The sequence below is a fragment of the Bradyrhizobium sp. genome (genome assembly GCF_022844465.1).
In the GTDB taxonomy this organism is placed as follows: Bacteria; Pseudomonadota; Alphaproteobacteria; order Rhizobiales; family Xanthobacteraceae; genus Bradyrhizobium.
Genome location: NZ_JALHLP010000022.1, coordinates 1 through 54,899, shown reverse-complemented (window position 1 = coordinate 54,899; position 54,899 = coordinate 1). Strand labels below are relative to the sequence as shown.

54 protein-coding genes and 1 tRNA gene are annotated in these 54,899 nt (G+C 64.9%); 23 read left to right on the top strand and 32 right to left on the bottom strand.

The window, feature by feature from the left end:
• Window positions 1-6: 6 nt before the first annotated feature.
• Both Q0D31_RS22095 and Q0D31_RS22090 read right to left on the bottom strand, forming a co-directional pair.
• Complete coding sequence (locus Q0D31_RS22095; protein WP_291856053.1) at window positions 7-1,155, bottom strand: acyl-CoA dehydrogenase; 1,149 nt, start codon at window positions 1,153-1,155, stop codon at window positions 7-9.
• Between the two features lie 14 nt (window positions 1,156-1,169).
• Entirely contained in the window at window positions 1,170-2,030 is an 861-nt protein-coding gene (locus Q0D31_RS22090) for an enoyl-CoA hydratase (RefSeq protein ID WP_291856051.1), read from the bottom strand.
• A gap of 157 nt (window positions 2,031-2,187) precedes the next feature.
• Here Q0D31_RS22090 and Q0D31_RS22085 point away from each other — a divergent pair, with 157 nt between their 5' ends.
• The 3 genes from Q0D31_RS22085 to Q0D31_RS22075 are packed head-to-tail and all read left to right on the top strand — an operon-like array spanning window position 2,188 to window position 4,179.
• On the top strand, window positions 2,188-2,796 hold the full coding sequence (locus tag Q0D31_RS22085; RefSeq protein WP_291856049.1) for a LemA family protein: 609 nt from the start codon (window positions 2,188-2,190) through the stop codon (window positions 2,794-2,796).
• A 22-nt stretch (window positions 2,797-2,818) separates the two neighbouring features.
• Window positions 2,819-3,679, top strand: a complete 861-nt coding sequence (locus Q0D31_RS22080; protein ID WP_291856047.1) for a YgcG family protein — start codon at window positions 2,819-2,821, stop codon at window positions 3,677-3,679.
• 2 nt (window positions 3,680-3,681) lie between these two features.
• Window positions 3,682-4,179 (top strand): TPM domain-containing protein, encoded by a 498-nt coding sequence (locus tag Q0D31_RS22075; protein WP_291856046.1) that lies wholly within the window; start codon window positions 3,682-3,684, stop codon window positions 4,177-4,179.
• A gap of 100 nt (window positions 4,180-4,279) precedes the next feature.
• Here the strand turns inward: Q0D31_RS22075 and Q0D31_RS22070 are convergent, their stop codons facing one another.
• The 3 genes from Q0D31_RS22070 to Q0D31_RS22060 all read right to left on the bottom strand — a co-directional run bounded on the left by Q0D31_RS22070 (window position 4,280) and on the right by Q0D31_RS22060 (window position 6,191).
• Complete coding sequence (locus Q0D31_RS22070) at window positions 4,280-4,894, bottom strand: glutathione S-transferase family protein (protein WP_291856044.1); 615 nt, start codon at window positions 4,892-4,894, stop codon at window positions 4,280-4,282.
• Between the two features lie 116 nt (window positions 4,895-5,010).
• The gene (locus tag Q0D31_RS22065) at window positions 5,011-5,820 is read right to left on the bottom strand and encodes an MBL fold metallo-hydrolase (RefSeq protein WP_291856042.1); all 810 of its coding nucleotides are present in this window, start codon (window positions 5,818-5,820) and stop codon (window positions 5,011-5,013) included.
• Entirely contained in the window at window positions 5,817-6,191 is a 375-nt protein-coding gene (locus Q0D31_RS22060; RefSeq protein WP_291856040.1) for a cyclic nucleotide-binding domain-containing protein, read from the bottom strand. Before Q0D31_RS22060 ends, Q0D31_RS22065 begins: the two co-directional genes overlap by 4 nt.
• A gap of 233 nt (window positions 6,192-6,424) precedes the next feature.
• On the opposite strand from Q0D31_RS22060, the gene Q0D31_RS22055 reads away from it, so the two are divergent.
• From Q0D31_RS22055 to Q0D31_RS22045, 3 genes are all read left to right on the top strand, one after another.
• Complete coding sequence (locus Q0D31_RS22055; RefSeq protein ID WP_291856038.1) at window positions 6,425-7,408, top strand: hypothetical protein; 984 nt, start codon at window positions 6,425-6,427, stop codon at window positions 7,406-7,408.
• Window positions 7,409-7,570: 162 nt separating this feature from the next.
• On the top strand, window positions 7,571-9,034 hold the full coding sequence (locus tag Q0D31_RS22050; protein WP_291856093.1) for a hypothetical protein: 1,464 nt from the start codon (window positions 7,571-7,573) through the stop codon (window positions 9,032-9,034).
• 70 nt (window positions 9,035-9,104) lie between these two features.
• Window positions 9,105-9,269 (top strand): hypothetical protein, encoded by a 165-nt coding sequence (locus tag Q0D31_RS22045; RefSeq protein ID WP_291856036.1) that lies wholly within the window; start codon window positions 9,105-9,107, stop codon window positions 9,267-9,269.
• Between the two features lie 4 nt (window positions 9,270-9,273).
• On the opposite strand, the gene Q0D31_RS22040 is transcribed toward Q0D31_RS22045, so the two are convergent.
• The 3 genes from Q0D31_RS22040 to putA form a co-directional block, all read right to left on the bottom strand.
• Window positions 9,274-9,927, bottom strand: a complete 654-nt coding sequence (locus tag Q0D31_RS22040) for a glutathione S-transferase family protein (protein ID WP_291856033.1) — start codon at window positions 9,925-9,927, stop codon at window positions 9,274-9,276.
• A 12-nt stretch (window positions 9,928-9,939) separates the two neighbouring features.
• Complete coding sequence (locus Q0D31_RS22035) at window positions 9,940-11,145, bottom strand: CoA transferase (protein WP_291856031.1); 1,206 nt, start codon at window positions 11,143-11,145, stop codon at window positions 9,940-9,942.
• A 98-nt stretch (window positions 11,146-11,243) separates the two neighbouring features.
• Window positions 11,244-14,258 carry a bifunctional proline dehydrogenase/L-glutamate gamma-semialdehyde dehydrogenase PutA gene (gene putA, locus Q0D31_RS22030; protein ID WP_291856029.1) on the bottom strand — a complete coding sequence of 1,005 codons (3,015 nt, stop codon included), beginning with the start codon at window positions 14,256-14,258 and terminating at the stop codon, window positions 11,244-11,246.
• A gap of 382 nt (window positions 14,259-14,640) precedes the next feature.
• Between putA and Q0D31_RS22025 the strand changes: the two genes are divergently transcribed.
• Window positions 14,641-15,186, top strand: a complete 546-nt coding sequence (locus tag Q0D31_RS22025; protein WP_291856027.1) for a hypothetical protein — start codon at window positions 14,641-14,643, stop codon at window positions 15,184-15,186.
• Window positions 15,187-15,322: 136 nt separating this feature from the next.
• Here Q0D31_RS22025 and Q0D31_RS22020 read toward each other — a convergent pair whose 3' ends face one another.
• From Q0D31_RS22020 to Q0D31_RS22010, 3 genes are all read right to left on the bottom strand, one after another.
• Window positions 15,323-15,523 carry a cold-shock protein gene (locus Q0D31_RS22020; protein ID WP_027539571.1) on the bottom strand — a complete coding sequence of 67 codons (201 nt, stop codon included), beginning with the start codon at window positions 15,521-15,523 and terminating at the stop codon, window positions 15,323-15,325.
• Between the two features lie 286 nt (window positions 15,524-15,809).
• Window positions 15,810-16,061 carry a hypothetical protein gene (locus Q0D31_RS22015; RefSeq protein ID WP_291856020.1) on the bottom strand — a complete coding sequence of 84 codons (252 nt, stop codon included), beginning with the start codon at window positions 16,059-16,061 and terminating at the stop codon, window positions 15,810-15,812.
• Window positions 16,062-16,238: 177 nt separating this feature from the next.
• Entirely contained in the window at window positions 16,239-17,996 is a 1,758-nt protein-coding gene (locus tag Q0D31_RS22010) for an adenylate/guanylate cyclase domain-containing protein (protein WP_291856018.1), read from the bottom strand.
• Window positions 17,997-18,272: 276 nt separating this feature from the next.
• Here Q0D31_RS22010 and Q0D31_RS22005 point away from each other — a divergent pair, with 276 nt between their 5' ends.
• Window positions 18,273-19,772 carry a glycosyltransferase family 39 protein gene (locus Q0D31_RS22005; RefSeq protein ID WP_291856091.1) on the top strand — a complete coding sequence of 500 codons (1,500 nt, stop codon included), beginning with the start codon at window positions 18,273-18,275 and terminating at the stop codon, window positions 19,770-19,772.
• A 63-nt stretch (window positions 19,773-19,835) separates the two neighbouring features.
• Here the strand turns inward: Q0D31_RS22005 and Q0D31_RS22000 are convergent, their stop codons facing one another.
• A complete protein-coding gene (locus Q0D31_RS22000; RefSeq protein WP_291856089.1) occupies window positions 19,836-20,102 on the bottom strand; it encodes a heme-binding protein in 267 nt (88 codons plus the stop codon).
• A gap of 208 nt (window positions 20,103-20,310) precedes the next feature.
• Here Q0D31_RS22000 and Q0D31_RS21995 point away from each other — a divergent pair, with 208 nt between their 5' ends.
• Complete coding sequence (locus tag Q0D31_RS21995) at window positions 20,311-20,838, top strand: hypothetical protein (protein ID WP_291856016.1); 528 nt, start codon at window positions 20,311-20,313, stop codon at window positions 20,836-20,838.
• Window positions 20,839-20,880: 42 nt separating this feature from the next.
• Here Q0D31_RS21995 and cysK read toward each other — a convergent pair whose 3' ends face one another.
• Window positions 20,881-21,996 carry a cysteine synthase A gene (gene cysK, locus Q0D31_RS21990; RefSeq protein ID WP_366518544.1) on the bottom strand — a complete coding sequence of 372 codons (1,116 nt, stop codon included), beginning with the start codon at window positions 21,994-21,996 and terminating at the stop codon, window positions 20,881-20,883.
• A gap of 232 nt (window positions 21,997-22,228) precedes the next feature.
• Here cysK and Q0D31_RS21985 point away from each other — a divergent pair, with 232 nt between their 5' ends.
• Complete coding sequence (locus tag Q0D31_RS21985) at window positions 22,229-24,016, top strand: adenylate/guanylate cyclase domain-containing protein (RefSeq protein WP_291856014.1); 1,788 nt, start codon at window positions 22,229-22,231, stop codon at window positions 24,014-24,016.
• Between the two features lie 76 nt (window positions 24,017-24,092).
• Here the strand turns inward: Q0D31_RS21985 and Q0D31_RS21980 are convergent, their stop codons facing one another.
• From Q0D31_RS21980 to Q0D31_RS21965, 4 genes are all read right to left on the bottom strand, one after another.
• On the bottom strand, window positions 24,093-24,464 hold the full coding sequence (locus Q0D31_RS21980) for a hypothetical protein (protein ID WP_291856012.1): 372 nt from the start codon (window positions 24,462-24,464) through the stop codon (window positions 24,093-24,095).
• A 17-nt stretch (window positions 24,465-24,481) separates the two neighbouring features.
• Window positions 24,482-24,670 (bottom strand): hypothetical protein, encoded by a 189-nt coding sequence (locus Q0D31_RS21975; RefSeq protein WP_291856009.1) that lies wholly within the window; start codon window positions 24,668-24,670, stop codon window positions 24,482-24,484.
• 332 nt (window positions 24,671-25,002) lie between these two features.
• A complete protein-coding gene (locus Q0D31_RS21970) occupies window positions 25,003-26,034 on the bottom strand; it encodes a TIGR01620 family protein (RefSeq protein ID WP_291856007.1) in 1,032 nt (343 codons plus the stop codon).
• Entirely contained in the window at window positions 26,031-27,494 is a 1,464-nt protein-coding gene (locus tag Q0D31_RS21965; RefSeq protein WP_291856006.1) for a YcjX family protein, read from the bottom strand. Before Q0D31_RS21965 ends, Q0D31_RS21970 begins: the two co-directional genes overlap by 4 nt.
• Before the next feature lie 189 nt (window positions 27,495-27,683).
• Between Q0D31_RS21965 and Q0D31_RS21960 the strand changes: the two genes are divergently transcribed.
• A complete protein-coding gene (locus Q0D31_RS21960; RefSeq protein ID WP_291856004.1) occupies window positions 27,684-28,379 on the top strand; it encodes a hemolysin III family protein in 696 nt (231 codons plus the stop codon).
• A 22-nt stretch (window positions 28,380-28,401) separates the two neighbouring features.
• Window positions 28,402-29,196, top strand: coding sequence for an SDR family oxidoreductase (locus Q0D31_RS21955; RefSeq protein ID WP_291856002.1), 795 nt, complete (start codon window positions 28,402-28,404; stop codon window positions 29,194-29,196).
• A gap of 97 nt (window positions 29,197-29,293) precedes the next feature.
• Here Q0D31_RS21955 and mdlC read toward each other — a convergent pair whose 3' ends face one another.
• From mdlC to Q0D31_RS21935, 4 genes are all read right to left on the bottom strand, one after another.
• Window positions 29,294-30,907: a benzoylformate decarboxylase gene (gene mdlC / locus Q0D31_RS21950; protein ID WP_291855999.1), complete on the bottom strand. Its 1,614-nt coding sequence runs from the start codon at window positions 30,905-30,907 to the stop codon at window positions 29,294-29,296.
• A gap of 130 nt (window positions 30,908-31,037) precedes the next feature.
• Window positions 31,038-31,904 (bottom strand): MaoC family dehydratase N-terminal domain-containing protein, encoded by an 867-nt coding sequence (locus tag Q0D31_RS21945; protein WP_291855997.1) that lies wholly within the window; start codon window positions 31,902-31,904, stop codon window positions 31,038-31,040.
• Window positions 31,901-33,031 carry a CaiB/BaiF CoA-transferase family protein gene (locus tag Q0D31_RS21940; protein ID WP_291855996.1) on the bottom strand — a complete coding sequence of 377 codons (1,131 nt, stop codon included), beginning with the start codon at window positions 33,029-33,031 and terminating at the stop codon, window positions 31,901-31,903. Before Q0D31_RS21940 ends, Q0D31_RS21945 begins: the two co-directional genes overlap by 4 nt.
• An 11-nt stretch (window positions 33,032-33,042) precedes the next feature.
• Complete coding sequence (locus Q0D31_RS21935) at window positions 33,043-34,209, bottom strand: acyl-CoA dehydrogenase family protein (RefSeq protein WP_291855994.1); 1,167 nt, start codon at window positions 34,207-34,209, stop codon at window positions 33,043-33,045.
• Between the two features lie 421 nt (window positions 34,210-34,630).
• On the opposite strand from Q0D31_RS21935, the gene Q0D31_RS21930 reads away from it, so the two are divergent.
• Complete coding sequence (locus tag Q0D31_RS21930) at window positions 34,631-35,032, top strand: RidA family protein (RefSeq protein WP_291856084.1); 402 nt, start codon at window positions 34,631-34,633, stop codon at window positions 35,030-35,032.
• A 169-nt stretch (window positions 35,033-35,201) separates the two neighbouring features.
• Here Q0D31_RS21930 and Q0D31_RS21925 read toward each other — a convergent pair whose 3' ends face one another.
• From Q0D31_RS21925 to Q0D31_RS21915, 3 genes are read right to left on the bottom strand one after another with little or no spacing between them, the layout of a single operon-like run.
• Window positions 35,202-35,648: a PaaI family thioesterase gene (locus Q0D31_RS21925; protein WP_291855991.1), complete on the bottom strand. Its 447-nt coding sequence runs from the start codon at window positions 35,646-35,648 to the stop codon at window positions 35,202-35,204.
• The gene (locus tag Q0D31_RS21920; protein ID WP_291855989.1) at window positions 35,645-36,919 is read right to left on the bottom strand and encodes a cytochrome P450; all 1,275 of its coding nucleotides are present in this window, start codon (window positions 36,917-36,919) and stop codon (window positions 35,645-35,647) included. The genes Q0D31_RS21925 and Q0D31_RS21920 overlap by 4 nt, the downstream gene beginning before the upstream one ends.
• 57 nt (window positions 36,920-36,976) lie before the next feature.
• Window positions 36,977-38,248: a cytochrome P450 gene (locus Q0D31_RS21915; RefSeq protein ID WP_291855987.1), complete on the bottom strand. Its 1,272-nt coding sequence runs from the start codon at window positions 38,246-38,248 to the stop codon at window positions 36,977-36,979.
• A 232-nt stretch (window positions 38,249-38,480) separates the two neighbouring features.
• Between Q0D31_RS21915 and Q0D31_RS21910 the strand changes: the two genes are divergently transcribed.
• From Q0D31_RS21910 to Q0D31_RS21900, 3 genes are all read left to right on the top strand, one after another.
• Window positions 38,481-39,653, top strand: coding sequence for an isovaleryl-CoA dehydrogenase (locus Q0D31_RS21910; protein WP_291855985.1), 1,173 nt, complete (start codon window positions 38,481-38,483; stop codon window positions 39,651-39,653).
• An 83-nt stretch (window positions 39,654-39,736) separates the two neighbouring features.
• On the top strand, window positions 39,737-40,885 hold the full coding sequence (locus Q0D31_RS21905; RefSeq protein ID WP_291856082.1) for a DUF898 family protein: 1,149 nt from the start codon (window positions 39,737-39,739) through the stop codon (window positions 40,883-40,885).
• A gap of 11 nt (window positions 40,886-40,896) precedes the next feature.
• Window positions 40,897-42,054: a M48 family metallopeptidase gene (locus Q0D31_RS21900; RefSeq protein ID WP_291855983.1), complete on the top strand. Its 1,158-nt coding sequence runs from the start codon at window positions 40,897-40,899 to the stop codon at window positions 42,052-42,054.
• 24 nt (window positions 42,055-42,078) lie between these two features.
• Here the strand turns inward: Q0D31_RS21900 and Q0D31_RS21895 are convergent, their stop codons facing one another.
• Together Q0D31_RS21895 and Q0D31_RS21890 are read right to left on the bottom strand one after the other, a co-directional pair.
• On the bottom strand, window positions 42,079-42,891 hold the full coding sequence (locus Q0D31_RS21895; RefSeq protein ID WP_291855981.1) for a DUF2927 domain-containing protein: 813 nt from the start codon (window positions 42,889-42,891) through the stop codon (window positions 42,079-42,081).
• A gap of 14 nt (window positions 42,892-42,905) precedes the next feature.
• The gene (locus tag Q0D31_RS21890; protein ID WP_291855978.1) at window positions 42,906-43,487 is read right to left on the bottom strand and encodes a L,D-transpeptidase; all 582 of its coding nucleotides are present in this window, start codon (window positions 43,485-43,487) and stop codon (window positions 42,906-42,908) included.
• Window positions 43,488-43,712: 225 nt separating this feature from the next.
• Here Q0D31_RS21890 and Q0D31_RS21885 point away from each other — a divergent pair, with 225 nt between their 5' ends.
• Window positions 43,713-45,260 (top strand): acetolactate synthase large subunit, encoded by a 1,548-nt coding sequence (locus tag Q0D31_RS21885; RefSeq protein WP_291855976.1) that lies wholly within the window; start codon window positions 43,713-43,715, stop codon window positions 45,258-45,260.
• Window positions 45,261-45,405: 145 nt separating this feature from the next.
• Window positions 45,406-45,591 (top strand): hypothetical protein, encoded by a 186-nt coding sequence (locus tag Q0D31_RS21880; RefSeq protein WP_291855974.1) that lies wholly within the window; start codon window positions 45,406-45,408, stop codon window positions 45,589-45,591.
• 37 nt (window positions 45,592-45,628) lie between these two features.
• Here Q0D31_RS21880 and Q0D31_RS21875 read toward each other — a convergent pair whose 3' ends face one another.
• Window positions 45,629-46,606, bottom strand: coding sequence for a tripartite tricarboxylate transporter substrate binding protein (locus tag Q0D31_RS21875; protein WP_291855972.1), 978 nt, complete (start codon window positions 46,604-46,606; stop codon window positions 45,629-45,631).
• 75 nt (window positions 46,607-46,681) lie between these two features.
• Here Q0D31_RS21875 and Q0D31_RS21870 point away from each other — a divergent pair, with 75 nt between their 5' ends.
• Both Q0D31_RS21870 and Q0D31_RS21865 read left to right on the top strand, forming a co-directional pair.
• Window positions 46,682-46,840: a hypothetical protein gene (locus Q0D31_RS21870; RefSeq protein ID WP_291855970.1), complete on the top strand. Its 159-nt coding sequence runs from the start codon at window positions 46,682-46,684 to the stop codon at window positions 46,838-46,840.
• 261 nt (window positions 46,841-47,101) lie between these two features.
• Entirely contained in the window at window positions 47,102-48,259 is a 1,158-nt protein-coding gene (locus Q0D31_RS21865; RefSeq protein WP_291855968.1) for a helix-turn-helix transcriptional regulator, read from the top strand.
• Window positions 48,260-48,502: 243 nt separating this feature from the next.
• Here the strand turns inward: Q0D31_RS21865 and Q0D31_RS21860 are convergent, their stop codons facing one another.
• From Q0D31_RS21860 to Q0D31_RS21845, 4 genes are all read right to left on the bottom strand, one after another.
• Complete coding sequence (locus Q0D31_RS21860) at window positions 48,503-49,681, bottom strand: beta-propeller fold lactonase family protein (RefSeq protein WP_291855966.1); 1,179 nt, start codon at window positions 49,679-49,681, stop codon at window positions 48,503-48,505.
• Window positions 49,682-49,887: 206 nt separating this feature from the next.
• Window positions 49,888-49,962, bottom strand: a tRNA-Val gene (locus Q0D31_RS21855).
• A 106-nt stretch (window positions 49,963-50,068) separates the two neighbouring features.
• Complete coding sequence (locus tag Q0D31_RS21850; protein WP_291855963.1) at window positions 50,069-51,352, bottom strand: hypothetical protein; 1,284 nt, start codon at window positions 51,350-51,352, stop codon at window positions 50,069-50,071.
• 118 nt (window positions 51,353-51,470) lie between these two features.
• Window positions 51,471-52,067 carry a DUF1134 domain-containing protein gene (locus tag Q0D31_RS21845; protein WP_291855961.1) on the bottom strand — a complete coding sequence of 199 codons (597 nt, stop codon included), beginning with the start codon at window positions 52,065-52,067 and terminating at the stop codon, window positions 51,471-51,473.
• 150 nt (window positions 52,068-52,217) lie between these two features.
• Between Q0D31_RS21845 and Q0D31_RS21840 the strand changes: the two genes are divergently transcribed.
• Window positions 52,218-52,682, top strand: a complete 465-nt coding sequence (locus Q0D31_RS21840) for a YHS domain-containing (seleno)protein (protein WP_291855959.1) — start codon at window positions 52,218-52,220, stop codon at window positions 52,680-52,682.
• Here the strand turns inward: Q0D31_RS21840 and cysQ are convergent, their stop codons facing one another.
• Window positions 52,683-53,507 (bottom strand): 3'(2'),5'-bisphosphate nucleotidase CysQ, encoded by an 825-nt coding sequence (gene cysQ / locus Q0D31_RS21835; RefSeq protein WP_291855957.1) that lies wholly within the window; start codon window positions 53,505-53,507, stop codon window positions 52,683-52,685.
• Window positions 53,508-53,655: 148 nt separating this feature from the next.
• Between cysQ and chpT the strand changes: the two genes are divergently transcribed.
• Both chpT and Q0D31_RS21825 read left to right on the top strand, forming a co-directional pair.
• The gene (chpT, locus tag Q0D31_RS21830; RefSeq protein WP_291855956.1) at window positions 53,656-54,303 is read left to right on the top strand and encodes a histidine phosphotransferase ChpT; all 648 of its coding nucleotides are present in this window, start codon (window positions 53,656-53,658) and stop codon (window positions 54,301-54,303) included.
• A gap of 192 nt (window positions 54,304-54,495) precedes the next feature.
• Window positions 54,496-54,899: Hpt domain-containing protein (locus tag Q0D31_RS21825; protein WP_291855954.1), on the top strand; the 404-nt coding region annotated here is incomplete at its 3' end.

Below are 54,899 nucleotides of genomic sequence, written 5' to 3'. Positions count from 1 at the left end.
TCCTGTTCAGGCCTGAGCGGCGCGGCCGCCAAGCGCGGCGTGACGGCGATAATGGTGGGCGCTGCCGCCGAACAGCGTGTCGAAGGCGAGCAGGCGCTTGAAATAGGCGCCGATGTCGAGCTCCTCGGTGACCCCCATCGCGCCGTGAAGCTGGACGGATTGCTCGGCAACGTAGCGCGCGCATTTGCCGATCTTGGCTTTCGCGCCCGAGGCCGCGCGGCTGCGTTCAACCGGTTCGGCATTGATCATCAGCGCGGCGCGCAACGCCATCGAGCGCGCCTCGTCGCACTGCATCGCCATGTCGGCCAGCCGGTGACGGATCACCTGGTTGGCGGACAGCGGCCGTCCGAATTGCTTTCGCATTTTGGTGTATTCGAGCGTCTGGTCCAGCAGCGTCTGCATGATGCCGACGGCCTCGGCGCCGAGCGCGGCCATCGCCCGATCGACCGCCGCTTCGATCGCGGGCAATACGTCGCTGATATCGCCGAGCAGGGCGTCGGCGGAAAGCCTGACGTCGCCGAGGTCGAGGTTGCAGGCCCTGCCACCGCCAAGGCGGGCGAAGTCGCGCGCGGCGAGGCCAGGCGCGCTTCGTGGCGCCAGGAACAGGCCGAGCCTGCCGGCTTTCCCGCGTCCGTCGTCAATGCGGGCCGAGACGATGATCTGGCCGGCGGCGCTGCCGTCGAGCACCGCGATCTTGTGCCCGTCGAGGCGCCAGCCGTCAGGCGTCTTCTTCGCGGTGGTCCGAACGTCCGCCAGATCGAACCGCGCCTGGCGTTCCGAATGCGCAAACGCCAGCACCAGCGAACCCTCGGCGATTTTCGGGAGCAGCGCCTGCTTCTGCGCTTTGGTGCCGCATGCTGATATCAGCGATGCGCCGATCACGACGGTGGAGAGATAGGGTTCGCAAGCAAGTCCCCGCCCGAACGCTTCCATCAGGATGCCGATTTCGACGGCGCCGCCGCCAAGCCCGCCATCGGTCTCGGCAATCGGCAGCGCCAGCCAGCCGAGGTCCGCGAACCGTTTCCAGATCTCGGGGCTGAAGCCTGCGGTATCGTTGGCGAGCCTGCGGCGACGGTCGGCGGTGTAGGTCTCCTTGACGAAGCGGTCGACGCTTTCGCGCAGCAGCCGCTGCTCGTCGCTCAAGGTGAGGTCCATCTGATCTGCTTTTCCTACTTGTCCTGGGTGGCTGGCGTCGGCTTGCGGACCGACGGATGAAGCCCTGCGGGATCCACCACCATGCCGAATTCCTGCAGATTATGCGCGTGGCAGAGTTGATGCAGCGCGAACGCGTGCTCGATCGCGGCCGGTTGCCCCATCACATCGACCGAACGATTGACGGCCTCCTTTGTCAGCTTCAGTGCGAAAGAGGGTTTTGCCGCGATCCTTTCGGCAAGCCTCAAGACGAAGGAAGACAGATCGCCACGCGGCACCACGTGGTTCACCATGCCAAGCCGATGCGCTTCCTCCGCGTTCCAGACGTCGGCGGTGAACAGCAGTTCCTTGGCCTTGCGCGGGCCGAGTTCCCAGGGATGCACGAACCATTCGACGCCGCAGACGCCCATGGTGACGACGGGATCGCAGAACTCCGCGTCCTGGCTCGCGACGATGAGATCGCAGGCCCAGGCCAGCATCAGGCCGCCGGCGATGCACTTGCCATGCACTTCCGCGATCGTCGGCTTGGCCAGGTTGCGCCAGCGCCGGGTGATCTGCAGATAGATTTCCTGCTCGCGCGCAAAGCGACCATGGGCGTTCGGTTCCGCGAACCCGCCCCAATTTCCGACCGGCGGAAAATCCACGCCGGCGACATTCTTTCCGCCCGGGCGCAGATCATGCCCGGCGGAAAAATGCGGACCGTTGCCGGCGAGAATGATGACCTTGACGGCGTCGTCCTGCACCGCGTGGTCGAAGGCCGCGTTGAGGTCGTAGGTCATCTGCAGGTTCTGGGCGTTGCGCGCCTCGGGCCGGTTCATCACGATCCGCGCGATGCGCGGCTCCGGCCGCTCCACGACGATGGTTTCGAAAGCGGTCAATCGGCCCTCCCTCTGTTCTTATCCGGTCATGTTGTTGTTTCACCGGACGATAGGCAAGGGCCAACCACGGCAAATCGGACCGCAGGCGGGCTCACGGCTGCATACCTGCAGCAGCCAATCTGCTATCGTGGCGACGAAACAAGCGGGAGATTCATCGATGCGCAGATTTTGGACCGTGCTGGCGGCGCTGGCGACCCTCAGCCTGACCAATTGCGGCTACAACGCGATCCAGACCAATGACGAGCAGGTCAAGTCGGGCTGGTCGGAGGTGGTCAACCAGTACCAGCGCCGTGCCGATCTGGTGCCGAACCTCGTCAACTCGGTGAAGGGTTTTGCGCAGCAGGAAAAGGACGTGCTGCTCGGGGTCACCAATGCGCGCGCCAAGGTCGGCAGCATCCAGGCGACCCCCGATGTGCTGAACGATCCCGCCGCGTTCCAGAAGTTCCAGGCCGCCCAGGGCGAATTGTCGGGCGCGCTGTCGCGGCTGTTGGTGGTGACCGAAAATTATCCGCAGCTGAAGTCGGACGCGCTGTTTCGCGATTTGATGGCGCAGCTCGAAGGCACCGAGAACCGCATCACCGTGGCGCGCAACCGCTACATCAAGGCGGTGCAGGATTACAACGTGGGCATCCGGACATTCCCGAACAACCTGACGGCGATGATGTTCGGCTACAAGGAAAAGCCGAACTTCTCGGTCGAGAACGAGAAGGCGATCTCGACGGCGCCGAAGGTGGACTTCAATCCGACCCCGGCGCCGGCCAAATAGCGGCCGACAGAAGACAATCGCGATGAACGCTGCAAGAGCCTCCCTTCTTGCGCTGCTGCTGTGCTGGGCCGGTTCGGCGCTGGCGCTCGTCGCGGTGCCGGCGCTGAGCGGACGCGTCGTCGATCAGACCGGAACGCTCGGTGCCAGCGACGTCGCCGCGCTGACGCAGGCGCTGCAGGACCTGGAGACGCGCAAGGGCAGCCAGATCGCGGTATTGATCGTGCCGACCACCGATGGCGAGGCCATCGAACCGTTCGCGCTTCGCGTTGCCGAGGCCTGGAAGATCGGCCGCAAGAAGATCGACGACGGCGCGCTGCTGGTGATCGCCAAGAACGATCGCCGCTTGCGCATCGAGGTCGGCTATGGTCTCGAAGGCGCGCTCACCGACGCCACCACCAAGCGCATTATCGACGAGGACATCACGCCCAAATTCAAGGCGGGCGATTTCGCCGGCGGCGTTTCCGCCGGCATCGGGCGGATGATCCGGATCATCGACGGCGAGAAACTGCCGGCGCCGGAACCGCCGCATTGGCAGGCGCCTGGCTTCCTGAGCGACATCGACCCCTTCAATCCGTTCGTCCTCGCCTTCGTGTTCATTGTCGGTACCGTGCTGCGGGCGGCGCTTGGCCGGCTGGCCGGTTCGGCGGCAACCGGCGGCGTGGTCGGATTCGGAGCCGGGTTGCTGGCCGGCGACATCGGAGCGGGGGTGGTCGTCGGCGTGATCGCATTCATTTTTACAGCCCTGTTTGATCTGCTACCGTTCGGCGGCGGCCGCGGTACGAGTGGCGGCTGGTCGAGCGGCGGCGGCAGCGGGGGGTCGAGCGGCGGCTTCAGCGGTGGCGGCGGCAGCTTTGGCGGCGGCGGCGCGTCGGGGAACTGGTAGCCATGAACATCAGACGCATCGCCAGGCACCTGCTCCAGGACAATTGGCGACGCCGTCGCCGATTTCCGCCGGACGTGCTGGCGAAGATCGAGCGGGCAATCAAGGCGGGGGAGGCTACGCATTCGGGACAGCTGCGCTTCGTCGTCGAAGGCGCGCTCGATGGCGCTCCCCTGTTTCGCGATCAACCGGCGCGGGAACGGGCGCTGGATGTTTTTTCGCAACTGCGTATCTGGGACACCGCCGAAAACAACGGCGTACTGATCTATCTCCTGCTCGCCGATCGCGACGTCGAGATCGTCGCCGACCGCGGCATCGACGCCAGGGTCGGGGCAGCCGGCTGGGAGAACATCTGCAGGTCGATGGAGGCGGAGTTCCGGGCAGGCGATTTCGAGCGCGGCGTCATCAACGGCGTCGAGGCCGTATCGCGCGAACTGGCCGCGCATTTTCCGCGGCGCGGCGGCGGGCCGAATGAATTGCCGGACGCGCCGGTGGTGATGTAGGCGCGAAATCTTTCGCATCGTTGCGCAGCGCGGAGCGAAGCCCCCGGGGCGTTTCCAGGCCGCTTCGCTCGCGCTTGAAGGTTTGCATCACGACAAGGCGCTACGCCTTGGCCGAAGGCCGTGCGGCGACGCGGGCCATCCATGCGGCGACATTGGCATTGGCGGGATCGAGCGGCTGACCGACCTGGCCGCCGAAATCGAGGATGCAATAGAGCAGAATGTCCGCCAGCGTGAAGCGCTTGCCGCAGAGGTACTGGCGGCCGTCCGCCATCTGGCCGTTGAGCCATTGCAGGCGGTTGGCGGCAATCATCTTCAAACCCGGAGACGCCTCGGGCGCGCAGGGAATCCGCTTCTCGAAGAACTTGAGGCCTTCGCCGAAGCGAAAGCCGTTCGCCAGAGGCTCGCAGATGTTGAGGTCGACCCGGCGCGTCCACATCCGGCATTCGGCGCGTTCTTCAGGCGTCGCCCCGATCAGCGCGGGCTTCGGATGTTTCTCCTCAAGGTATTCGCAGATCGCGGTGATCTCGGACAGGTAGCTGCCGTCGTCGAGCTCGAGCGTCGGCATCTGGCCATGCGGGTTGCGCTTGAGATGCTCGGCTTCGCGATTTTCGCCCTTGCGCAGATCGACGGCCTGCTTCGGCACGTCGATACCCTTTTCCGCCATGAACATGCGGACAACGCGCGGGTTCGGTCCGATCGAATCGTAGAATTTCATGGCGCTTTCTCTCTCTGCTCTTGTACGGCCGTTATTGTTGCAAGGCTGTTGAACATCCCGCGGCCGGATTTGTCAAACAGGCAAGGGCGGCGTGTCGCCCGTCCGGAACGACGGGATCAGTCGTCAAGCTTGTTGAGGTCGCGCACCGACTGCATGATCGGGTCGAAGTTCGACCGCGCATCGAGCGCGTCGAACAGCTGCGCGGTGTCGGACAACAGCCCGTGCGAGCGCTGGAGCGCGATGCGCACGTCATCCTGCGGCGTGTCGGAGAGCCGCCCGTGACCCGACAGCAGGATCTTCGAGTTCAGCCCCTTCAGCCGCTCCAGCGACTGGATGTAGTCGGCGATGCTGCCCGACCCGAACACCCCGCCCATCACGCCGCCGGGCATCAGCGTGTCGGCGGCGAACAACAGCCCCTTGTCCTGCTCGAACAGCGTGATGCAGGCCGAGGTGTGGCCGGGCGTGTACATGACGTTGAGACGGAGATTGCCGAGGTCGATGAGGTTGCCTTCCTCGAGCCAGAGATCGACATTGATCGGCACGTTCGGCTCGTTGAACATCTTGCGCAGCATCGAGAAGTCGTCGCGCAGCATGATCTTGTTGGCGGCCAGTCGGTGTGCGGCGATGAAGGCGCGGCCATGGAAATGATAGGCCGCGCCGATGTGATCGAGATGCTCGTGGCTCAACACCACCATGTCGATCTTCTCGGGCGCGCAGTCGAGGTGCTCGAGGCATTTAACGAGGTGCGGATAGTTCGACGACAGTCCGACATCGACCAGGATGGTGCGCGAACTGCCGCGTACCAGGTAGGCGTTGGCCGCACGGTTCTTGAAGCGGATCTGATAGACGTCTTCAGCGGCCTGGATCAGCGTGCAGACCTCGGTCTCGAGCAGGGTCCTGAATGGGCTTGGCTTGCGCTCGCTCATGAATTGGCCGGGGCTCTGAAGGCGACGGCGTTCGAGGCGCGCAACCGTTTGCTGAGCGCATCCATGATCATCAGCGCAAAGGCCGGCTGCTGGCTGACCAGATAGACGAAGCGGGCGTGATTGATCCGCATTACGCGGGTTTTCGGCGCGGCGGCAATGGCGGTGGCTGACCGCGAGGAGCCGTCGATCACGGCCATCTCGCCGAAGAACTCGCCCTTGCCGAGTGTGACGATGACGGTCTTGCTGGCGCCGTTGATCTTGGCGATCTCGACCTGGCCATCGAGGACCACGAACAACTCGCGGCCGGTCGAGCCTTCCTCGAAAATGACGTCATCCACATCAAATTCGTTGATGCATTTTTCGATTGTCATGGCTGAACCCGCCTTCTGGCCGGATGGGCAGGCATGTTAGTCGGTAAACAGGCCGGCGCAAACGGAACAGGCGGGAAATGCCGCACGGCAGCATCGGGAAATCGCCGCCGGGGTGCGGAACAACGTGCCTGGCCAGCCTGGATGATTTCCTTAAATTTCGGTAAGGCCGCGGCCGGTAACGAATTTACAAGCTATAAAAGTTACCAAATGGTCAACCAATTGGAGAATCCGACGTGAGCGATCAGCAGCCGAAATTCGACAGCCTTGAGTCCGCAACCAGTGCGGAGCCGGCCACCCCCGATGTGGCCGAGACGGGCGAGCCGGTGGCCGAGACGACCGGAACGGCTGGGGCGGCGGCGATACTCTCGCCCGAGCAAGAGGAGACTTCGCCCAAGCCGGACGCGCCCCGGATGGAGGCCGCCACCCTTGAAACTCCCAAGCTTGAGGAGCCCAAGATTGAAACTCCCAGGCTTGAAACTCCCCGGATCGATGCCGTGAAGCTGGAATCACCGCCTCTCGCCGAACCTGGGATGATCGTTTCGCCGGGCGATCGCGCCGGCGCGGATGCGATGCCCGGGGCGGCGGTGCTCGGCAAGCGTCGGATTCCGGCGATGGCCGCGGTGGTGGCGCTGGCGATGGTGGCAGGCGCGCTTGGTGGCGCGCTGGCGACGGCGAGCCTTGGAAAAAGCACCGCGGCGGGCGGAACGGCTTTGGCGAGGAACGGCGCGCTCGATGCCTCGGTGGCGCGGATCGATGCCGACATAGCCGCCCTGAGGGCGAGCCTTGAAGATATTGCCAAGGCAGGCGTGGCCAACTTCAGCAAGACCACCGAACGCCTCGATACGGTCGAGAAGGCGCAGGCCGATCCCGCGGCGAAACTCGCCAGACTCAGCGAAGCGGTTGAAAAACTCCGCGCCGCGCAGGCGTCCGCAACGGCGGCTACGACCCGGGACGTTACGGGCTCGGTGCCGCAACCAGCGCCAGCCGCGGCCGCCCCCGCGGCGCCACCGAAACCCGATTTCGCGCGGTTGCCGACGGTTGAAGGCTGGGTCTTGCGCGATGTCTCCAATGGCAGTGCGCTGATCGAGGGTCGCCGGGGCATGTATGAGGTCTATGCCGGCGATCCGGTGCCGGGCCTCGGCCGGGTCGACGCCATCCGCCGCCAGGACGGCCGCTGGGTGGTCGTGACCACCAAGGGCCTGATCGTCGCGCGTTGAAGTTTCTCTCACCCCGACGTGAAAGGCCGTCTCGCGAGACAGCCGGGCGGCCTTTCGGCTAGTTTCCTGAACGCAATCTGCCGTCGGCGACGCTCCAAACGACGTCGCGGGCCGGCACTGGTCAGGACACGGTTTCGCGTGCGGTTCTATCTGTTCGCCTTCATGCTGGTCGTCTATGCAGCGCGCGCGGCGTACGCGGCCGAGACGCCTGCGCTGGAACGCGGGACCGCCATCACCGATCCGGCGGCGTTGCGCGAACACGAAGGCGGACGGCTTCGCCTCGACCGCATGCTGCTGCCGGCGCGATCGGCGGATACCCCGCTTTCCAACGGCGAACTGTTCGCCTTGCCGTCGATGCTGCCGGTCCGTCAGGCGATCGACGGCGAATTTGACCGCTACACGGCCCGTCACCGGGCGAACCTGCCCGCGGTTACAGTCGGCGTCGGCAATGGTTTTGATTTCCAGTTGTTCGACCGCGAGCTGCTTTACTCTACGCAGACACGTTTCGTGCTGGCCGGCATCGTCAACCGCATGGACCGCGGCTATGTTTCCGAAGCAGGCTGTGGCGAGATACGGCTGATCTACCGCTTGGTGCGGATGGAGACGCCGGCGACCGGCAACGGCGCTTCGTTGCCGCGGCTGCCGATGACGCTGAACCTCGTGCTCAGGGCAAAGGCCGATCGCTCGCCCGACCGCGACGGCCCCGCGATCACATGCCGGGAGATCGCCCAACGTTGGCTCGCCGGCGAAAACGGCGATTCCCTCGACCTGCTTGGCCATGAGAATATCGATCGGATCGAAACCAATCTCCAGATCGCGCATGCGCCGAAAACGGCGGCGCGCGAGTTTCGCACGGATTATCTGTTGAAGGTGTTTCGCTACGATCGGCACGCGCGTGTGTTCGCGGAGTCGCCGATGGAGAACCAGATCGACCGCGCGCGTCTGCTGGCGGACGAAGGTCTCAAACGCGAGTTCAGGGCGTGGCTGCTCGATCCCGTCAATCTCGCGGCGTTCGACCGCGGCACCGCGCTGATCCCCGAGCAGTTTCTCGCCCGTGGCGCGGTCGCATCAACGCCGGCCGGCTTTGATCCGTCGGATCTGCAACCGGAATTCAGCCTTGTGAACGGGGAGGGCGCCGCCTTCAGCGAGGCTGAAATCATCGCCGCGCTGAACATGGCGGCGGCGGCCGGCGTCAAGCTGCAGAACATCCGCTCGCCCGGCGGTTTCGCGCGACGGCTCAACGACGTCACCTGTTCCGGCTGTCACCAGACCCGTGGCATCGGCGGCTTTCACTTCCCCGGCGTGGACTGGACTGCTGCGAAGTCGACGGCGGTGCCGGCGTCGCCGCATTTCTTTGGCGATCAGGTCCGCCGCCGCGATATACTGGAGGCGTTGCGAGACGGCAGGTCGCCGGACTACTCGCGCGGATTTGCCAGCCGTCCGCAACTGCGCGGCAGCACCGAACTCTCCGGCACCGGATACCATGATGGCTGGGGCGCGCATTGCTATGTGCAGGGCGCCAGCACTGATGAGAGTTTTCGCGACTGGAACTGCGCCGAGGGTTTGACCTGCCAGGCCGCCGGCAGGATTTCGCGCATCGGCATGTGCTTCGTCAAGAGCCGCTAAAGCGGCTGCGGATTGTGCTAGGTGTTTTCAAGCGAGGTGATGGCGGCGGCAAGCTGAGCGGAGACCTGCAATGAACTCTTCCGACCAGGACAAGCAGCGCAACCGCAAGATCGCGGCCAACGAGGCCGATCGGCAGGCGGTCGGCGATATCCGCGTCAGCATGTGGGCGATCGCGATCGCGGTCTTCGCGGGCGTGACCGTGTTCGGCTTCGTCTTGGCGTGGTTCAACCGCTGAACGGTTACGCCTGTCTGGCGTAGTGCGTCAGACGCTTGCCGGGCAGCAGATCATAGGCCGACTTCCAACCCGGCAATTGCGCCATGCGCTTGAGCCAAGCCTCGATCGCGGGGTGGCTCGCTGCCCAATCATATCCGGTTTCGGCGGCGGGGTAATGCAGATAGGCCATCATGGAAATGTCGGCCACCGTCGGTCGCTCGCCGACCGCAAATGAACTCTTCTGCATGTGCTGATCGAGAATCGACAGGAAGTCGTCGAGCCGCTTGCGCAAAAACTGCAGGACGCGCCCGTCCGGCGACGGCGTAAAAGTCCGATGATAGCGATAGGTCGCCATGTAACCGGTGAGCTTGTGGTTGTCCCAGAACAGCCAGCGCAGCACCTCGAACTGTTCGTGTTCGGTTTCGCCGTCAAACCGGCCGAACTGGCGAGCGAGTTTGAGCAGGATCGGCGCCGTCTGGGTCAGGCGCTCGCCGTCCGTTTCAAGTACGGGGATTTCACCCATCTCGTTGACATTTCGCCGCCATTCCGGTGTCCGGGTAACGCCGCCGCCGAAATCGGTCCAGACCGGCTCGAAACTCTGGCCGCACAAAGTGAGCATCAGCGCGAGCTTGTAGCTGTTTCCCGACTCCGGAAAATAATGCAGGCGATAGGTTGGCATGGCGGCTCGACCCTACGCTACCGCGCCGGCGGCGCGCAGCTTGCCGATCGTAGCTTCGTCATAGCCGGCGTTGCGCAGGATTTCATCGCTGTGCTCGCCGAGCCCGGGCGGCTTGCGCGGCTGCACCTTGGGGCTGCCGTCCACCCAGATCGGGCTCGAGATCGTCATCGTGGTGTCGTTCTCGAACGGCACCAGCACCTCGTTCTCGATCATCTGCTTGTCGTTCGGAATGTCGTCGAGGATGCCGACAACGCCGAACACCAGTCCGTTGCCGTCGAGAATTTTGCGCCATTCGGCCAAATCCCGGGTCGCAAAGGTCTGGTCGAAAATCCTGATCAGTTCCAGCGAACGCGCATGGCGCTCCTTCTTGGTTTCGAACCGCGGGTCGGTGACGAGGTCCTCGCGACCGAGGCAGCGCGCCAGCGTCGGCCACTGCCGGTCCTCGTTGAGCAGCGACAGGATCAGCCAGCGGCCGTCCTTGCACTGATAATGGTTGGTGACTGCGTTCAAGGCATGCTCGCGTGGCCGTCGTTCACCGAACTTGGCGCCGACCAGCTTGGCCTGCGCCAGCACCGAGGCGGCCCAGACGCCGTTGGCCATCAGGTTGGAGCTGACATGGGAGCCCTTGCCGGTGCGCTCGCGCTTGTAGAGCGCGGTGACGATCGCGCCGTAGAACGCCATCGCGCAGGGATGATCGCCCATGCCGGCGATCGACCGCGCCGGCGTGGTGTGCTCGTCGGCGCGCACCAAATCCATCAGGCCCGAGCGCGCCCAATAGGCGTTGGAGTCGAAGCCCGGCTTGTTGGCTTCCTCGCCCTTCTCGCCGTAGCCGGTGAAGGAGGCGTAGATCAGGCGTTCATTGCCTGGCGCCAGATGCGCGTGGGTGATGCCGAGCCGTTCGCGCACCTGCGGCGGGTAGTTGGTGATGAAGACGTCGGCTTGGGCCGCCAGCCGGTGCAGCACCGCCTGGCCTTCCGCCTTCGACAGGTCGAGCGCGAGGCTCCTCTTGTTGCGGGACTCCAGCATCCACGCGAAATTATGTTCGCTCTGGGGATAGCCCGGCAAATTCGGCAGGTTGCGATAGGGATCGCCGGTTCCGGGCGGTTCGATCTTGATCACGTCGGCGCCGAAATCCGAAAGCACGGTGGCGGCCGCGGGCGCGGCGATGAAGCTCGCGCAATCCAGAACCTTCAGGCCCTCAAAAATACCCTTCTCCATCGTGGCGCCGCTCCCTGAGGTTTGTTGATTTTCTTGAATGATCGCGACCCGCGATCCCGTTCAAACGCCATTTGACCCATGTAGGGCGGCAGATGCAACTACTCCTCACCCGACAGCAGCGCTGCATTTCCGCCTGCCGCCGCGGTGTTGACCGTCACGGTCTGTTCGGTCGCAAACCTCGCGAGATAATGCGGTCCGCCGGCCTTGGGCCCGGTTCCGGAAAGGCCATGGCCGCCGAATGGCTGTACGCCCACGACGGCGCCGATCATGTTGCGGTTGACGTAGATGTTGCCGACCTGGAGCCGGCCGATCGCGTCCTCGACCATGTCGTCGATCCGGGAGTGGATGCCAAGCGTCAGCCCGTAGCCGGAGCGTTCGATCGATCGCAGCACGTCGTCGAGCCGATCGGCGCGATAGCGCACCAGATGCAGCACCGGGCCGAACACTTCCTCCCCAAGCTGCTCGGGGTCGGTCAGTTCGAAAATATGCGGCGCCACATAGTTGCCTTCAGGCGCGGTGCCTGCAAAGTGCAGTCGCGCCTGCTGCTTCGTGCGCTGGATATGTCCATCCAGCCGTTCCTTGGCCTCGGCATCGATCACCGGGCCGACATGCGTGGCGGGATCGCCGGGGTCGCCGACGACGAGTTCGCGCGCAGCACCTGCGACCATCTCGATCATGCGGTCGGCGACGTCGTCCTGGACGAACAGCAGCCGCAGCGCCGAGCAGCGCTGGCCGGCGGAGCGGAACGCCGAGGTCACCACATCGTCCGCGACCTGTTCCGGCAAGGCGGTGGCATCGACGATCATCGCATTGATGCCGCCGGTTTCCGCAATCAACGGCACGATCGCGCCGTCCCTGGCGGCTAGCGTGCGGTTGATGTTCCGCGCGACGTCAGTCGAGCCGGTGAAGACGACGCCGGCGATGCCGGGATGCGCCACCAGCGCGGCGCCGATGCGGCCATCGCCGGCCACCATCTGCAGCGCCGACGCCGGCACGCCGGCTTCGTGCAGCAGCCGTACGGCTTCAGCCGCCACCAGCGGGGTCTGCTCGGCCGGCTTTGCAACGACCGTATTGCCCGCCACCAGCGCCGCCGTCACCTGCCCCAGGAAGATGGCCAGCGGAAAATTCCAGGGCGAGATCGCGACGAACACGCCGCGGCCGCGCAGGCGAAGGATGTTGCTCTCACCGGTAGGCCCCGGCAGGGCCGTGCCTTCGCCGAACAGCTCACGCCCCTGCGCCGCGTAGTAGCGGCAGAAATCCACCGTCTCGCGGACTTCCGATACCGCATCATCCAGCGTCTTGCCGCCCTCGCGCTGCAGCAGCGCGATGAAATACGCCATGCGTCCTTCCAGCAGGTCGGCGGCCTTTTCCAACGCGGTCGCGCGCGTCCCGGCCGGCGTTCTGCTCCAGTCCCTGAATCCGGCCAGTGCGGCCGATACAGCGGCAGTCGCCGCCGCGTTCGTCGCATCGCTGACGCTTCCGGCCGCGGGCAATCGTTGCGCAGCGATGGCAGCGATCAGGCGCTGCAGCGCCGCCCGCTCGCCGAATTCGATGCCGCGGGAATTCGTCCGCTGCGGCCGGTAGAGGTCGGCCGGCAGGGGAATGTTCGGGTGGTTGGCGCTGTCGGGGCCGGCGATGATGTCGGCGGGACGCCGCAGCAGTTGCGCAACCGGCACCGTCTCGTCCGCGGCAAGCGCGACAAAGGACGAGTTGGCGCCGTTTTCGAGCAACCGCCGCACCAGGTAGGCCAGCAGATCGCGGTGACTGCCGACCGGCGCATAGGTGCGGTGGGCGATGTCGGGGCGATCTTCGCCAAGCTTCGCATACAGCGCCTCGCCCATGCCGTGCAGGCGCTGGAACTCGACTCCCTCTGTTTCGCCGCCCGCCAGTTCGAGGATGGTCGCGACCGTCAGCGCATTGTGGGTGGCGAACTGCGGAAAGAGTCGCGGCCGCAACGCCAATAGTTGCTGCGCGCAGGCGACGTAGTTGAGGTCCGTCATCGCCTTGCGGGTAAACACCGGGTAGCCGTCGAGCCCACGTTCCTGCGCGCGCTTGATCTCGGTGTCCCAATAGGCGCCCTTGACCAGCCGAACCATCATGCGCCGATCGAGGCTTCGGGCGAGGCCATCGACATAGTCGATCACCTCGGCGGCGCGTTTTTGATAGGCCTGAATCGCCAGACCAAAACCGTCCCAGCCGGCCAGCGACGGGTCGCTGAAGGCTTCAGCTATGGCATCCAGCGACAGTTCCAGCCGGTCGGCTTCTTCTGCATCGACGGTGAAATTCAGATCGTGCGATTTGGCCTGGCGGGCGAGTTCGATCAGGCGGGGCACCAGTTCCCGCAACACCCGCTCGCGGCTCACCGCCTCGAAGCGGGGATGCAGCGCCGAGAGCTTGACCGAGATGCCGGGCCGGTCGGGCAGGCGATCACGGCCAGCCGCGCGGCCGATCGCCTCGATCGCGCTTGCATAGGAATTTAAGTAGCGCGCGGCGTCGTCTGCGGTGCGGGCGCCTTCGCCGAGCATGTCGAAGGAGTAGCGCTGATGCCGCGAAGATTGCGGCTGTGCGCGCGAAAGCGCGGCCTCGATGGTTTCGCCCAGCACGAAATGGCTGCCCATCAGCCGCATCGCCTGCCGGGTCGCTGCCCGCACCGCCGGCGCACCCAGCCGCTTGGTCAGCCGGCCGATGGTTCCCTGCGGGGTCTCGCCGGGCTGGATCACGCGGGCCGACATGCCGAGCGCCCATGCCGAGGCGTTCACCAGGAAGGCGCTCGACCTCGTCTCGTGATTGACGAAATCGCCTTCACCAAGCTTGTCCTCGATGAACTGGTCCGCGGTGCGGGCATCCGGTACCCGCAACAGCGCTTCGGCCAGCACCATCAATGCCAGCCCTTCCTTGGTCGTCAGCGCGAATTCGCGCAGCATGTCCTCGACCCCGCCGAGCGGATCGTCATTGGCCCGGATGGCTTCGATCAGTCGCGTCGCGGTGCGATCGACGCGCGCTTCCTGCGCGGAATTCGTTTGCGCCGCCTGGAGCAGGCGGGCCGCCATCGCCCGATCGTCGGGCGCGTAGGGCGCGCTGAAGGGTGGCGGAGGCAAGGGCTGGCTCGGCATCGGATTCTCTTGGCTGAAGCGATCTGGTCGCGGTCGAACCGTAGTCCGGTAGATTACCTGATGCAGGTCCGGGGGTCACCGACATGTCGACGGGCTGCCGGTTCGCCAGCCGGCCTTCAAGCCCTCGCAGAACGGCCCATGGTGACGCACGCAGAACACATCCGGTAGAATTTTCGCGGAGTGATCCACAGATCGCAGGGTTGCCGGTTGGCGGAACGAAACGACCGCGCTAATCCTAAATCACGCTTTGGCTTGGGGAATGGCAGGGACCATGAAAGCCGCCGGTCAGCGCCTAGCAGGACGCCGCCTACGCGTGGGACAGGTGGCGTTGCTTGGCGCTGTCTTCGCGCTTTCAGGCGGTTGGACGGCGAAGGCCGTTGAGATGAGTACGGAGATCGCCAATCTCTACAGTTCGGTGTCGATCTATCCGCCCTCGGCCAAATCGATGACCGTCTGCTACGGTTTTGTCTGCCGCCGACGCGAGATCCTCGAATTCACGGCGGGCGACCGCCATGCGTTGACGCAGCTCATGGCTGCGGGGCAGGCGTCGGCCGCGGCCGAGCGCGCCGCGGTGCGCAAGGCGGTGGTGTGGTTTGACCGTCGCATGGGGCCGATCATCGGCACCAACAAGCGGGTGGCGAAGGCGGATTTTCGCCATCTTGACGACAGGCACAATTACGATTGCTGGGACACCACGCGCAACACCACCAGCCTGTTGCTGGTGCTGCAGGAGTGGCGCCTGCTGAAGCATCACGCCATCGGGAATCCGCGTTATCGCGGAAATGCGCTGTTGCTGCAGACCCCGCACAACACCGCGATCCTGATCGATCGCCGCACCAGGGTGGAATGGGTCGTCGATCCCTGGACCCGAGGTTACTCGCAGCCGCCCGACGTGATGACCGCGCAGCAATGGGTCAAGGAAGATTGAGCGGCCGGTTGTCGCGCACGAGCTGTTCGTCGCGCGCGCAGAGGTCCCGCCGAACGCTCATAGTTGTTGAGAGATTTTTCGGCCCGACTCCCGGAGTTGTGTCCGAGAGCGCGCCGTTGCCGATCGCGCGTTCGCGCTAGACCTTGAGGTTCTCGGCCGAGGTCTTGCCGCGGTTGGCGATCTCTTCGTACTCGACGGTCTGCCCTTCATTCAGCGTCGAAAGACCAGCTTTCTCAACTGCCGAAATATGAACGAAAACGTCCTTGCCGCCATTCGAGGGCTGGATGAACCCGTAACCCTTGGTCGGGTTGAACCACTTTACCGTACCTTTAGCCATTCACGTCGTCTCCGCGGAATCAAGAAAAGAAAACGAGCCGCTGGCCCCCGCACACACCGGCTGCCCGAAATCTCAGAATACGCGGGTTGAGGCAGGCTGGGTAGCGCAAACGGAACGGCCAGATCGGCAAAAAGCGAGAATTCTCACCCGATTTTCCTCGTTTTGCCGGTTTCGCCGTCATTTAAAGCGACGAAGGGCCGGGATTCTTTGCTCACCACCGCTGGAACAGGAAACCCCGGCCGCATGAGCCGCCGGGGTTTCCGAACTGAATGAACGGCACTCTGCATCAGTAGCAGATGTTCACGGTGCGCCAGCGGAAGCCGTACGGCGTCATCACGCGGCGGGTCACATAGCATCCGTCATAGGGATAGCCGCCAGCGATGAATCCGAGGCCAAAGCCATGGCCATGGCCGTGGCCCCAATGATGATGCGGGTGCTTCGGCCAGAAGCCGCCGCCCGCCGAGGCGGAGGTGGGCGCCAGCGCCACGGCGCTGAGCGAGGCGGCGGCAACAAGCGCGAGCGTCAATTTGCGAAACATGGTCGTTCTCCTTTAGCTGTGCGCCGCGATCGTTTCGTCCCGGCGCGGGTTGGATTTTCAGTCTCACCCCTTGTCGATCAGTCGCCCGCGCCGACGCGCGGGTTCGAGCTCCCGACGCCGCGAAGGACCACAAATTTCGTGAACAACTATTCAGGCGTGACGAACGTCACACTCGCTTCAAGCCATTGCCGCCGGGCCGGTTTCAGCGCCGGCACCTTGCTGGTCGTTAACCAGGATCGACAGCACCCGCGCATCCGTCACGGTGCGCACCATCATCGGCTCGTTGCGACCGCGGATCACGACTTCCTGGCTTGGCAGGGCGTCGGCGGCCAGCCCTGCGGTGGCGCGAACCTCGTCTGAGATGACGACCTCGCAGGCAAGGTTTTTGGTCATGTCCTGCAGCCGGGCCGCGACATTGACGGGGTCGCCGAGCGCTGTGAACACCATGTGGTCGCGGTAGCCGATGTCGCCGACGATGACTTCGCCGCCGTTGACGCCGATTCCGAATCGGAGCGGCTCGTGCAGATCGTGTTCGAGAAACTTGTTCAATTCGTCGATATTGGCGGCGATCATCGAAGCGGCCTTGAGGGCTTGCCGGCAGGCGTCCCGCCGGCTGCAAGCGAGCCCGAACAGCGCCAGCATGCCGTCGCCGATGAACTGGTTCGGCCTACCGCCGCTTTCGATCACCGCCTGCGACACTGCGCCGAGGAATCGATTGACGATGAACACAGTGTCGAACGGCAGGCGCTTTTCCGCGAGCCTGGTCGAGCCGCGCATGTCGACAAACAGGCTGACGAGATAGCGCTCCTGACCGATCCGCGTCGGGTTGGAGTCGTGACCGTCGGCGGACATCGTGTGCGGCAGGAACAGCTGGAAGAACGACAGGTCGGTCGCCGGCCGCAACTGGCAGGCGAGGCGGATGGATGGATCCGGCGTCCCAGCCCGGCCGAGCACGAAAGCCTCGCGCTGCGAGGGTTCGGGCAATTCGCCGCTGTCTCCGATGACGCGGATGCGACAGGTGGAGCAGCGGGCGCGGCCGCCGCAGACACTGGCGTGCGGCACGCCGTTGCGCAGGCTGGCCTCGAGCACGGTGAGACCTCTGGGAACGCGCACGGTGCGGCCGTTGCCATAGGAGAGGCGGATCATGCCGCGGCGGCGCTCGTTGACGGCGCGGACGCCCCTGGCCAGGAGCGCAAGGCCGATCAGGCCGAAATAGCCGAACAGGAAATAATCCGTGACGCGGTCGAGCACCTGCTGTTCGGGCCGCGTGCCGATCTGTCGCGGCGAGATGTTCTCGGCGCGCCATTCGGCGCTGTCGGCCTCGATGACCATGCGCCCGCCTTGATAGAAACCGAGCATGGCGAGCGTCGGAACCAGCACGGCGGCCGCGAGCAGAAACGGCGCTGCGCGTTTGTAGAACGCCCGCATCCGAAGCCAGAAGTAGAGCCCGATGCAGCCATGGACCCAGGCGATCGTCATCACCGCGAGCATCAACCAGACCCGGTAGGGCACCCATACCCAGTACAGGAACAGCACCTGCGGATAGAGTTTTTCATGTCCGTATAGCGTCTGCCCAAGCCGGACGCCGATGATATGCGCGATGATGAGCCCGGGCACGCTGAGGCCGAGCAGAAGCTGGAGCGGCTCGATCGCCTTCCAGCGGAATTGCCGCCGCTCATACAGCGCCCAGACGCCAAGCAAGGTATGCACGAGGCAGGCGGCATAAAACACCATCGCGACAGGCAGGAATTGCCAGAACAGGAGATGGAGATACACGCCGTCCGCCAGCGCCGCCATCGAGATGTTGCCGAGCGCGTGATTGAGAAAATGGCTGATCAGATAGGCGAACAGCACCATGCCGCTGGCAAGGCGGACCTGCCGCAGGCCGATGCCGCGAACGAATGCCGTCAACTGGACTCGGGAGAAAGCCGCCATGCGATCCATAGGGTCAATACGGCAATGGTAGCGGCTAATTGCGGCCGTGAATACCGTCTCCCGTTATCGTGGCAGAGGGCAATCGGGTAGCGGGCGGCACGACGATACGAAGCTTCTGGCGACGGGTTTTCCGTTGCCGCACGTTGACACCCCCGGGGCAGTCGGGGAGAAAGCGCCGTGACGATAACCCATCCCGACAACCGCCCGGCCAAGCCGGGCCGTCTTACGCCGCCGCCATGGCTTGCGCTCGCGCTGCTGGTTGCGGCGCTGACGGCGATGCGGCTGGTCTATGCTGGCGCGCTCGACCTGCGCACCGACGAGGCCTATTACTGGACCTGGTCGAAGGAGAGCGCGCTCGCCTTTCTCGATCATCCGCCCGGCATCGCCTGGCTGATCCGGTTCGGCACCGCGATCTTCGGCGACACACTTCTCGGCGTGCGGTTTGGCGGCATCGTCGCGATGCTGGTCACGCAATTGCTGCTCGCCGACATCGTCCGGCGCGTGACGCATGACGTTCGCGCGGTCGCGTTCGCGGTGTTGCTGCCGGAGGCGGCGCTGTATTACGGGCTGCTGATGGCCAAGGTGGCGCCCGACACCGCGATGATCCCTTGCGCGGTCGCAATGCTGTGGGCATTGGTGCGGCTCTCCGAGAGCGGCAACCCGCGCTGGTGGCTCGCCGCCGGCCTGTTCGCCGGGCTGGCGCTACTGTGCAAATTCACCGCGATCCTGCTGTTGCCGGCGGTGATCGCGTTTGCGCTGGTGCCGGACTGGCGGCGACGCTGGCTGCTGAGCCCCTATCCGTGGCGGGCGGCGCTGATCGCGTTGATCGTGTTCTCCCCGGTGCTGGTCTGGAATGCCGGGCACGACTGGGGGTCGTTCCGCTTCCAGCTGGTGCGCGCGCTCGCGTCTCACCCGTTTTCGTTTCGTACCGTCGGCGAATTCATCGGCCTGCAATTCGGCCTGGTCGGTTTCGTATTGCTGCCGGTGGTTCTGTCCGGCGTGGCATGGACGGCGTGGCGCGGCTACCGCACCCGCGAGCCGGTAGCGATCCTGCTGTCCACCGCGGTGCTGGTGCCGTTCGGCTACTTCTTCTGGAAGTCGTTGACGCTGCGGGTCGGCGACACCTGGCCGATGTTCCTGTGGCCGGCGGGTTTTGCCGCCACCGCGATCAATCTCACCATGCTGTCGCGCGAGGGCCGGGCGGACTGGATCGTGCAATCGACATGGGCGTGGGCGAGGGTCGCCGTCATTTCGGGAGTGGCCTTCGTGGTCGCCGTATTCCTTTATTATGTCGCGGCGCCCTGGAATTTACTCGGCAGGATCGATCCCGTCGGCGCCGAGGCCGGCTTCGAACAGGTCGCCGAGCGGGTGCGCGTTCAGTTGCGGCAGACCGGCGCGAGCTGGATCGCGACGTCGGACTATCGCACCTACGCGATGCTGCGCTGGCATTTCAAGGGCGAGGTCCCGGTCATCCAGGTCAACGAGCGCGCAAGATTCCAGGGCTTTCGCGATCCCGGCATGGATGCGATCAGGAATCGCCCCGGCCTCCATATCGCGCGCGAGCCGGAAAGCCGCCTGCCGTGGTGGGATGTCACGACGGCAACGCGGCAGCCGCTGGAACGGGTCGAACGCAGCTGGCGCGGGGTGGTGATGGATATCTATGCGCTGGAAAAGCTGACGGGCTGGACGCCGGAGCTGTCGCCGCCGCCGGATTCGCCGTTGTTCCACTGGCGCGTGCTGGCGGGGCAGGCGCGGTTTGACGCGATCATAGCGTAGTTCATTTGCATCAACGCTCGGCGCGACTCCAACAGAGCCGCGCCGACGCTGGTACGCAACTTCTTAGGTAATCCCGAGGCCGGCCTTGGCGCATTGCTCGTCCTGGTCGCCGGTGACGCCGCTGACGCCGACGCCGCCGGTGACCTTGCCGTCGATCATGATCGGCACGCCGCCGGGCGAGGCGAACACGCCCGGCAGGGTGATCGTGGCCGATCCGCCCATGTTGATCGCCTCCATGAAGACGCGCGTCGTGCGCCGATAGGTCGCCGCCGCCTTGGCTTTGCCGATGGCGATGTCGATGCTGCGGTTTGCGTGTTGTCCATCTGCTATAGTGCGGGGAACTATACCCGAACGGGCCCCAACGCCGATAGCCGGCGGGACATTTCAAGTTCGCGCGTTGTGAGCCGGCAAGGCGTCCGACCAAGCTCAACCACCGATTCCGGTGATTGCCGTCCGTCGCGCTGCGGTGATAGCCTGCACGCTTGGCCGCCCCCGATGTCCAGGCGCGCCCGCCTGACAAGCCCCACGGAGCTTGAGCATGTTGAGATCAACAATTGTGCTCTTGTCTGGACTGTTGCTTCCGCAAGCCGCATATGCTGCACCGCCAAAGGAATTGTACGGCAAGTCGGTCAGCGTCACCTGGACCGAGACCCGCGAGCAGCGCCCGGCCGGCGAGCAGGCCTGGCGGCAGGTCGTCGGCACGGTAACGCTGAACATGTACGTGAGCGAGGCAGGGCGCGTTTTCAACAACGTCTCCTACGCGACGCGCCGTGGCAGCGCGGAACGCCAGGGAGAGATTGCGGGATCGGGCAAGCGTTCGATCAATTTCAATGGCCGTTCGCTGCTGGTCCTGATGCCTTACGGGAGCGCTGGAGCGACGCGCATCGTGGCGGATATCGATGCCGGCTTTGCCAGCTGCAGCGCGCAGGTGACACGTGCCAGGGAATCCGAGGGAGCCATCATTCGCTTTAAGAGTGGCATCACCAACAACATCGTCGAAATCAAGTCGAACCAGGTCGGCGGAATCTCGTGCAGCATCCGCGCCGGCAATGTGTTCGCCAACTGACCGGACGCGTTGTTCTTCGAGCAAAGCCGTCTGTAGCCGAGCTCAGGAATTGAGTTGTCCTGACGGCGTGGACCGCGAAATCTTCAGCTCTTCATCGTTCATGTCGGCCGCCACATCGGCGAACAGCGGGGTGCTCAGGTAGCGTTCGCCGGTGTCGGGGAGCATGCAGAGGATGTTTGCACCCTTTTCAGCCTCTGCTGCGATCTGGAGCGCGCCAGCAAATGTGGCGCCGGAAGTGATGCCAACAAAGATACCCTCTCTGGTCGCCAGCTCCTTGCTGAACCGGATAGCATCAGCGCCCGAGATCGGCAGCAGCCGGTGGATCACTTTCGTTTCCACCGCATCGGCGGCGAGCTTCGGAATGAAATCCGGTGTCCACCCCTGCATCGGATGCGGCTTGAATGTTGGGTGGGGACCTGACGGGGTGCCGTCAGCATGCCGGGCCTGCTCGATGCCGCTGCCCAACAGTTGGGAGTCGAGCGGTTCGCATACGACGATCCTGGTATCCGGCCGCTCCCTGGCGAGCACCCGCGCGACGCCCTTCAGCGTTCCGCCGGTGCCGTAGCCGGTGACCCAATAGTCCAGCCTCTCGCCGGAGAAATCATCGAGGATTTCGCGCGCGGTCGTTCGAGTATGGATATCTGCATTGGCTTCGTTCTCGAACTGCCGGGTCATGAACCAGCCGTGGGCTTTGGCAAGTTCAGCAGCCTTGTTGACCATGCCGACGGCACGTTCAGCCGCGGGAGTAATAATCACCTTTGCTCCCAGGAATCGCATCAACTTGCGGCGCTCGACGCTGAACGGTTCGGCCATGGTCAGCACGAGCGGGTAGCCCTTGGCCGCGCAAACCATCGCAAGGCCAATCCCGGTGTTGCCGCTGGTGGCCTCGATCACGGTCTGGCCCGGCTTCAATTCGCCGGATCTTTCAGCCGCCTCGATGACACCCAGGGCCAACCGATCCTTGATGGACCCGAGGGGATTGAACGCTTCGACCTTGACGAACAGGTTCACGCCCTTTGGCGCCAGGTGATTGATTCTGACCACCGGCGTATTGCCGATCGTCTCCGTTATGCTTTGATATTTCATGCAACTTCCTGTCCCGTCGCGATCACGAAAGTGTCTGCATCCACTGGTCGCATCAACGCTGGTTTGGCGCAAGGCGAAGTTGGCGCTCGTGGTACGGAGCGCGTCAGCACATTAGATATATGTCTCGGCAGGATGCCGGCGGTTCAACCAAGCTCCGCTGGCTTCCGTGCCGGCCGACGGCATTTCTGTAGCAGGAGGAGAGGCTAGGCGTCGGCTTTGAGACGCCGGATCGGGAAACATCGCTAGCGGAGGTGCTCCGCCTATGTTCTGATCGTGTTATTGCCATCAGCCCGGGAACTACCTCTTGTCCAGCGATCGCGTGCAGCGACGACTAGTGGCTGTCCTGGCGGCGGATGTCGCCGGCTACAGCCGGCTGATGGGCTTGAACGAGGAGAAAACGCTAGCCCAACTGAAAGCGCTCCGAAGGACGCTTGTCGATCCCACGATCGCGAGCCACCGGGGCCGCATCGTCAAGACCACCGGCGACGGTCTGCTGGTCGAGTTCGCAAGCGCTGTTGATGCGGCGCGCTGCGCCGCCGACATCCAGCGAGAGATGGTCAAGCATAACGCCGACGTCCCGCAGGACCTCAGGATCGAGTTTCGGATAGGGATCCATGTCGGCGATATCATCATCGACGATGACGACATATTCGGTGACGGCGTCAACATAGCGGCTCGGCTTGAGGGAATTGCAGAACCGGGCGGCGTCTGTTTGTCCGATGACGCGCATCGACAAATTCGCGGCAAGGTCGATTTTGCATTGGAAGACATCGGGGAACAGAGTTTAAAGAACATTGCCGAGCCGATGCGGGCGTGGCGAATACGGCCGGCTGGCGATAGTGTTGCGAGGATTACATCGGAATCGCCCGCGATTCACTGGCCTAAAACTCTGGCGTTGCCCGACAAGCCATCGATCGTTGTACTGCCTTTCGATAACATGTCCGCCGAGCCCGGCCAGGACTACCTCGCCGACGGCATCGTCGAGGCGATAACGGCGACGCTTTCCTGCGTCCGGTCGTTCTTCGTCATCGCCCGGAGTTCGGCGTTCACGTACAAGGGGCGCGCGACCAATGCACGCGACATCGGAAAGGAATTGGGTGTCGCGTACCTGCTGGAGGGAAGCGTACAGAAAGTCGGTAGTCGTCTGCGTATCACCGTCCAGCTTATCGAGACCGAGGGGGGCGCGCATGTCTGGAGCTCGCGCTACGACGGCACAATCGACGAGTTCTTTGATCTGCAGGACCGGATAACGCAGCAAGTGGCAGGCGCGCTGCAGCCGTCCATTCGCAGCGCCGAGATCGAGCGGTCGCGTCGCAAGCGTCCGCAGGATTTGAGCAGCTACGACTACACCATGCGGGCGATGCCCCATGTTTGGGCGCTGGAGAAGGACGAAAGCGCAAAAGCGATCGAGCTTCTCGAGAAGGCGCTAAGTGTTGACCCCGAATATCCGCTGGCGATGGCCCTTGCGGGTTGGTGCCATGCCCAACGTTCGGTCTACAATTGGGCGGACGACCTTGCAGCAAGCCAGGCCATGGCACGGACGCTCGCGGAGCGCGCCGCGAACCTGAGCGGAGACGACCCGCTCATCCTGGCTGTGCTTGGCGCGGTGCATACTTTTGTTCGGAACTATGGGACCGCCCGCGTGCTGCTGGAGCGCGCGCTCGCTCTTGATCCGAACTGCGCCTGGGCCTGGAGCCGCCTTGGATGGGTCGAGAATTACGCCGATCAGCCTCACAAGGCGATCGAAAACTTCGAACGCGCCCTTCGCCTCAGTCCGATTGATCCGATGAACTTCAACAATTATGCCGGTCTCGCCTCGGCTCACGAAGTGATGCAGGACTACGACAATGCTGCGGCACTATACCGGCGCGCGCTGCTGGAGCGGCCCAATGCAAACTGGATCTATCGTAATCTGACGTCGTCCCTGTCGGCCGCCGGTCGGATCGACGAGGCGAAGCTGGCGTTTGCGGAATTGTTGCGACACTATCCCGATCTGACGATCGCGAAGTTCAAGCTCGCCATGGTTTTTTCCGGTCCCACGTTGGATAGGATGGCCGAAAACCTGCGAAAACTCGGCTTGCCTGACCGATGATGTGGCCAAGTTCGATGTGACCGCCATCACGGCCGGCCGCGACTCGACCCTAGGGGCCAGCGGGGGGGGGGGCGCGCTACGGCTCCAAGGCTACCCTGGCGCGCCAGAGCGCTTCGAAACTGTCAGGATCGTCCTTCGGTGCCCATGCTTGCGCGTTGAGCGGGTTGCCACGCTTCTCTGCAGCCCTGTTCTTGACCTCGGCCGCGAGGGCCGGTTTCTTGACCTCGGCCGCAAGGGCCGGTTGCACGGAAGCCTCCTTGCGCCATTCCAGCAGGGATTTGGAAAGCATCGGCTTGCCGGCGTACCAGCATTTTCGTCCGTCGATTATTCGGTACGACCACCACTGCGATTGCGGATTTGAGGGCTTGGCGGCATGGCATTGCTGCTTGGCTTCCACGTCCGGTATGCCAATCAACAACAAGGCAGCCGCGCAAGGCGCGATAGCCATTGAAAAAAGCCTGCTCCTCATTGGCGCGGCTCCAGGCCGCTTCGTCGCTGCAATCGGCTCACCGCGGCCATCACGTCCGGGCGTTCAAGCACGTCCACCAGCTTATCGAGAATACGCTCGCTGTTTTGCGGCCGGGGCTGAAGGTAGTCTTCAAGAATGAGCTGAGCTTGCCCAATCGCCTGAAGAGCCAGTTGTTGATCCGTCATCCATTCAACTCATAAACATCGCCCCGGGAAGAACGAGATAGGAAAATCAAGACCTTATTTAGGAATGTCCCCGCTTTTCTTGGAACCTCGCATCAATTTTTGTTTCAGGGCGGTTCTGGTTAGCCTGCCCGCATGTCGCGCGCTTGCGCAATCATAAGCGTCTGGAATTGCTAAAGAATGCTCTTCGCCCCAGTGAGCCAATCGGAGACAAGCAGCGCGCCGGCCCCACTCATTTTCGCAAATGAGGCCACTGCCGCTCCTGAAATAAGGCGCCCTGCTTCAACCGTTAGCTGAAACCGCTTCACTAATCCCCGCCTGCCACGATCGAAACCTCATTCCTCGCCATCGCGCTTGCGCAGGAGGTCCCTGGCGAGATCGGCCAGCGCCGGGCGCGGCAGCGCGGTGAAGGGCAGCGGGCGGGTGACGTCGATGGCGGCAAGGCCGAGCCGCGCCGTCAAGAGGCCGTTGAGCACGCCTTCGCCGAGGCGGTGCGAGAGTTTGGCGGCGATGCCGTGCCCGAGCATTTGTTGCACCAGGCTGTCGGTCGCCGCCATGCCGCCGGTGATCGCGAGATGCCCGATGACGTGGCGCAGCAGGCTGAGCATGCCGAGCGTGCCCGGCCGGCCGCCATAGAGCCGGGCCAGTTGCCGGATCAGCCGCAGGGCCGCGACGAACACGAACAGCACGTCGATCAGCGCGCGCGGGCTGATCGCGGTGACGACCGAGACGCGCTGCGCCGCCGTCGAGACCAGCCGCCGCGCCTGCTCGTCGAGCGGCGCCATCAATTCGCGCTCGGCCAGCTTGATCATGTCGGCGCCGTCGATGATGTCGTCGGCATGGCCGGCCAGCGAGGCCCGGGCGCGCGCCAGATGCGGGTTCTGCCGCGCCAGCCGGAGCAGCTCGTCAACGACGGCCCGGCTTTCAGCGCGGTCGTCGCTGCGCAGGACCTCGGCGGCGCGCAGATGCAGTTTCTCGATGGTCGCCAGCCGCGCCAGCCCGAACGCTTCGCGCGCGATGACGACGACCAGCGCCAGCGCCGCGGCGGCCGCCAAGGCCAGCGCGACATAGCCCACGGTCTGGCTGCGCGCGAACAGATCCTCGATCAGGTTGACGACGCCGAGCCCGAGCCCAAACAGCACCAGCCCGCTGGCGGCGGACCAGAACAGCGCGCCCCAGCGAAAGCCGCGGCGCGCCGGGAGCAGCGGCGCATCCAGCGCAACCGGCAGCAGCGCCGGGTCGGATTCCGGCGTGACCTGCACGGTGCCGCGGGCGGGGCGGGTGGTTGCGTCCGGGTCCATCACGATCACGCCGGGATCGTCCAGCCTGAAGGTCGCCGGCCGCCGCTGCGGCGTTTTCTCGCTCATTGCAGTCGGTCTCCGATCAGGAACTGGAGGGCGCGGTCGAGGCGGATGTGAGGCAGCGCGGGCGCCTCGTCGCCGTGGCGCTCCAGCAGCGGCGGCCGGAAGCGCAGGAAGCGGAAATCGGCCTTTTCGGAAGGCGCGCTGGAGAGGCCGGCAAACCCGCCCTTGAACAGTTCTTCGGGATCTTCGGGCAGGTCGCCCGGAAAGGTCGCGACCTCGGTCGCGCCGTCGAAGGTTTCGCCATTGGCGACCTCGCCGGGCGCGGGCGTGCCGGTGATCGAGGGCAGTTTCTCGCGGCCGCGCGCCACCATCGCCTCGCGGGTGGCGCGCACCGCCGATAGCGCCACCACGTCGATCGCGGCGCCGGCATATCTGGCGCGGTCGGCGGCCCGCGCCACCGCCCGCCGCAGCACCGCTTCGAGACGATCGTGGCTCAGATGGTGCAGATGATCGGCCTTGGTGGCCGCAAACAGGATGCGATCGATCCGCGGCCGAAACAGATTGCTGAACAGCGTGCTGCGGCCGATCCGGAAGCAATCGAGAATGCCCGCCAGCGCCGATTCCAGATCGTGCAAGGCCTCGGGCCCGGCGTTGAAGGCGGACAGCGCATCGACCAGCACGACCTGGCGGTCGAGGCGGGCGAAATGATCGCGAAAGAACGGACGCACGACGACGGCCTTGTAGGACTCGTAGCGCCGCCGCATCATCGCCCACAGCGAGCCGTCGGGCGCGCTGCCGTCGATGGCGACGTCGAGCGGCGCAAAGGTCAACGCCGGCGTATCCGCCAGATTGCCCGGCATCAGGAAGCGCCCCGGCGGCAGCAGACTCATGGCAAAACGCTCGTCGCGGCAGGCGCGCAGATAATCCGTGAACAGCTTTGCCGCCATGCGCGCCGCCTGTTCGTCTTCGCGCGCCGCGGCGGCGAGCGTCGCCAGATGCGCATGCCAAAGTGCTGCCAGCTTCGCGCGCGGGCCCTCGCGCGACAGGGCGAGGCTCTCCGCCGACCATTGCTCGTAGCTCCTGTGGAGCAGCGGCAGGTCGAGCAGCCATTCGCCGGGGTAGTCCACGATATCGACGGTGAGCGTGCGGTCGGCGCCGTTCTGCCGCTGGTAGTCGATGACGAGGCGCAATTCACTGATGTCGACGGTCGAGTTCGGCCAGCGCCGATCCTCGATCAGGGCGCGAACGTGGTTCTCGTAGTCGAAGCGGGGCACCGCGTCGTCGGGCTGCGGCTCCAGCCGGACGCCGGCGATCCGGCCGGTCGCGTACGGCTCGAACACCGGAAAGCGGCCGCCGCGGGTCAGGCCGTGAACCAGCGCGGTGATGAACACGGTCTTGCCGGCGCGCGACAGCCCGGTGACGCCAAGCCGCACCGTCGGATGGAACAGGCCGTCGCCGTAATCCAATAGCGCCCGCGCCGACAGCCGCGCTTCCTCGACAATGTCTGAAAAACCGGGGGCCATAGGGGGAGGGGGCGGCTCGATGTGAGGGGGGCGGGCATTCGCGGGCACCGTCAGGAAAAGTGGCGATTGCCGGGCCGAAATCAAGCTTCACATTTAAGCCGAGTTTCCGGGTGAACCGGATGGCGTGGGGTTCGTTGACCTCGCCAGATTACTATCCTATCGCTCGGCAAGCAATTTCGGCGGGTCCGCATGACGATCTTCAGGTTAAAGCAAATCGCCTCGACGTCGATCCATGCCGCCGCCGGCGCCATGCACTGGCATTACGATCGCGCCGAACTGATCGCCGATGGCGTCGTCCACGTCATTGGCGTCTGCCTTGGCCTCGTCGCCGCCACCGCGCTGATCGCACTGACCGCCGTCTACGCCTCCGCCGCCGAAATCGCCGCCGTCTCGATCTATGTCGCGGGCCTGCTGGCGATGCTGGTGCTGTCGGCGACCTACAATCTCTGGCCGGTGTCGCGCGCCAAATGGGTGCTGCGCCGCTTCGACCATTCGGCGATCTACCTGCTGATCGCCGGGACCTACACGCCGTTCATCATGGCGGTGAAGGACAGTTACTTCGCCGTAGCGTTGCTGATCGGCGTGTGGTGCCTGGCGATCGCCGGCATCGCACTCAAGATCGCGCGGCCCGGCCGCTACGACCGGCTGGCGACCGGGCTTTACCTCGCCATGGGCTGGAGCGGCATGATGCTCTATGACGCCATGGTGGAGAAGCTGCCGGCGCTGGCGCTGGGTTTCACAGTCGCAGGCGGCGTGCTTTACACTTCAGGGGTGATCTTTCACGCCTGGCAGCGGCTGCGCTTCCAGAACGCGATCTGGCACGGCTTTGTCTTGCTCGGCGCCGCCTGCCACTATACCGCCATCCTTGATCTGATGCTGGCGTAAACAAGGACAAAGGGGGGCGGCCATGCAGGTGACCGGCAAAGTCGTGGTGGTGACCGGCGGCGGCAATGGCATCGGGCGGGCGATGTGCGAGGCGTTTCATCGCGCCGGCGCCGCCAAGGTCGTGGTCGTCGACCTCGACCACGCCGCCGCCGAGCAGGTCGCGGCCGCGATCAACGGCGCGGCCTTCAAATGCGACGTCGGGCAGGAAAAGGACATCCTCCACGTCATCGAGGAGACCGAGCGCCGGTTCGGTCCGATCGCGCTGTTCTGCTCCAATGCCGGCATCGGCGGCGGCTTCGATCCGCTGTCGGTCAACGCCGGCGGCAGCTCCGACGAGCCATGGCAGCGCAGCTGGGCCATCCATGTCATGGCTCATGTCTATGCGGCGCGGCACCTGATCCCGCGCATGAAGGCGCGCGGCGGCGGCTATTTCCTCAACACGATCTCGGCGGCGGGGCTGTTGTCCCAGGTCGGCAGCCCGGCCTATTCGACCACCAAGCACGCCGCGGTCGGCTTTTCCGAGAACCTGGCGATCTCGCACAAGGCCGACGGCATCAAGGTGTCGATCCTGTGCCCGCAGGGCGTCGACACCAACATGCTGCGCTCGATCCCGAAGGGCCCGCAATCCGGCGACGGCGACCTGACGCCGGAGCAGGTGGCGCAGGACGTGCTGAAGGGGCTGGAAGACGAAACCTTCGTGATCCTGCCGCATCCGCAGGTGCTCGGCTACATGCGCAAGAAGACCGAAAACTACGACCGCTGGATCGCGGGCATGGCGAAGATCCAGGCGAAGATGCGGGAGAGTTACGGGAAGTGACGGCGCCCTCACGCCGTCATTCCGGGATGGTCCGAAGGACCAGACCCGGAATCTCGAGATTCCGGGTTCGATGCTTTGCATCGCCCCGGAATGACTACTACCCTTTCCGCGCGTAGAGCAGCGGCACTGCCGTATCCACCATCACCTCGATCAGGCTGGTGCCGTCCTGTTCAAGCCCGTGCTTCAGCGCGCCCGCAAGCTCGGATGATTTGGTCACCTGCGCGGCGTCGCAGCCCATGCCTTGCGCGAGCTTGACGAAGTCGATGCCGGGCAGTTCGAGGCCGGGCACGTTGCGCACCTGCATGACCTCGCTGAACGAGCGCATCGCGCCGTAGCCTGAATTGTTGATCACCACCACCGTCAGCGGCAGCTTGCGCCGCGCCGCGGTCCACAGCGCCTGGATCGAATACATCGCCGAGCCGTCGCCGATCAGGCAGACCACGCGCGTGGCCGGTCGCCCGAGCGCGATGCCGACCGCGGCGGGCAGGCTCCAGCCGAGCCCGCCGCTTGCCATGGTGTAGAAACTGTCCTGGCCGCGCATCGGCATGAACTTCTGCATCGCCGGACGATGCGAGGGGGCTTCCTCCACCAGCACGGCGTCGGCGGGCATCGCCTGCGACAGCGCGTGCAGCAGGAACTCGACCGGAAGCGGATCGGCCGACGCCGGCGCCGGCGGCGGCACGCGCCCGGCCGGCATCGCGCGCCTCGTCTCCGGCAGCAGCTCGATCAGCATTTCGAGTGCCGGCTTGATGGTGGCGACGATGCTGGCGCCCGAGGGCGTGACGGCGGCGGCGGTGGGGTCATCGGTGATCTGGAAGATCGCGGTCGCGCCGTCGAAGATCGCAGCGTGGCCTTCGACATGAAACGTAAACACCGGCGCGCCGATCACCACCACGAGGTCGTGTCCGCGCAAGGCGTCCGACAACTGGCCCGGCGATGCGTGCAGGAATCCTGCGAATTGCGGGTGCCGCTCCGGGAACGAGCAGCGCGCCGAGAACGGGCTGACCCACACCGCGGCCCTGGCCTTCTCCGCGACCCGCACCATCAGCTCGACCGCATTGGCGCGGTCGATGCCGGGGCCGACAACGAGGGCGGGGCGCTTGCTGGTCGCGAGCGCCCCTACCAGCGCCTGCATCGCCGTCGGATCGGGGCCGAGTTCGCGGCTGATCCGGCGGGCCTCGAGCGGCGGCGCGGGTCGGGTCCAGTCGTCGACCGGGATCGAGACGAAGGTCGGCCCGCAGGGCGGCTGCATCGCCACGTAATAGGCCCGCGCGATCGCCGCCGGCACGTCTTCAGGCCGCGCCGGCTCGACGCTGTACTTGACATAGGGCCGCGGGAATTCCGCGGCGCGCTCGGCGTAGAGAAACGCCTGCAACGGCAGGATCGAGCGCGCCTGCTGGCCGGCCGTGATCACCAGCGGGGTCTGGTTGCGGTGCGCGGTATAGACGTTGCCGAGCGCGTTGCCGAGCCCGGCGGCGGAATGCAAATTGACGAAGCCGGCGTTGCGGGTCGCCTGTGCGTAGCCATCGGCCATGCCGACCACGGCGGCCTCCTGCAGGCCGAGCACGTAGTCGATGTCATCGGGCCAGTCGCTCAGAAACGGCAGTTCGGTCGAGCCGGGATTGCCGAACACGCGCTTGATCCCGAACGCGCGCAGCAGGCCGAAGGTGGCGTCCTTGACGGTGGCGGTGGTGGATTTGCGGGGCGACATTATGCGCTCCGCGAGCTAGCGCCGTCATTCCGGGATGGTGCGCCAGCACCAGACCTCAGGTGCGCAATTGCGCACCGGGGAATTTCGAGATTCCGGGTTCGCGCTAACGCGCGCCCCGGAATGACGTCGCTCACCACGTCGCCATCCCTTTCATCGTCGGTTGGCCTTCTGCATTCGCGATCCACAGCTCGGTGCCCGCTGAGGTGTCGTTGGCGTTGACCGAGAATTCGGTGCCTTCGAACAGCGGCTGCACGCCGCGATAGCTGAATTTCTTCGGCGCCACGCCGCCATGGAGCTTGGCGGCGAATTCGACGATGAGAGCGGCCTGCAACGGTCCGTGAAACACCAGGCCGGGATAGCCCTCGACCTTGGTGACGTAGTCGCGGTCGTAATGGATGCGGTGGCCGTTGAAGGTCAGCGCCGAGTATCTAAACAGCAGCACGGGGTCGCTGACATGGCTTTCGCGATGGCGCGCGACGGGCGGCGGGGCAGGCGCCTTGGCTGGCGTGGCCGGCGCTACGCCATCCATGTCGCGATAGACGATGTCCTGGCGTTCGCGGATCGCGACGCCGCGCGGGGTCGTGATGGTGTGCTGGACGGAGACGAAGCACAGAACGCCGGTCGAGCCGGTCTTCACCGTCACGTCGGAGATCAGCGAGGTTCGGGTTGATTGATCGCCGATGCGCAAGGGTTCGAGGAATTCGATTTCGCCGCCGGCCCACATCCTGCGCGGCAGCGGCACCGGCGGCAGGAAGCCGCCGCGGGTCGGGTGGCCGTCGGGGCCGAGCATCGACATCGGAAACACCGGCTGCGCCAGGCACCAATGCGTCGTCCATGGCGCGGCGTCGCCGGTGACGGGCTCGCCGATGTCCTGGAACAGCGTGGCCCGCAAGGCCTTCACCAGTTGCGCGGTGACGATGTCGGTGGCTTCCGTGCCGCGGCCGATCCATTGCCGCAAATGATCGAGATCGAGTTTTTCGGCGGCGGCGTTGGTCATGGCTGGCGGCTCCGGGCGCGCGCGGTCTTGGGGAGTTCGGCATGCTCGCCGATGGCGGGCACGGCGCCATAGCGCCTCGCCTCATCGACGAAGATCGCGGCCGGCGCCGCATACGACACCTTGCCGTTCGGCGTGTCGACCTCGATCCGGCGCAGGTGCGGATGCACGGCGAGGTCGGCCATGGTGTTGACCTCGCCGAAGGCGATGTCGGCGTCATCCAGGCGCTTGAGCAGATCGAGCCGCGTCATGGCGGCAAACCGGTCGGCGACGGTCTTGTCGGTGAGCGCGCGGTTGCGCACCCGCGCCACCATGTTGGCGAAACGCGGATCGTTCGGCAGTTCGGGCTGGCCGAGCACCTCGGCGCAGAGCTTCTTCCACTCCCGCTCGCTCTGGATCGAGATCAGGATGCCCTTGCCGTCGCTGGAATAGAACACGCCATAGGGCGCGATCGAGGGATGCGCCAGCGCCATCCGCTGCGGCGGGTTGCCGGCCTCCGCATTGATCAGCGGCACCGCCATCCAGTCGGCCATGACGTCGAACATCGAGATCCGGATATCGGCGCCCTTGCCGGTGCGTCCCCGCGCGATCAGCGCCTCGAGGATCGAGGCATGCGCGGTGGCGCCGGTGGCGATGTCGACGACTGATATGCCGACCCGCGACGGGCCTTCCGGGCCACCGGTGATCGAGGCGAGGCCGCTCTCGGCCTGGATCAGCAGGTCGTAGGCCTTGCGGTCGGCATAGGGGCCGTCGTCGCCATAGCCCGATATGGTGCAGCAGATCAGCGCCGGGTAATCCTTCTTGAGACGCTGCAGCGAAAAGCCGAGCCTGTCCATCGAGCCGGGCTTGAGGTTTTGCAGCAGCACGTCGGCGCCGGCGATCAGCGCTTCGAGCTCGGCGCGGCCCTTCTCGGTGGCGAGATCGACCACCACGGAATGCTTGCCGCGGTTGAGCCAGACGAAATAGCTGCTCTGGCCCTTGGCCGCGGCGTCGTAGCCGCGGGCGAAATCGCCCTCGGGGCGCTCGACCTTGATCACATGCGCGCCGGCATCCGCCAGCCGCGAACTGCAGAACGGGGCCGCGACCGCCTGCTCGACGGCGACGACGATCAATCCTTCCAGCGGCAGCATGGCGGTCTCACTCAGTAGGAGCGGGGCAGGCCGAGCACGTGCTCGGCCACGAACGACAGGATCAGATTGGTCGAGATCGGCGCGACCTGATAGAGCCGCGTCTCGCGGAACTTGCGCTCGACGTCGTATTCTTCCGCGAAACCAAAACCGCCAAAGGTCTGCACGCAGGCATTGGCGGCATCCCAGGCGGCGTCCGCCGCCAGCATCTTGGCCATGTTGGCCTCGGCGCCGCAATCGAGCCCGGCCTCATATCTGCGGGTGGCTTCCTTGACCATCAGCTCGGCCGCGCGCATCGCGGCATAGGCCTTGGCGATCGGGAACTGGATGCCCTGGTTCTGGCCGATCGGACGGCCGAACACCACGCGCTCCCTGGCATAGGCGGTGGCTTTCGCAATGAACCATTTGGCGTCGCCGATGCATTCGGCCGCAATCAGGATGCGCTCGGCGTTCATGCCGGACAGGATGTAGCGAAACCCGCGGCCTTCCTCGCCGATCAGGTTCTCGGCCGGCACCCGCATGTCGGTGAAGAACACTTCGGTGGTGGCGTGGTTCATCATGGTGCGGATCGGGCGGATTTCGAGGCCCTTGCCCTTGGCCTCGCGCATGTCGACGATGAACACCGACAGGCCGTCGGTGCGCTTCTGCGCCTGCTCCTTTGGCGTGGTGCGCGCCAAGAGCAGCATCAGGTCGGAATGTTCGGCGCGGCTGGTCCATATCTTCTGGCCGTTGACCACGTAGTGGTCGCCATCGCGCCGGGCGACCGTCTTAAGCGAGGAGGTGTCGGTGCCGCTGGTCGGTTCGGTGACGCCGAATGCCTGCAGCCGCAATTCGCCGCTGGCGATTTTGGGCAGCCATTTCGCCTTCTGGGCGTCGCTGCCGTGCCGCAGCACGGTGCCCATGGTGTACATCTGGGCGTGGCAGCCGCCGCCGTTGCAGCCCGCGCGCTGGATTTCCTCCAGGATCGCGGCCGCGGCCGACAGCTTCAGCCCGGCGCCGCCGTATTCCTCGGGGATCAGCACCGAGAGATAGCCGGCCGCCGTCAGCGCGTTCACGAAATCGGTGGGGTAGGCCATCTGGCGGTCGAGCTTGCGCCAGTATTCGCCCGGGAACTGGGCGCAGAGTTTTGCGACGGCGTCGCGGATGTCGTGGAATTCGTCTTGTTGTTCTGGTGCGGTCATTGGGTGTTCTGGCGATGGATGACGGGCGATGTCAATTGCTTAAGGAGCGGGCCGCTGTGAAACTGCGGCTGGGGCCTATGCTGAATTGTTATAGCGTATGAGCCTGGGTTCGAAAGTGGGCAAGCGATGGATAATCCGGCAGCCTTGGCAAAACCTCCGATAAGCTGCGGGTGGCTATCCGGTCGCTACCGGGGGTAAACCGGACATCGGCTGGAAGGTTCAATTCGGTCGCGAATGACCCAAGGCCAATCACCGCGCGAACCAAAACTCGGCCCCATTTACCATCGCGATGAGCATGGTACGATCCGCTTGCGCGTCGCGAGGACGACCGCCACGAACTGATTGGACGGAAGGTCCAAACGACATTGCATCCTCTGCATCCTCTCGCTTCGAATCCGCTTCACAGGAGGGACCCTTGAGCATGAAAACTATCCGATCGTCCGACGTGGCGGAGGCGCCGCCGCAGACGTGGTCTAACATGAAGGTGGCAAACGGATATTTCCACATCGCGGGGATGACCGGCTCGGGGCCTAAGGGGGAGCATCCAGGCGACGACATGTACATTCAGGCCAAGTCGATCTTTCAGAAGTTCAAGCACCTGCTGGAGGCCGCGGGCGGCAAGATGAATGACATCATGTCTATCACGGTGTACGTCACCAATCTCGATGAAAACACCGAGGTGTGGCGCGCGCGCCGGGAGTTCTTCACCGGCGACTTTCCCTGCTCAACCTTGATCGAGGTAAAGCGTGTTGGTTCGCCTAAAGCCAGCCCGCCGCTCAAGGTGGAGATCAACGCGACCGGCCTAATCGGCGCGGGTGGTTAGTTCGCCGACCTAACGGTCTGGGTAGTGCCAGCCATAATCGATGCGGGAGCGATCCCGCCTGATCGTCGGCTATTGGCACTTTTCGGACCTCACGCGATTTCCGACTTGAGTCTGGGATGCGCCCCAAAGCGGACGTCCGCCGACCATTCAGGGTTTGTGGATTTGAGCCCTATGGCTGCCGGAACTCGCCCGGCAAATCCAGCGACCGCATCGTGGCGGTGCAGAAGGCGCAGAGCGTCTCGGCGCTCTCGCTCCTGGAAAAGACCTCGACGGTGGCAACGCCGATCGAGCCCGACATCTTCAGGGTGTTGGCGCGGGCGATGAGTTCGATGCCGTCGGCGGGGCTGAGGAAGTTGACCTTGATCTCGACGGTGACGCCGATCCTGCCTTTGGGCAGGGCCGAGGTGACGGCGATGCCGGCGGCCTGATCGGCCAGCGCCGTGATGACGCCGCCGTGAAAATGGCCGAAGAACTGCAAGAGGTCGTCGCGCCGCGCCAGCGCGATCTCGGCATGTCCGGGCTTGATGGCCACGATGCGGACACCGGCCGCGCCGGTGAAGCCCTTGGCGTTGATCGCTTCGGCAAGCGAGGGCGGATTGAGTTCGCCGCCGCTCATCCGGGAATACGCACCGGCAACTGCTCGATGCCGCGCACGAAACTCGAATAGACCCGTTTCGGTTCGCCGACCACCTCGATGCGGTCGAATCGCTTGAGCATCTCCTGCCACACGATCTTGAGCTGCAGTTCGGCCAGCCGCATGCCGACGCAGCGGTGGATGCCGAAGCCGAACGACAGATGGGTGCGGGGGCGGGGGCGGTCGATGATGAACTCCTCGGGCCGATCGATGCCGTCCTCGTCGCGGTTGCCGGAGACGTACCACATCACGACGCGGTCGCCCTTTTTGATCTTCTTGCCGCGGATCTCGGTATCGACCAAAGCGGTGCGCCGCATGTGGGCCAGCGGGGTCTGCCAGCGGATCACTTCCGGCACCATGGAATCGATCAGGGCGGGGTTGTCGCGCAGCTTCTGGTACTGGTCGGGGTGCTCGTTCAGCGCCAGCACCGAGCCGCTCATGGTGTTGCGGGTGGTGTCGTTGCCGCCGACGATCAGCAGGATGATGTTGCCCATCAGATTGTCGGGGTCCATGTGCCGCGTCGCGTCGCTGTGCGCCATCATCGACAACAGGTCGTTGCGCGGCGGCGCGTTGACGCGCTCGTTCCAGAGTTTTGAGAAATAGGCGTAGCACTCGTCCATCTCCCGGCGCCGCTGCTCCGGCGATTCGACGACGCCGCTCTTGGGCAGCGCGGTCGAGACGTCGGACCAGCGCGTCAGCTTGCGCCGCTCCTCCCAGGGGAAATCGAACAGGGTCGCCAGCATCTGCGTGGTCAGCTCGATCGAGACCCGTTCGACGAAGTTGAAGGTCTCGTTGCGCGGCAGATTGTCCAGCACCTTCTGCGCGCGCTCGCGGATCAGTTTCGCCAGCTCGTCCAGATGCGTGGGGGTGAACATCGGCGACACCGTCTTGCGCTGCGCCGAGTGCCTGGGCTGGTCCATCGCGATGAAGCTCGGATAGTCATAGCCGGGCGGCACGTCGCGGATCGAGATGCCGCCGAGCGTGGAGTCCGAGGAGAAAATGCCGTGGTTGGTGTCGACATGCATGATGTCGCTGTATTTGGTGACCGACCAATAGGGCTCGATCGGCGCGTTGGTGCAGTAATGCACCGGCTCTTCCTTGCGCAGCCGCTCGAACCACGGCCACAGCGTATCGTTCTGGAACAGCCTTGGCGCGCCGGGATGGAAATCCTTCAGCGGCGTCGCACAGGCTTCCTCGCGCGCGGCGCGCATGAGCTCGGTCCGGTCGGGTCTGATGGCGGTCTGGACGTTCATGTTGATCATCCCAGGTGATACTAGTGGCTCAAATGTCCGCGGCTCACGCGCAGGGGACTAGCCCGCGATGCGGACCGGCAGGGTCTCGTAGCCCTTGACGAAACTCGAATACACCCGCCTGGGCTCGCCGACCACCTCAATATGGTCGAACCGCTTGAGGATTTCTTCCCAAATTATCTTCAACTGCAGCTCGGCCAGCCGGATTCCGACGCAGCGGTGGATGCCGAAGCCGAAGGAAATGTGGGTGCGCGGCCGGGCGCGGTCGATGATGAAGTCGTAGGGGCGCTCGATCACGTCCTCGTCGCGGTTGCCCGAGACGTACCACATCACGACCTTGTCGCCTTTCCTGATCTGCCTGCCGCGGAATTCAATGTCTTCGAGCGCGGTGCGGCGCATATGCGCCAGCGGCGTCTGCCAGCGGATCACCTCCGGCACGAAACTGTCGATCAGGCCGGGGTTGTCGCGCAGCTTGCGGTACTGGTCCGGATTCTTGTTCAGGGCATAGAGGCTGCCCGTCAGCGTGTTGCGGGTGGTGTCGTTGCCGCCGACGATCAAGAGGATCAGGTTGCCGAGAAAGTTCTTCGGGTCCATGTCGCGGGTGGCGTCGCTGTGGGCCATCATCGACAGCAGGTCGCTCTTCGGCGGCTGGCTGGCGCGCTCCTTCCAGAGCCGTGCAAAGTAGCTGGCGCATTCCAGCAGCTCCGCCTGCCGCTCCTCCTCGGTGGCGACGAGCCCGCCGGGGCCGGGAAGCGTGGTGGCGACGTCGGACCAGCGCGTCAGTTTGCGGCGGTCCTCCCAGGGAAAATCGAACAGCACCGCGAGCATCTGGGTGGTGAGTTCGATCGAGACCCGGTCGACCCAGTCGAACTCCTCGTTGACCGGGAGATTGTCGAGGCATTCAGCCGAACGCTTGCGGATATTGACCGCGAGCTGGTCGAGATGCGTCGGCGTGAACATCGGCGCCACGGTCTTGCGCTGGCCGCTGTGGCGCGGCTGGTCCATGGCGATGAAGCTCTCGCGGCGCAGGTCCGGCGCCACGTCGCGGATGGTGATGCCGCCCAGCGAGGCCGCCGACGAGAACACCGCATGGTTGGTTTCGACATCCATGATGTCGTTGTATTTCGTCACCGACCAATACGGCCCGAACATGCTGTCCTTGCAGTAATGCACCGGGTCTTCGCGGCGCAGCCGGTCGAAATACGGCCAGAACGTATCGGTCTTGAACAGTTCGGGATCGCTGACGTCGAAATCGTCGAGCGCAATCGAATCGGCCCGGTCGCGCGCGGCCTGCAGCTGCGACTCCCCGGCGAGATCGATGGTTCCGTGCATGGGCGGCTCCCTGATCGCGACCTGCCCGAAACGGTACCCGGGCGGCGCTTTGGGTGAATTACAGCCCGTCGCGCGCGCCAGAGCAAGGGCGAGTTTGCAGCATCCGGCTGCGCAGCCATCGGCCCGCCTCGGCAAGGCCTCTTCTCAGCCCATTCGGCCCGTGACAAGCTGATTTCGAGCGGATAGGGCTTGCGCAACCAAGCCGTCCAGAATCTGCCGGAGGCCGCCTGCCATGATCCCCAACGCCCATCGGATGTTCAACTTCGACCTCGGCGAGACCGCGGACGCGATTCGCGACACCGTGCATGCGTTCTCGCAGAACGAGATCGCGCCGCGCGCGGCCGAGATCGACCGCAGCAACCAGTTTCCCCGCGACCTCTGGCCCAGAATAGGGGCGCTCGGGCTGCACGGCATCACGGTGGAGGAGGAATATGGCGGCAGCGGCCTCGGCTATCTCGAGCATTGCATCGCGGTCGAGGAAATGTCGCGCGCCTCCGCCGCGGTCGGGCTGTCCTACGGCGCCCATTCCAACCTCTGCGTCAACCAGATCCGCCGCAACGGCAACGAGACGCAGAAGCGGAAGTATCTGCCCAAGCTGATCTCGGGCGAGCACGTCGGCGCGCTGGCGATGTCGGAGCCCGGTTCCGGTTCCGACGTGGTGTCGATGAAGACGCGCGCCGACCGCAAGGGCGATCGCTTTGTGCTCAACGGCAGCAAGATGTGGATCACCAACGGCCCGGTTGCCGATACGCTGGTGGTGTATGCCCGGTCCGATGCCGATGCCGGCCCGCGCGGCATCACCGCCTTCCTGATCGAGAAGGGCATGAAGGGATTTTCGACCGCGCAGAAGCTCGACAAGCTTGGCATGCGCGGCTCCGATACCTGCGAACTGGTGTTCGAGGATTGCGAGGTGCCTGCGGAAAACGTGCTGAGCGAGGTCGGCCGCGGCGTCAACGTGCTGATGAGCGGCCTCGACTACGAGCGCGCGGTGCTGGCGGCGGGTCCGATCGGCATCATGCAGGCCTGCATGGACGTGGTGCTGCCCTACGTTCACGAGCGCAAGCAATTCGGCCAGCCGATCGGCACCTTCCAGCTGGTGCAGGGCAAGATCGCCGACATGTACACCACGATGAACGCCTCGCGCGCCTATGTGTACGCGGTGGCGAAGGCCTGCGACCGCGGCGAGACCACGCGCGAGGACGCCGCCGGCGCGATTCTCTACGCCGCGGAGAAGGCCACGCAATGCGCGCTCGATGCCATCCAGCTGCTCGGCGGCAACGGCTATATCAACGACTATCCGACCGGCCGGCTGCTGCGGGACGCCAAGCTCTATGAAATCGGCGCCGGCACCAGCGAAATCCGCCGCATGCTGATCGGCCGCGAGCTGTTCGAAAAAACCGCCTAGCGCATGGGAGCTGGGTCACACAGCGACCCACCAATCCGTGGTTTGATTGCGGAAAGTCTTGCTGGAATTGATCCATGAACCAGATGAACTGGCTCCCGCAGGTGCCGCCGCCCTCGGTGCCATCCGTGCCGCCGCCGATGCCGGTGGCGTTTTCCGGCAGAAGGGGCGAATTCTTCGATCTGGTCAGGCGCGGCGCCGGGCTTGAGTTCGTCACCCTCGGCTTCTACCGGTTCTGGCTCCTCACCGACATGCGCCGCCATCTTTGGGCCAATACCCTGGTCGATGGCGACGGCGCCGAATACACCGGCCGCGCCAGGGAGTTGCTGATCGGATTTCTGGTCGCGCTCGCGATCCTGCTCCCGATCTATCTCGGCTATTTCCTCGTTGGCCTCGAGGCCGAGCACATCCAGGCCTTCGCGAGCATTCCGCTGGTCGCGTTCTTCTACGTGTTCGGGCAGTTCGCGATCTACCGCGCGCGGCGCTATCGCCTGACGCGCACGGTGTGGCGCGGCGTGCGGTTCTGGATGAGCGGCTCGGGGTGGATGTATGCCTTGCAGGCATCTTTGTGGGGCCTGTTGGTGGTGTCGACGCTGGGGCTGGCGCTGCCATGGCGCACGGCGGCGCTCGAACGCTACAAGATGCGCCATTCCTTCTACGGGGAAGTGCAGGGCGGTTTCGAGGGGCGCGGCTGGGAATTCTTCAAGCGCGGCTGGTGGCTGTGGCTGTTGGCGCCTGTTGCCATGTACGTTTTTCCGCTCGCGCCCTTTGTCTACGGCGCTTTCAAGGCGGTGGAATGGCGCTGGTGGTTGTCGGGCGTGCGGTTGGGCGGTGTGCGCGTTGAATCCTCGTTGCCGCGCGGCGCGCTGATCGGGCTGTACTGGAAGGTGATCGGCTGGGTCGTCGTGCTGGCGCTGGTGTTCGCCGCTTACCTGGCGCTGTCGGCCGCGTTGGTAGCGAGCATGACCGGCGCCCCGATGGCGGATTTTTTCAGGTCGCAGGAATTTGCGAAGAGCATCCCGCTGCTGGCGCTGGCGGCCGTCGGCTATCTGGCATTCGCGCTGGCGGTCAACGTGGTGATCCGGATCTACCTGCTGCGCGATCTCTGGGTGAAGGTGATGGGGTCGGTCAACATCACTGGTATCGAGGCTGTCCGCAATGTCGCCACGCGGGGCGAACTGGCCGGTGCGCTCGGCGAGGGGTTCGCGGATGGCCTCGATGTCGGCGGCTTGTGATCGGAGCCTGGATGGCGATGGACAGGGAAGCGCGGGAGCCAGCAAGTTCGCCCACCGACGGCCTGGCGACTTATTTCGACGGGGCGTCCAGTCGGCGGCGCGCGGTCACGCTCGGCTTGTCCGACCAGCTCACGATCAGGGAAGGCGACCGGACGCTGGCGGCGTGGGCCTATGGCGACGTCCGTCGCGCCGACGGACCCTCGGGAATCCTGCGTCTGAGCTGCCTGAGCGCGCCCGCGCTGGCTCGCCTTGAGGTTCGCGACGCCGCCCTGGCGGCCAGGCTGGTGGAGCGCTGCGCCAGCATTGACGACAACACGCCCGGCCGCGGCGGTGTAGCCGCCGTCGTCGGCTGGTCGCTGGCGGCCGCGGCTTCCATCGTCGCCGTGGTGCTGTTCGGCCTTCCACTCGCCGCCGACCGCCTGACGCCGCTGGTGCCCGATGCGTTCGAGCGGCGTCTCGGCGAGGTCGCCGACGCGCAGGTCAAGACGATGTTCGACGCCAGGGTTTGCGACAATGCGGCCGGCCAAAGGGCCTTCGCCAAGCTGGTGACCGCGATCCGGCAAGCCGCCGGGCTCGACACCTCGGTTCAATCAGGCGTGCTGTCGAGTTCGATCCCGAACGCGCTAGCGTTGCCGGGCGGCAAGGTCTACCTGTTCGACGGGTTGCTGGCCAAGGCCGAGAATCCCGACGAGATCGCCGGCGTGCTGGCCCACGAGCTTGGCCATCTCAAGCATCGCGACAACATCCGCGGCCTGATCCACGACAGCGGCGCGTCGTTTCTGATCGGGCTTTTGTTCGGCGACATCACCGGCTCCAGCGCCTTGATCTTCGCCTCCCGCACCATGGTCACGTCCTCGCATTCGCGCGAGGCCGAGCAGAATGCCGACAGCTTCGCCATCGATGTCATGCACCGGCTCGGCAGGCCGGCGAAGCCGACCGGGGAATTGCTGTTCCGGGTCACCGGGAAGGAAGGCGGCAAGGGCCTTTCGATTCTCGCCAGCCATCCCCTGACCGAAGACCGGCTGGCGCGGATGAGCCGGGAAGACCGCGCGCCCAGCGGACCGCCGCTGCTGACGGCGGCGGAATGGCGGTCGCTGAAGTCGATCTGCGACGCCAAACCCGGGGATGCCAAGCCCGGGAATGCCAAGCCTCGCGACACCAAGATATGAGCGGATGTTGTCTGGGCGCCGAAGTCACTGCGGCAGGTTGTTGACCTTCCGCACCCAGGCGCGGACGTCGGCCAGCACATCAGGCAGCACCGCCTTGACCTCCTGCACGGTCATGCCGGCCTTGATCCGGGGGTCATAGAGCAGGTTCAGCAGGTATTGGTCGTAGATATCGAAAAAGCCCATCGAGACATTGTCGTTGAACATGGTCCACGGCACGCTCGCGGTATCGTTGATCGGCCCCAGCGATTGCAGCAATTCCTCATAGGCGCAGTCGAAGAAGACGAAGTCGCCGGTGTCGACGGTCAGGATCACGTCGGAGCGATCGATTTCGTATTTCTCGTTTTTTCGAAAGCCGCTCAGGCATTGCGGGTCGAGCGAGGCGCGAATCTCGCCCGCGCGTTGCCGGCCGAACAAGCTCGTCATGGTGCGATAGAGGTCGCGATCGCGGACCAGCTTGACCCGCACATTGGCGGCTTCGTCGTTGTCGGCCATGGCGATATCGAGGTGCTGCACGCGCCTTGCGATGTCGGCCACGACCCGGGCAAGCTGGGCCTTGCGGTCGGCGCGGGCGCCGTCGGCAAACACCCGGACCGGCGTCACATATTTCCGGATCCGGTCAACGCGTCCGGCGAGATGATGCTCGGCGCCGAACGCGACCTTCAGGAAGCCGTCCACGATCTGGCTGTCGGTGAAGCTCTTCTTCTCGGCGCGCTGGCGCTGCGCGACCGCGGGAATTTCGGCAACCGCCGCCTTCGGCAGCGAGATTTCACCGAGCGCGACGACGGCGAGGGCCGCCGTCAGGAGTCGGAGAGACGGGGATCGGCGGCGCCTGCGCATCGGCGCGCCGCTGCCTAATTCCTCACAATGACGGGGGTGCCGACCGAGACTCTGTTGTAGAGATCGGTCACGTCCTCGTTGGTCATGCGGAAGCATCCTGATGACACCGCCTGTCCGATCGTCTCGGGTTCGTTGGAGCCGTGGATGCGGTACAGCGTCGATCCCAGATACATCGCGCGCGCGCCGAGCGGGTTGTCCTCGCCGCCGACCATGTGCCGCGGCAGGTCGGGCCGCCGCCTCAGCATTTGCGCGGGCGGGGTCCAGCTCGGCCATTCCTTCTTGGCGGTGATGCGGTGGTTCCCGCTCCAGCGAAAACCGTCGCGGCCGACGCCGATGCCGTAGGCCAGCGCCTGGCCGTTGCCGAGCACCAGATAGAGCCGGCGCTCGGCGGTGCTGATGTAGATCGTTCCCGGTGCGTAATTGCCGCTGAAGCTCACGGTCGTGCGCCGGATCGGGCTGGTTCCGCCGAGGCCTCCGCCGTGAAAATTGGGTCCGCCGCCCAGGATGTCGCGCAAGTCGAAGCCTTGCGCCTGCGCCTGGCCGGCACCCCCCAGCACCGTCACCGCCGCAACCAGCAAAGCCAAAGCCCGGATCATGTTCTTCCTCGCGAGAAAATCGGAATAAGTGGTGAGACAGGCCACAATCGCCGCGATTTCGCAAGCGAACAACCCGTGACCTCGGCATTTTCAAACACAGCCGCCGGAAAACGCAAGCCGCGGCAGGCGATGGCTGCATTGTGTCGCTAAACCTTTGACGAAACGTGCGAACAATGTTTGATCCCCAAAAGCTTGCAGAACGATTGCGAGAAAGGGAGCGAGACCATGAACGGTGCGGAAAGCCTGGTGCGGACATTGGTCGCAGGCGGCGTTGACGTCTGCTTCACCAATCCGGGAACCTCGGAGATGCATTTCGTCGCCGCGCTGGACCGGGTCGAGGGCATGCGCTGCGTGCTCGGCCTGTTCGAGGGCGTGGTGACCGGCGCCGCCGACGGCTACTACCGCATGAAGGGCTCGCCGGCTTCGACCCTGCTGCATCTCGGGCCCGGCCTCGCCAACGGCCTTGCCAATCTGCACAACGCCAAGAAGGCGAATTCCGGCATCGTCAACATCGTCGGCCAGCACGCGACCTACCATATCGGCTACAACGCGCCCTTGACGTCCGACATCGAGGGGCTGGCGCGGCCGATGTCGTCCTGGGTGCGGACCTCGCCGGATGCCAAATCCGTCGCCGCGGACGGCGCCGCCGCGATCGCCGCCGCCAGGAGCGCGCCGCCGCAGATCGCCACGCTGATCCTGCCCGCCGACACCGCCTGGAACGAGGCCGACGGCATCGCGCAGGTTCCCGCCGAGAGCCAGCGGGCGAGCTATTCCGCGCAGGCGGTGGACCACGCCGCCAAGGTGCTGCGCGGCGGCGGCGCCCAGACGCTGCTGCTGCTCACGGGCGGCGCGCTGACCGAGCACGGGCTGGCGCTGGCGGCGCAGATATCAGGCAAGACCGGCTGCAAGGTGATGGGGCAGACCTACAATCCGCGGATGGCGCGGGGCAGGGGCCGGTTCGCGATCGACCGCATTCCCTATGTGATCGAGCAGGCGCTGCCGATCCTCAAGGACTTCAGGAACATCGTGCTGGTCGAGGCCAACGACCCCGTCGCGTTCTTCGCCTATCCGAACAAGCCGAGCCTGCTCAAGCCGCAGGGCTGCGAGGTGCATCGCATGACCTCGGGCGGGGAGAACTCCGTGGCCGCGCTGGAAGCGCTGGCCGGCGCGTTGCACGCGCAGCCGGCCGACCGGCCGCCGCAGAAGCTGGTCGAGATCGCAAAGCCGACCGGCGCGCTGACCCATGCCTCGATCGCGCAGGCGATCGCGATGGCGATCCCGGAAAACGCCATCGTGGTCGACGAGTCGGTCACTACCGGCCGCGGCTTCTTCCCGCCGACGGCGGCCGCCGCGCCGCACGACTGGCTGCAGAACATGGGCGGCTCGATCGGGTTCTCGACCCCGGTGGCGACTGGTGCTGCGGTGGCGTGCCCCGACCGCAAGGTGATCTGCATGGTCGGCGACGGCAGCGCGATGTACACGCTGCAATCGCTGTGGACGCAGGCGCGCGAAGGCCTCAACGTCGTCACCATCGTGTTCGCCAACCGGATCTACCAGATCCTGCGCGGCGAGTTCGACGGCGTCGGCGCCGGCGAACCCGGACAGCGGGCGCTCGACATGCTCAAGCTCGACCGCCCGACCATCGACTTCGTCGCGCTCGCCAAAGGTATGGGCGTGCCCGGCCGCGCGGTCGCCACGGCCGACGACTTCAACAAGGCGCTGGCCGAAGCCATCGCCGAGCCGGGCCCGCGGCTGATCGAAGTGCAGATGTAAGGCGGCGCGCGCTCGACTTGCGCGTAGGCTCGTTCCGAACGGCTCCGGCGCGCTGCCGTTGCCGCCGGATGAACAAATTGTCGGCCCATTGTGGCCAAAGCCATACCCGAACATTCCCCTCTGTGATGCGTAGAGGGGTTGTGGCATGGCGTACCGGATCGTTGCCGAACGCGGAAACGAAACCGTCAGGATGGACCGGAGCAGTTCGCTGATGGCGGTGGCCAAGGCCCGGGTCTGGGCCAGCGAAGGCTGGAACGTCACCATCATCGTTCGCGATGCGGAGGCCGTCGCGCCGTCCGAGCCCGAGCGACGGATGCTGGCCTGCGGGTAACTGCGCCCGGCCAGCAGCCATCGGGTGGAGGCCGGCCCTATTCAGCCTTGATGCCGGCGAGCTTGATCACCCGCGCCCACTTTTCGGTCGCCTCCGAGATGATCGCCCCGAATGCCGCAGGCGTTCCCCCGGCAACGGTGCCGCCGAGCTCGACGATCCGCGCCCTGATCTTGCTGTCGGCGAGGCCGGCATTGAGCTCGCGGTTCAGCATATTGATGATGTCGGCGGGGGTGCCTCTCGGCACGCCGATGCCGGCAAAACCGCTGGCCTCGTAACCCGGCACGAAGTCCGCCACCGTCGGCACGTCAGGCAACACGTCCAGCCGGGCCGCGGTCGTCACCGCCAGCGGGCGTAGTTTGCCGGCCTTGATGTGTTCGATCGATTCCGATATCGGGCTGAAAATCACCTGGATGTGGCCGCCGACCAGATCGGTGGTCGCAGGCGCCCCGCCGCGATAGGAGACGTGGACCAGATTCACGCCGGCCATCATCTTGAAGAGTTCGCAGGCGATGTTCTGGGGGGTGCCTGGGCCGGCCGACCCGTAGTTGATCTTGCCCGGGTTGGCCTTGGCGTAGGCGATGAACTCGGGGAGCGTCGTGGCGGGGACCGACGGATGCACCACGACGACATAGGCCAGCCGCGCCGAACAGACGACCGGCGCGATGTCGCGGATGAAATCGAAACTGAGATTGCTGTAGAGCGCGGCGTTGATCGCGTGCGGGGTTACGATCTGCAGCAGGGTGTAGCCGTCCGCCGGCGCCCTGGCGACCGCCTCGGTGCCGATATTGCCGCTGGCGCCGGCGCGGTTCTCGACGATGAACTGCTGGCCGAGCCGATCCGACAGCCATTGGCTCATCAGGCGCGCCTGGATGTCGGTGGCCCCGCCGGCGGGAAAGCCGACGATGATGCGCACCGGCCGCGACGGATAGGCCTGTGCCCGCGCCACGCGGGGCAGGGTGGGGGCCGCGGCGACGCCCGCCGCCAGTTGCAGGAATCTCCGGCGGGGAAATTTCATGATGCTCCCTCCACGCGGACGCGCCATTCAACCGGACGTCCTGCTAGGAACAGCCTACACCCGTGTTGAGAGAGGGTGGAAGAGGGCAGTGCGGCCGATTGGCACGAAGCAGGCGTTGCGAACGCCGGTTCGGATGTCGGCTTCGATGGTAGTGCAGGCATCGCCGAAGCCAACGCTGCCAGACTGATGAGTGCACGCATCGTCGCGCAGGCGGATGCTAACGCATCGAATTAGTTTTATCGCGGAGTTATCACGGACCGCGCCCTCAGAAGCCGCGGATTTCAAGCAAGTCCTTTATTTTACAGGGATTTTCTGGTGAACGCGCAATGGATCGAACCTTGGACCTCTCCCGCTTACAGCATGAGCGAGGGGCTTGTCTGACCGCTGCGATGCCGCACTATTCTACTGCGACAAATTGATACATCATCCGTCTAGATGATTTGATGCCACGAACGACGCTTCATTTTTCACTCACCGCCATTGCGAGTATGAAAATTGAATACCGAATCAGACGTGTTATCGCTGGTTGGACGTATCTACGATTGCGTGTTGCAGCCGCAAGATTGGGTAAGCGTGCTGGAGTCCATTGCCCGCTCGGTGAACGGCATAAATGCGTCGATTTCGATCCAGGATCCGATCTCGAGAGCCGCACACTTCACGGTCGATTGGGCGGTCCCGACTGAAGCTATTCGTATCTATAACGAGAAGTACGCCCGCCTAAACCCAGTTATGACCAGCGGCTGGTATTGTGCCTTAGACGACCCGATATCTGCGGCGCGATACGCTGGGGAGAGTGACTATTTCTCTTCGCGCTTTGCCCGAGAGTTTCTTCGACCGCTCGGCTGGGGTGATGCCTTAGGATCTCATCTAGCCAAGATGTCGCATCGTTATGGTATCCTATGCATTTTTGGCGCGTGGTCCAAAGGCGAATTTGATGACGATGCACTTTCCCGGATTCGTGCTCTGTCACCCCATGTAAGGAGGGCGGTGCAAATCGCGGAGCTCCTTGGAACGCATCAACAGGTTCCCAAGTTTGAAGCAGATGCGCTCGAGCTGCTGCGAACAGGCGTGATTTTGCTAGACGGGCAGAAGCGGATTGCCTTCTGCAACAGTGCAGCTCAGCAATTGATCGACCGGGATGTGGGGCTTAAGCGGCGAGCAGACCTGCTGCACGTTTCTGACGGCGACGCTGCAATCTCCCTCGACAAGGCAATTGAGACCGCGCTGCTTAATGGTGCCGGAGCAATTCCTGAGAACGGAATCCCATTGGCCTTGGGACCATCCGGCGGCAACGGAGTAGCCGCATGGATCTTACCCTTGAAGCGTCGTCGCAAACTTGAACTTTCACGGACCTCAAGTCCAATAGTTGCAATCTTTCTGCAAGAATTTGGACGCCAGGCTCCGATGGCAGGAGAAGTATTCGTCAAGCACTTCTCGATCACTCCAGCGGAGTGTCGCGTCTTGATGTTGTTAGTCCAAGGGCACACTCTCAGCGATGCTGCGGATTGGCTCGGCTGTTCACTGCCGACCGTAAAGTCTCACCTATCGCATCTCTTTGCCAAGACTTCCACGAAGACTCAGACACAGCTTGTCAGGCTAGGGATGACGGCTCTTGCACCTGCTCAGATCCAAGGGGCAACTGAACCCGGCTGAGAACGCGATTCTTTTTCGTTTCCCTTGTGGCTTCAGTGGAAAGTTCGCCTGCTGCGACACCACCTTTCTAAAACATCGCTCTCCAGCTCTCCGATCTTGGGAGCGATCCAAACTTCACGGATTTTCACGCATTCGAGTGCGAAAAGGCGTGAGCAACCATTTTTCTTGCGGAACGACCAGGGCTCGGTCAATCAGACCGAGCCCTGGTCCACCGGAGCGCGCCAGGTCGATCTGGCGGCGCGATTACTTCTCGACCGTGCGGATGCCCGCCGGGCCGCCCGGGACCTTGATCTGGCCGGTCACCTTCAGCGACTTGCCGTCGAAGGCGAGCACGTCGAGCGCCTTGTCGAGCATGGATTGCGCCAGCAGCGTCTTGCCGTCCCGGCTCCAGGCCACCCCCTGGCCCCAGCCGCCCACCTTCGCCTCGGCGGCGAGCGCGAGCTTGCCGCCCTCGACGCGGTAGACCATGACGAGGCCATGGTCGTTGTAGGACGGGTGGGACTTCGGCCGGTTCGAGCCGTTCTGGATCGTCACCGCCACATGCGAGCCGTCGGGCGAGAAGCTGGCGCCCTCGGGGATCTGTCCGACCGAGTGCTGCTCGACGATCCGGGGCGGGTTCTTCTTCAGATCGATGAGGCTGATAATGTCGGTGTCGCCCTGGCCGCCGCCCTGGTTGGTGAGCACGGCAAGATCGCCTCTGGAGCTGATCGACATGCTGTAGGGCCGGACCCCCGCGACCATGTAGGCCTTGGTGTCCTCCACCTTCGCGCCGTCGACCGACAGCACGGAAATGCGGTGATCGCCGTCGCGGGTGACGAGCGCGCGCTTGCCGTCGGACAGGAAGGCGACGTGGCTCGGGCCTGATTTGGCGTCGCCGAGCTGAATCGTGCCGGTCGGCGTCAACGTCTTGCCGTTGACGGTGAGGATCGACACCGTGCCATCGCCGCGGTTGGTCACCAGCACCAGCTTGCCGTCCGGACTGAACGAAACACCCGCGGGCGAGACGCCCAATTCGAGCGTGGCGATCACCGCCGGCGGCGAGGCCTTGAGGTCGATGACGCTGAGCTTGTTGTCGGGGACCGTCTTCTTGGGGTCGGACGGGTCGATCCTGGTCGAGGCCACCACCAGCGCAATGCTCTCGTCGGGGGCGATGGCCACGCTCTGCGGCGGGCCGACCACGGAGCCCGGCGCGTTGAGCTGGCCGACGATTTTGGGCGGCGAGACGCCGAGATCGATGATGGTGACGTTGTCGGGCGCCGGGTTTTCGACGATCCGGTTCACGCCATCGACGTTGACGACCTTGGTGTCGTTCGACGACACCGCGAGCTGGGCGCTGGCGGTGGGCGCCATGGCGAAGGCAGCGAGGCATAGAGCCGGAACGCTGAGCATGCGAGTGCGATCGCGTTGGTCGCGAGCTTTCATCGTGATTTCCTCCCAGGAGCTGCCGATCTGACGCCGGCCGTCCGGGATGGTATACGAAGCGGGCGGATCACGCACCGAGGATTCGGGCCGGGGAAGCAGGCGAACTCTCTACGCAGGGTCATTCGCAGACATCGACCCTCACGACCGGGGTATCTGCTTCACCCCGACTACCGAGCAGTGGAAAGCCCATCAAATCAGGGAGCATATGGTGGACGCACAAGGGATCGAACCTTGGACCTCTCCCGTGTGAAGGGAACGCTCTCCCGCTGAGCTATGCGTCCGGGATCCGGGCAAGAGTAACCGCCATCGGAGCCGCGATTTACGAAGCGCGGGCGGGCGGTGTCAAGCGATCCGTCGTCAGGCGTCAGCCGGGAGCGTTGAAGCGAATTACGCGCCCTGCTGGCGGGCGCGGGAGGCGTGCGATTGCAGGGCGCGGATGCGGTCGGCGAGGGTCCCGCCGCCATCCGGGGCAATCGTCGGCGCGGCGCCGCTGACATCGTTGGCCGGCTTGGCCAGGGGCTTGGCGGCCGGTTCCGCCGCCAGCATCGCCTCGATCGTCGAATTCGGCCCCTCGAGCTGGATCGCGAGCCGCGCGACCTCGGCGGCGATGTCGTTGATGCGCTCGCGCAACAGCGCGTTCTCCATCCGCTCGGTCGCCCACGAGCTTTCGGCCTGCTGCGTTATCGCGTTGATGTCGCGCTGCAGCTTGGCGCGCTCGTCGCGGGCGAGGCGGAGCTGTTCTTCCACCGCCGCCTTCTCCTGGCGCAGCCGTTCGACCACCGGCGATTTGCCGCCGTTCATCGCCGCGATCTCCTCGCGCAACTCCCTGGCGGCGCGTTCGGCGTTTTCGCTCGCCTGCTTGAGCTGCTTGTTCTCGTATTCGCGCTCCGCCAGCAGCTTGCCCTGCGTCGCCAGCCGGGTTTCAAGATCGTTGACGCGGCTGCCGAGCATTTCGGCTTCCTTGATCTGGATGATCAACTGCCGGTCGAGATCGGTGACGCGCTGGCTCAAATTCTCGACCCGGCCGCGGGCTTCTGTCAGTTCGCGCGTCGCGCTTTCGGATTCGGTACGCTCCTGCGCGAGGCGGGCCTGGGTCGCCGAAAAGTCCTTCTCGGCGTCGCCGACGCGGCCCTTCAGTTCGTCGATCTGCGCCCGCACCGCGACCAGCTCGATCTGGCGGCTGTCGGCCATCATCGAGCGGTCGGATAATTCGTGATTGATGCGCGCGAGTTCGGCCTGCTTGTCGGCCAGCGCCTGTTCGGCGCTGCGCAGCAGCGCGGTCTTGGCCGCAAACTCCTCCTCGGTGGCGCGCAACTGCTCCTTGACCGCCTTCTCGCGCGCCTCCAGCGCGAAGATGGTGGCGTTCTTCTCGCCCAGCTCGATCTTCATGCGGTTGATCGCATCGGACTTCTTGCCGAGTTCGGCGAGCTGGCTGGTGGTCTTGTTCTTGAGCTGCTCGACGTTGATTTCCAGACGCCGCGCCGACATTGCGAACTCGGCGCGGAGCTGGTCCTTGTCGGCCTGGATTTCGGCCATCGACAGCGGGGTCGCCGCCTCGAGCCGGCGGGTGGTCAGCCGGACCGCGCGGTTATGCACCAGCGGCACGATCATCAGTCCGAACAGCATCGAGACCAGAAAACCGATCGCCAGATACATGATCGGTTCGATCATGGTGGTTCTCCACGCGGTGAGGGAAACGTTGGCGACAATGCCACGGCCTGCCGGCACAACGCCAGCCCAATGCGGCGTTATCCTGAATTTGCGCGGAGGCAGTGGCGGCGGCGCCGCGCTAGAACGGGTTCCAGGTCGCTTGCGGCGTGAACTTGAGATAGCCGACATTGGCGCCGAGCCGCAGACCGATGCCGGAGCGGATCGGCACCAGCACGATGTTGTTGGCGGTGAGCGCGGTCATGCCGAAGCCGCCGACGATGTAGGCGGAGCCGTCGACGCCGACGAAGCGTTGATAGATCGCGTGGGTGGCTGGCAGGCTGTAAACCAGCATCATGGTGCGCGCGCCGTCGCCGCCCCAGTCGAAGCCGACCGACGGACCCTGCCAATAGACCCGCAAGTCGCCGGCGTTCTTGGTGTAGAGCGTGCCTTCACCGTAGCGCAGGCCCGCGACAAAGGCGCCGCTGCCCTCCTCGCCGAGCACGTAGCCGTTGGGAAGTCCCCATTGGCTGACGGCGCGCTCGATGACGGAGGCAAGTCCGCGCGAGACGTTGCCGAAGAACTTGTGCCCGGCCGAGACCAGTTCGTCCGGCCCAAAGGCGGTCGGTCCGGCATCGCGCGGCGGCGGCGCCGGTTGCGGCTGCTGCGCGGCAGAAGGCACGGTCCAGCACATCAGCGCGGCGACCGTCGCTGCGGCCAGGCGTGAGGCAAATGTCATAAAAGAATCCCTGTCACGAAGTTTTAGCCACCGCCTTAACCTGACGCCAACAAGCATGGCTGTAGGTTGCGCCGCATCCCTTCGACTCGCATGTTATCGGCACCAACTATGACGGCACAACGGCAGGAAAGCTACGGTCGGCACCCCGGAATGGCCATTATTGCGCTGTTTTCGGCCATTCTGGCGTCCCTCGGGCATGATCTTGCGGTTCGGGCGGCCACCACCGAGCGCGTGGTCGTGAGCCGGCATTCCGGGCTGGCGATCGAGGGTTTCGATCCCGTCGCCTATTTCACCGAAGCCCAGGCGGCGGTCGGATTGCGTGACTTCGAGGCCTCAAAGGCCGGCGCCGTCTGGCGCTTTCGCAACCAGGGCAACCGCGCGTCGTTTGTCGCCCACCCGGAGATCTACGGCCCCCGGTTTGGCGGTTACGATCCGGTCGATCTGGTGCGGGGCGTCACCTATCCCGGCAACCCCCGCTTCTGGGCGATCGTGGATCAGCGGCTCTATCTGTTCGGCCGCGAGGAACATCGCGATGCCTTCGCCGCCAACCCGGCGCATTTCCTCAAGGATGCGACGGCGCGCTGGCCGGCGCTCGAACAGGAACTGGCGCAGTAATCAGGGCGCCGCTTCGGGATCGCCGAAGGCAATGAACTCCGGGATGATAAAGTGCTTCCGCCCGACGCCATAAAGCACGGCGGCCCCGCTTGAATCCGTGATCTTGCCGCCGGCCGCGACCACCACCGCGTGCCCGGCCGCCACGTCCCACTCGCAGGTTGGCGACAGTCGGGGATACACATCCACCTTGCCTTCGGCCACCCGGCCGAATTTGACCGCCGAGCCGAGTTCGGTTCGCACCGCCCCCGGCCTTCTGGCGATGAAGGCCTCGGTCCTGGGATCACCGTGCGAGCGGCTGACCGCAACCGTCCATGGCTTGCCCGAGGGCGGGCGGGGGCGGGTGCGAATCGGCTCGATCAGGGGCGGGCCGTCGCCGAGCGTCAGCCGCTCCGCGCCGCGGCCGACGACGCCGCGCCAGACCAGCCCGAGCGCCGGCGCGCAGACGATGCCCAGCAGCGGCGTTCCGTGCGTCACCAGCGCCAGGTTGACGGTGAACTCGCTGCGTCCGGCAACGAATTCCTTGGTGCCATCGAGCGGATCGACCAGAAAGAAACTGTCTTTATAAGGCTGGACGGAGAGGTGAGCGCGCTCTTCCGACAGCGAAGGTATTTTCGGAGCCAGTTCCGCCAAGCCCTTGGCGATGATGCGATCGGCCGCCAGATCCGCCTCCGTGACTGGCGATCCGTCGCTCTTGCCGTCGACCTTCATGGTGGAACGGTTGACGGCAAGGATGGCGGCGCCGGCCCGGAGCACGATGCCGGTCAGCGGCTCCATCAGGGCGGCGGCAGCGTCGCGGTCGAGCGCGGGCGGCTGTGCTTCATTCATGAAACGGGCCCATTTGCTGTTCGTCCTGCCTTACCATTGCCGCCCCGTGCTGGCAGCACGCGGCCACGCAGTGTATCAAACCAGCAAGCGCGTGATTCGTAACGGTCCGCCAGCCATTTCGCATTTGGCGGCATTCCAGGAACATATGATGTCTGGCACTTCGTCTCCCGGTCCGGCTCCCGACGCCCTCGAACTTGCGGCGCTGTTGTGTTCGCGGGTCTGCCACGATCTCATCAGTCCGGTCGGCGCCATCGTCAATGGGCTTGAGGTTCTTGACGACAACCCGAAGCCAGAAGACCGCGATTTTGCGCTCGATCTGATCCGCAAGAGCGCCAAGACCGCCTCGGCGCGGTTGCAGTTCTGCCGTCTGGCGTTCGGCGCGGCCGGGTCAGCGACCGCACAGATCGATCTCGGCGATGCCCAGACCATGGCGCGGGGCCATATCGAGGACGGCAAGATCACCATCGCCTGGAACTTGCCCCGGCTGCTGCTTCCGAAGAATCGCGTCAAGCTGTTGCTCAATATGCTGGTCATTGCGCAGCAAACGATTCCGCGGGGCGGCACGCTGACGATCGAGCCGGTCGGCGACGGCGAAACGATGAGCTTTCAGGTGACGGCCGCCGGCCTGAACGCCCGCCTGCCGCAGAACATCGCCGATCTGCTGAGCGTCAGCTCGACGGCCGCCATCGATGCGCATGCGGTGCAGCCCTATTATACGCGGCTGCTGGCGCAGGCCTGCGGGTTGGCGGTGACGCTCGCGACCGACGGCGAGAAGGTCGTCGTCACGGCGTCCTGAGCGCGGCCGCGCGCTCGAAATCCTTAACCAATGGTTGACAAATGGGCGGCTGGATTCACGGCGCCGATTATCCCTTTGTTGAGCCCGTTCTTTTCCGTTTGCTCAACCATTATTAAACGGTTTGCGTAGAAGCTGCCCAGGTTCGGTAAGGCGCGTCGATGTCGCGTGCCGATGCGTACAAAGGCCGGTTTCATGGATGACCTGTTGCGTGAGTTTCTGACCGAGACCAGCGAGAGCCTGGACACGGTCGACAATCAGTTGGTCCGATTTGAGCAGGACCCGAGCGACGCGAAGATCCTGGATAACATCTTCCGGCTGGTCCACACCATCAAGGGGACGTGCGGGTTTCTGGGATTGCCGCGGCTTGAAGCGCTAGCGCATGCCGGCGAGACGCTGATGGGCAAGTTCCGCGACGGCATGCCGGTGAAGGCCGAAGCGGTGTCGCTGATTCTTTCGAGCATCGACCGCATCAAGGATATCCTGTCCGGGCTGGAGGCGACCGAGGCCGAGCCGGAGGGTACCGACGAGGATCTGATCGAGCTGCTGCATCAGATGGCCGAGGGCGGCGGGCATGCGGCGGAGGCGGCGGCCGAGCC

What these genes read in the sequence shown, in the direction of transcription:
- Q0D31_RS21860 (WP_291855966.1), bottom strand. Translation starts at nt 49,681, where the DNA reads ATGAAAGCTCGCGACCAACGCGATCGCACTCGCATGCTCAGCGTTCCG.
- Q0D31_RS21890 (WP_291855978.1), bottom strand. Translation starts at nt 43,487, where the DNA reads ATGATCCGGGCTTTGGCTTTGCTGGTTGCGGCGGTGACGGTGCTGGGG.
- Q0D31_RS22010 (WP_291856018.1), bottom strand. Translation starts at nt 17,996, where the DNA reads ATGGCGGCTTTCTCCCGAGTCCAGTTGACGGCATTCGTTCGCGGCATC.
- Q0D31_RS22080 (WP_291856047.1), top strand. Translation starts at nt 2,819, where the DNA reads ATGAACGCTGCAAGAGCCTCCCTTCTTGCGCTGCTGCTGTGCTGGGCC.
- Q0D31_RS21975 (WP_291856009.1), bottom strand. Translation starts at nt 24,670, where the DNA reads ATGACGGATCAACAACTGGCTCTTCAGGCGATTGGGCAAGCTCAGCTC.
- Q0D31_RS21875 (WP_291855972.1), bottom strand. Translation starts at nt 46,606, where the DNA reads ATGAAATTTCCCCGCCGGAGATTCCTGCAACTGGCGGCGGGCGTCGCC.
- Q0D31_RS21955 (WP_291856002.1), top strand. Translation starts at nt 28,402, where the DNA reads ATGCAGGTGACCGGCAAAGTCGTGGTGGTGACCGGCGGCGGCAATGGC.
- Q0D31_RS21895 (WP_291855981.1), bottom strand. Translation starts at nt 42,891, where the DNA reads ATGCGCAGGCGCCGCCGATCCCCGTCTCTCCGACTCCTGACGGCGGCC.
- Q0D31_RS21845 (WP_291855961.1), bottom strand. Translation starts at nt 52,067, where the DNA reads ATGACATTTGCCTCACGCCTGGCCGCAGCGACGGTCGCCGCGCTGATG.
- Q0D31_RS21960 (WP_291856004.1), top strand. Translation starts at nt 27,684, where the DNA reads ATGACGATCTTCAGGTTAAAGCAAATCGCCTCGACGTCGATCCATGCC.
- mdlC (WP_291855999.1), bottom strand. Translation starts at nt 30,907, where the DNA reads ATGTCGCCCCGCAAATCCACCACCGCCACCGTCAAGGACGCCACCTTC.
- Q0D31_RS21945 (WP_291855997.1), bottom strand. Translation starts at nt 31,904, where the DNA reads ATGACCAACGCCGCCGCCGAAAAACTCGATCTCGATCATTTGCGGCAA.
- Q0D31_RS21995 (WP_291856016.1), top strand. Translation starts at nt 20,311, where the DNA reads ATGTTGAGATCAACAATTGTGCTCTTGTCTGGACTGTTGCTTCCGCAA.
- Q0D31_RS22095 (WP_291856053.1), bottom strand. Translation starts at nt 1,155, where the DNA reads ATGGACCTCACCTTGAGCGACGAGCAGCGGCTGCTGCGCGAAAGCGTC.
- Q0D31_RS21880 (WP_291855974.1), top strand. Translation starts at nt 45,406, where the DNA reads ATGGCGTACCGGATCGTTGCCGAACGCGGAAACGAAACCGTCAGGATG.
- Q0D31_RS22020 (WP_027539571.1), bottom strand. Translation starts at nt 15,523, where the DNA reads ATGGCTAAAGGTACGGTAAAGTGGTTCAACCCGACCAAGGGTTACGGG.
- Q0D31_RS22045 (WP_291856036.1), top strand. Translation starts at nt 9,105, where the DNA reads ATGAACTCTTCCGACCAGGACAAGCAGCGCAACCGCAAGATCGCGGCC.
- Q0D31_RS21900 (WP_291855983.1), top strand. Translation starts at nt 40,897, where the DNA reads ATGGCGATGGACAGGGAAGCGCGGGAGCCAGCAAGTTCGCCCACCGAC.
- Q0D31_RS21925 (WP_291855991.1), bottom strand. Translation starts at nt 35,648, where the DNA reads ATGAGCGGCGGCGAACTCAATCCGCCCTCGCTTGCCGAAGCGATCAAC.
- Q0D31_RS21905 (WP_291856082.1), top strand. Translation starts at nt 39,737, where the DNA reads ATGAACTGGCTCCCGCAGGTGCCGCCGCCCTCGGTGCCATCCGTGCCG.
- Q0D31_RS22040 (WP_291856033.1), bottom strand. Translation starts at nt 9,927, where the DNA reads ATGCCAACCTATCGCCTGCATTATTTTCCGGAGTCGGGAAACAGCTAC.
- Q0D31_RS21850 (WP_291855963.1), bottom strand. Translation starts at nt 51,352, where the DNA reads ATGATCGAACCGATCATGTATCTGGCGATCGGTTTTCTGGTCTCGATG.
- Q0D31_RS22015 (WP_291856020.1), bottom strand. Translation starts at nt 16,061, where the DNA reads ATGTTTCGCAAATTGACGCTCGCGCTTGTTGCCGCCGCCTCGCTCAGC.
- Q0D31_RS22035 (WP_291856031.1), bottom strand. Translation starts at nt 11,145, where the DNA reads ATGGAGAAGGGTATTTTTGAGGGCCTGAAGGTTCTGGATTGCGCGAGC.
- Q0D31_RS22085 (WP_291856049.1), top strand. Translation starts at nt 2,188, where the DNA reads ATGCGCAGATTTTGGACCGTGCTGGCGGCGCTGGCGACCCTCAGCCTG.
- Q0D31_RS22025 (WP_291856027.1), top strand. Translation starts at nt 14,641, where the DNA reads ATGAGTACGGAGATCGCCAATCTCTACAGTTCGGTGTCGATCTATCCG.
- Q0D31_RS21970 (WP_291856007.1), bottom strand. Translation starts at nt 26,034, where the DNA reads ATGAGCGAGAAAACGCCGCAGCGGCGGCCGGCGACCTTCAGGCTGGAC.
- Q0D31_RS21940 (WP_291855996.1), bottom strand. Translation starts at nt 33,031, where the DNA reads ATGCTGCCGCTGGAAGGATTGATCGTCGTCGCCGTCGAGCAGGCGGTC.
- Q0D31_RS22005 (WP_291856091.1), top strand. Translation starts at nt 18,273, where the DNA reads ATGCGGCTGGTCTATGCTGGCGCGCTCGACCTGCGCACCGACGAGGCC.
- cysQ (WP_291855957.1), bottom strand. Translation starts at nt 53,507, where the DNA reads ATGAATGAAGCACAGCCGCCCGCGCTCGACCGCGACGCTGCCGCCGCC.
- Q0D31_RS21885 (WP_291855976.1), top strand. Translation starts at nt 43,713, where the DNA reads ATGAACGGTGCGGAAAGCCTGGTGCGGACATTGGTCGCAGGCGGCGTT.
- Q0D31_RS21840 (WP_291855959.1), top strand. Translation starts at nt 52,218, where the DNA reads ATGGCCATTATTGCGCTGTTTTCGGCCATTCTGGCGTCCCTCGGGCAT.
- Q0D31_RS21930 (WP_291856084.1), top strand. Translation starts at nt 34,631, where the DNA reads ATGAAAACTATCCGATCGTCCGACGTGGCGGAGGCGCCGCCGCAGACG.
- Q0D31_RS21965 (WP_291856006.1), bottom strand. Translation starts at nt 27,494, where the DNA reads ATGGCCCCCGGTTTTTCAGACATTGTCGAGGAAGCGCGGCTGTCGGCG.
- Q0D31_RS21935 (WP_291855994.1), bottom strand. Translation starts at nt 34,209, where the DNA reads ATGACCGCACCAGAACAACAAGACGAATTCCACGACATCCGCGACGCC.
- Q0D31_RS22050 (WP_291856093.1), top strand. Translation starts at nt 7,571, where the DNA reads ATGCTGGTCGTCTATGCAGCGCGCGCGGCGTACGCGGCCGAGACGCCT.
- Q0D31_RS22070 (WP_291856044.1), bottom strand. Translation starts at nt 4,894, where the DNA reads ATGAAATTCTACGATTCGATCGGACCGAACCCGCGCGTTGTCCGCATG.
- Q0D31_RS21915 (WP_291855987.1), bottom strand. Translation starts at nt 38,248, where the DNA reads ATGCACGGAACCATCGATCTCGCCGGGGAGTCGCAGCTGCAGGCCGCG.
- Q0D31_RS21910 (WP_291855985.1), top strand. Translation starts at nt 38,481, where the DNA reads ATGATCCCCAACGCCCATCGGATGTTCAACTTCGACCTCGGCGAGACC.
- Q0D31_RS22065 (WP_291856042.1), bottom strand. Translation starts at nt 5,820, where the DNA reads ATGAGCGAGCGCAAGCCAAGCCCATTCAGGACCCTGCTCGAGACCGAG.
- chpT (WP_291855956.1), top strand. Translation starts at nt 53,656, where the DNA reads ATGTCTGGCACTTCGTCTCCCGGTCCGGCTCCCGACGCCCTCGAACTT.
- Q0D31_RS22060 (WP_291856040.1), bottom strand. Translation starts at nt 6,191, where the DNA reads ATGACAATCGAAAAATGCATCAACGAATTTGATGTGGATGACGTCATT.
- Q0D31_RS21920 (WP_291855989.1), bottom strand. Translation starts at nt 36,919, where the DNA reads ATGAACGTCCAGACCGCCATCAGACCCGACCGGACCGAGCTCATGCGC.
- putA (WP_291856029.1), bottom strand. Translation starts at nt 14,258, where the DNA reads ATGCCGAGCCAGCCCTTGCCTCCGCCACCCTTCAGCGCGCCCTACGCG.
- Q0D31_RS22075 (WP_291856046.1), top strand. Translation starts at nt 3,682, where the DNA reads ATGAACATCAGACGCATCGCCAGGCACCTGCTCCAGGACAATTGGCGA.
- Q0D31_RS21980 (WP_291856012.1), bottom strand. Translation starts at nt 24,464, where the DNA reads ATGGCTATCGCGCCTTGCGCGGCTGCCTTGTTGTTGATTGGCATACCG.